Source organism: Pantoea rwandensis, from assembly GCF_002095475.1.
Lineage (GTDB): Bacteria > Pseudomonadota > Gammaproteobacteria > Enterobacterales > Enterobacteriaceae > Pantoea > Pantoea rwandensis.
Map to the genome: position 1 here is coordinate 56,565 of NZ_MLFR01000004.1, position 57,671 is coordinate 114,235.

53 protein-coding genes, 1 tRNA gene and 3 pseudogenes (1 of these 57 only partly in view) are annotated in these 57,671 nt (G+C 51.4%); 44 read left to right on the top strand and 13 right to left on the bottom strand.

Annotation, left to right across the window (positions count from 1 at the left end):
• Positions 1-19: 19 nt before the first annotated feature.
• From HA51_RS06665 to HA51_RS06705, 9 genes and pseudogenes are all read left to right on the top strand, one after another.
• Entirely contained in the window at positions 20-1,657 is a 1,638-nt protein-coding gene (locus HA51_RS06665; protein ID WP_084933506.1) for a methyl-accepting chemotaxis protein, read from the top strand.
• Positions 1,658-1,811: 154 nt separating this feature from the next.
• A complete protein-coding gene (gene fliA, locus HA51_RS06670; RefSeq protein ID WP_084933509.1) occupies positions 1,812-2,540 on the top strand; it encodes an RNA polymerase sigma factor FliA in 729 nt (242 codons plus the stop codon).
• A 288-nt stretch (positions 2,541-2,828) separates the two neighbouring features.
• The gene (gene flhD, locus HA51_RS06675; protein ID WP_084933511.1) at positions 2,829-3,170 is read left to right on the top strand and encodes a flagellar transcriptional regulator FlhD; all 342 of its coding nucleotides are present in this window, start codon (positions 2,829-2,831) and stop codon (positions 3,168-3,170) included.
• A 10-nt stretch (positions 3,171-3,180) separates the two neighbouring features.
• The gene (flhC, locus tag HA51_RS06680) at positions 3,181-3,747 is read left to right on the top strand and encodes a flagellar transcriptional regulator FlhC (RefSeq protein ID WP_084933517.1); all 567 of its coding nucleotides are present in this window, start codon (positions 3,181-3,183) and stop codon (positions 3,745-3,747) included.
• Between the two features lie 84 nt (positions 3,748-3,831).
• Entirely contained in the window at positions 3,832-4,728 is an 897-nt protein-coding gene (gene motA, locus HA51_RS06685; protein WP_084933520.1) for a flagellar motor stator protein MotA, read from the top strand.
• Positions 4,725-5,624 carry a flagellar motor protein MotB gene (gene motB, locus HA51_RS06690; RefSeq protein ID WP_084933523.1) on the top strand — a complete coding sequence of 300 codons (900 nt, stop codon included), beginning with the start codon at positions 4,725-4,727 and terminating at the stop codon, positions 5,622-5,624. The genes motA and motB overlap by 4 nt, the downstream gene beginning before the upstream one ends.
• Positions 5,611-7,544 (top strand): annotated as a pseudogene (gene cheA, locus HA51_RS06695) (chemotaxis protein CheA). The gene motB and the pseudogene cheA overlap by 14 nt, the downstream one beginning before the upstream one ends.
• Entirely contained in the window at positions 7,541-8,035 is a 495-nt protein-coding gene (locus HA51_RS06700; RefSeq protein ID WP_084933531.1) for a chemotaxis protein CheW, read from the top strand. The pseudogene cheA and the gene HA51_RS06700 overlap by 4 nt, the downstream one beginning before the upstream one ends.
• A 118-nt stretch (positions 8,036-8,153) precedes the next feature.
• Positions 8,154-8,483: a DUF1493 family protein gene (locus tag HA51_RS06705; RefSeq protein WP_084933536.1), complete on the top strand. Its 330-nt coding sequence runs from the start codon at positions 8,154-8,156 to the stop codon at positions 8,481-8,483.
• 9 nt (positions 8,484-8,492) lie between these two features.
• Here HA51_RS06705 and HA51_RS06710 read toward each other — a convergent pair whose 3' ends face one another.
• On the bottom strand, positions 8,493-9,275 hold the full coding sequence (locus tag HA51_RS06710; RefSeq protein ID WP_084933539.1) for an NAD(P)H-dependent oxidoreductase: 783 nt from the start codon (positions 9,273-9,275) through the stop codon (positions 8,493-8,495).
• A 90-nt stretch (positions 9,276-9,365) separates the two neighbouring features.
• On the opposite strand from HA51_RS06710, the gene HA51_RS06715 reads away from it, so the two are divergent.
• Both HA51_RS06715 and HA51_RS06720 read left to right on the top strand, forming a co-directional pair.
• Positions 9,366-10,256, top strand: a complete 891-nt coding sequence (locus HA51_RS06715) for a LysR family transcriptional regulator (RefSeq protein WP_084933542.1) — start codon at positions 9,366-9,368, stop codon at positions 10,254-10,256.
• A 95-nt stretch (positions 10,257-10,351) separates the two neighbouring features.
• Entirely contained in the window at positions 10,352-11,404 is a 1,053-nt protein-coding gene (locus HA51_RS06720) for a DUF1176 domain-containing protein (RefSeq protein ID WP_084933545.1), read from the top strand.
• 94 nt (positions 11,405-11,498) lie between these two features.
• Here the strand turns inward: HA51_RS06720 and HA51_RS06725 are convergent, their stop codons facing one another.
• Positions 11,499-12,176: a YecA/YgfB family protein gene (locus tag HA51_RS06725; RefSeq protein WP_084933549.1), complete on the bottom strand. Its 678-nt coding sequence runs from the start codon at positions 12,174-12,176 to the stop codon at positions 11,499-11,501.
• Positions 12,177-12,382: 206 nt separating this feature from the next.
• Between HA51_RS06725 and HA51_RS06730 the strand changes: the two genes are divergently transcribed.
• The 4 genes from HA51_RS06730 to HA51_RS06745 all read left to right on the top strand — a co-directional run bounded on the left by HA51_RS06730 (position 12,383) and on the right by HA51_RS06745 (position 16,180).
• Positions 12,383-13,399, top strand: a complete 1,017-nt coding sequence (locus tag HA51_RS06730) for an isopenicillin N synthase family dioxygenase (RefSeq protein ID WP_139810649.1) — start codon at positions 12,383-12,385, stop codon at positions 13,397-13,399.
• 18 nt (positions 13,400-13,417) lie between these two features.
• On the top strand, positions 13,418-14,200 hold the full coding sequence (locus tag HA51_RS06735; protein WP_084933554.1) for a MetQ/NlpA family ABC transporter substrate-binding protein: 783 nt from the start codon (positions 13,418-13,420) through the stop codon (positions 14,198-14,200).
• A gap of 143 nt (positions 14,201-14,343) precedes the next feature.
• On the top strand, positions 14,344-15,528 hold the full coding sequence (locus tag HA51_RS06740) for a serine hydrolase domain-containing protein (protein ID WP_425435701.1): 1,185 nt from the start codon (positions 14,344-14,346) through the stop codon (positions 15,526-15,528).
• A 157-nt stretch (positions 15,529-15,685) separates the two neighbouring features.
• Positions 15,686-16,180 (top strand): RcnB family protein, encoded by a 495-nt coding sequence (locus HA51_RS06745; RefSeq protein ID WP_084933560.1) that lies wholly within the window; start codon positions 15,686-15,688, stop codon positions 16,178-16,180.
• Positions 16,181-16,210: 30 nt separating this feature from the next.
• On the opposite strand, the gene pdxR is transcribed toward HA51_RS06745, so the two are convergent.
• Positions 16,211-17,662, bottom strand: coding sequence for a MocR-like pyridoxine biosynthesis transcription factor PdxR (pdxR, locus tag HA51_RS06750; RefSeq protein ID WP_084933563.1), 1,452 nt, complete (start codon positions 17,660-17,662; stop codon positions 16,211-16,213).
• 105 nt (positions 17,663-17,767) lie between these two features.
• Here pdxR and HA51_RS06755 point away from each other — a divergent pair, with 105 nt between their 5' ends.
• Entirely contained in the window at positions 17,768-18,472 is a 705-nt protein-coding gene (locus HA51_RS06755; protein ID WP_084933567.1) for a GNAT family N-acetyltransferase, read from the top strand.
• A gap of 38 nt (positions 18,473-18,510) precedes the next feature.
• Here the strand turns inward: HA51_RS06755 and HA51_RS06760 are convergent, their stop codons facing one another.
• From HA51_RS06760 to HA51_RS06770, 3 genes are all read right to left on the bottom strand, one after another.
• Positions 18,511-19,086, bottom strand: a complete 576-nt coding sequence (locus HA51_RS06760; RefSeq protein ID WP_084933570.1) for a hypothetical protein — start codon at positions 19,084-19,086, stop codon at positions 18,511-18,513.
• 192 nt (positions 19,087-19,278) lie between these two features.
• Complete coding sequence (opgB, locus tag HA51_RS06765) at positions 19,279-21,576, bottom strand: phosphatidylglycerol--membrane-oligosaccharide glycerophosphotransferase (protein ID WP_084933574.1); 2,298 nt, start codon at positions 21,574-21,576, stop codon at positions 19,279-19,281.
• Between the two features lie 210 nt (positions 21,577-21,786).
• Positions 21,787-22,176 carry a tautomerase family protein gene (locus tag HA51_RS06770; RefSeq protein WP_084933577.1) on the bottom strand — a complete coding sequence of 130 codons (390 nt, stop codon included), beginning with the start codon at positions 22,174-22,176 and terminating at the stop codon, positions 21,787-21,789.
• 120 nt (positions 22,177-22,296) lie between these two features.
• Here HA51_RS06770 and HA51_RS06775 point away from each other — a divergent pair, with 120 nt between their 5' ends.
• A complete protein-coding gene (locus HA51_RS06775; RefSeq protein ID WP_084933579.1) occupies positions 22,297-23,220 on the top strand; it encodes a LysR family transcriptional regulator in 924 nt (307 codons plus the stop codon).
• On the opposite strand, the gene HA51_RS06780 is transcribed toward HA51_RS06775, so the two are convergent.
• Complete coding sequence (locus HA51_RS06780) at positions 23,194-24,063, bottom strand: glycosyltransferase family 32 protein (protein ID WP_245840182.1); 870 nt, start codon at positions 24,061-24,063, stop codon at positions 23,194-23,196. The two genes, HA51_RS06775 and HA51_RS06780, sit on opposite strands and share 27 nt — an antisense overlap.
• A 561-nt stretch (positions 24,064-24,624) precedes the next feature.
• Between HA51_RS06780 and HA51_RS06785 the strand changes: the two genes are divergently transcribed.
• A complete protein-coding gene (locus HA51_RS06785; RefSeq protein WP_084933582.1) occupies positions 24,625-25,575 on the top strand; it encodes a YncE family protein in 951 nt (316 codons plus the stop codon).
• Here HA51_RS06785 and HA51_RS06790 read toward each other — a convergent pair.
• Positions 25,568-26,122, bottom strand: a complete 555-nt coding sequence (locus HA51_RS06790) for a histidine phosphatase family protein (protein ID WP_084933585.1) — start codon at positions 26,120-26,122, stop codon at positions 25,568-25,570. The two genes, HA51_RS06785 and HA51_RS06790, sit on opposite strands and share 8 nt — an antisense overlap.
• A gap of 581 nt (positions 26,123-26,703) precedes the next feature.
• Here HA51_RS06790 and HA51_RS06800 point away from each other — a divergent pair.
• The 4 genes and pseudogenes from HA51_RS06800 to HA51_RS06815 all read left to right on the top strand — a co-directional run bounded on the left by HA51_RS06800 (position 26,704) and on the right by HA51_RS06815 (position 31,698).
• Complete coding sequence (locus HA51_RS06800; protein ID WP_084933589.1) at positions 26,704-28,098, top strand: MFS transporter; 1,395 nt, start codon at positions 26,704-26,706, stop codon at positions 28,096-28,098.
• Positions 28,099-28,174: 76 nt separating this feature from the next.
• On the top strand, positions 28,175-29,197 hold the full coding sequence (locus tag HA51_RS06805; protein ID WP_084933591.1) for a LacI family DNA-binding transcriptional regulator: 1,023 nt from the start codon (positions 28,175-28,177) through the stop codon (positions 29,195-29,197).
• A 12-nt stretch (positions 29,198-29,209) separates the two neighbouring features.
• A pseudogene (locus HA51_RS06810) lies at positions 29,210-30,192 on the top strand (nucleoside hydrolase).
• Positions 30,193-30,477: 285 nt separating this feature from the next.
• A complete protein-coding gene (locus HA51_RS06815) occupies positions 30,478-31,698 on the top strand; it encodes an MFS transporter (protein WP_084933594.1) in 1,221 nt (406 codons plus the stop codon).
• On the opposite strand, the gene HA51_RS06820 is transcribed toward HA51_RS06815, so the two are convergent.
• The 3 genes from HA51_RS06820 to HA51_RS06830 all read right to left on the bottom strand — a co-directional run bounded on the left by HA51_RS06820 (position 31,695) and on the right by HA51_RS06830 (position 34,215).
• Complete coding sequence (locus HA51_RS06820; protein ID WP_084933597.1) at positions 31,695-32,159, bottom strand: YbaK/EbsC family protein; 465 nt, start codon at positions 32,157-32,159, stop codon at positions 31,695-31,697. The two genes, HA51_RS06815 and HA51_RS06820, sit on opposite strands and share 4 nt — an antisense overlap.
• A 95-nt stretch (positions 32,160-32,254) precedes the next feature.
• Positions 32,255-33,049: a siderophore-iron reductase FhuF gene (gene fhuF / locus HA51_RS06825; protein WP_084933599.1), complete on the bottom strand. Its 795-nt coding sequence runs from the start codon at positions 33,047-33,049 to the stop codon at positions 32,255-32,257.
• A 71-nt stretch (positions 33,050-33,120) separates the two neighbouring features.
• A complete protein-coding gene (locus HA51_RS06830) occupies positions 33,121-34,215 on the bottom strand; it encodes a GGDEF domain-containing protein (protein ID WP_084933601.1) in 1,095 nt (364 codons plus the stop codon).
• 229 nt (positions 34,216-34,444) lie between these two features.
• Between HA51_RS06830 and HA51_RS06835 the strand changes: the two genes are divergently transcribed.
• Positions 34,445-34,729, top strand: coding sequence for a DUF1435 domain-containing protein (locus HA51_RS06835; protein ID WP_084933604.1), 285 nt, complete (start codon positions 34,445-34,447; stop codon positions 34,727-34,729).
• A 101-nt stretch (positions 34,730-34,830) separates the two neighbouring features.
• Here HA51_RS06835 and HA51_RS06840 read toward each other — a convergent pair.
• Together HA51_RS06840 and rsmC are read right to left on the bottom strand one after the other, a co-directional pair.
• Positions 34,831-34,917, bottom strand: a tRNA-Leu gene (locus HA51_RS06840).
• 141 nt (positions 34,918-35,058) lie between these two features.
• Positions 35,059-36,093 carry a 16S rRNA (guanine(1207)-N(2))-methyltransferase RsmC gene (gene rsmC, locus HA51_RS06845; RefSeq protein ID WP_084933607.1) on the bottom strand — a complete coding sequence of 345 codons (1,035 nt, stop codon included), beginning with the start codon at positions 36,091-36,093 and terminating at the stop codon, positions 35,059-35,061.
• Positions 36,094-36,199: 106 nt separating this feature from the next.
• Here rsmC and HA51_RS06850 point away from each other — a divergent pair, with 106 nt between their 5' ends.
• The 21 genes and pseudogenes from HA51_RS06850 to tssE form a co-directional block, all read left to right on the top strand.
• Positions 36,200-36,610, top strand: coding sequence for a DNA polymerase III subunit psi (locus HA51_RS06850; protein WP_084933610.1), 411 nt, complete (start codon positions 36,200-36,202; stop codon positions 36,608-36,610).
• Positions 36,582-37,022, top strand: a complete 441-nt coding sequence (gene rimI / locus HA51_RS06855; RefSeq protein WP_084933613.1) for a ribosomal protein S18-alanine N-acetyltransferase — start codon at positions 36,582-36,584, stop codon at positions 37,020-37,022. Before HA51_RS06850 ends, rimI begins: the two co-directional genes overlap by 29 nt.
• 11 nt (positions 37,023-37,033) lie before the next feature.
• A complete protein-coding gene (gene yjjG, locus HA51_RS06860; RefSeq protein WP_084933616.1) occupies positions 37,034-37,714 on the top strand; it encodes a pyrimidine 5'-nucleotidase in 681 nt (226 codons plus the stop codon).
• Between the two features lie 865 nt (positions 37,715-38,579).
• On the top strand, positions 38,580-39,155 hold the full coding sequence (locus HA51_RS06865; RefSeq protein ID WP_084933619.1) for an SH3 domain-containing protein: 576 nt from the start codon (positions 38,580-38,582) through the stop codon (positions 39,153-39,155).
• Between the two features lie 25 nt (positions 39,156-39,180).
• On the top strand, positions 39,181-39,675 hold the full coding sequence (gene tssJ, locus HA51_RS06870; RefSeq protein ID WP_211282913.1) for a type VI secretion system lipoprotein TssJ: 495 nt from the start codon (positions 39,181-39,183) through the stop codon (positions 39,673-39,675).
• 9 nt (positions 39,676-39,684) lie between these two features.
• Positions 39,685-41,025: a type VI secretion system baseplate subunit TssK gene (gene tssK / locus HA51_RS06875; protein ID WP_084933624.1), complete on the top strand. Its 1,341-nt coding sequence runs from the start codon at positions 39,685-39,687 to the stop codon at positions 41,023-41,025.
• A gap of 19 nt (positions 41,026-41,044) precedes the next feature.
• Positions 41,045-42,270, top strand: a pseudogene (locus tag HA51_RS06880) (DotU family type VI secretion system protein).
• Between the two features lie 3 nt (positions 42,271-42,273).
• On the top strand, positions 42,274-45,903 hold the full coding sequence (gene tssM, locus HA51_RS06885) for a type VI secretion system membrane subunit TssM (RefSeq protein WP_084933627.1): 3,630 nt from the start codon (positions 42,274-42,276) through the stop codon (positions 45,901-45,903).
• Positions 45,904-45,917: 14 nt separating this feature from the next.
• Complete coding sequence (tagF, locus tag HA51_RS06890; RefSeq protein WP_084933630.1) at positions 45,918-46,634, top strand: type VI secretion system-associated protein TagF; 717 nt, start codon at positions 45,918-45,920, stop codon at positions 46,632-46,634.
• 11 nt (positions 46,635-46,645) lie between these two features.
• A complete protein-coding gene (gene tssA / locus HA51_RS06895) occupies positions 46,646-47,665 on the top strand; it encodes a type VI secretion system protein TssA (protein WP_084933633.1) in 1,020 nt (339 codons plus the stop codon).
• A 79-nt stretch (positions 47,666-47,744) separates the two neighbouring features.
• The gene (tssB, locus tag HA51_RS06900; protein WP_084933636.1) at positions 47,745-48,275 is read left to right on the top strand and encodes a type VI secretion system contractile sheath small subunit; all 531 of its coding nucleotides are present in this window, start codon (positions 47,745-47,747) and stop codon (positions 48,273-48,275) included.
• The gene (gene tssC / locus HA51_RS06905) at positions 48,275-49,774 is read left to right on the top strand and encodes a type VI secretion system contractile sheath large subunit (protein ID WP_084933638.1); all 1,500 of its coding nucleotides are present in this window, start codon (positions 48,275-48,277) and stop codon (positions 49,772-49,774) included. The genes tssB and tssC overlap by 1 nt, the downstream gene beginning before the upstream one ends.
• Before the next feature lie 242 nt (positions 49,775-50,016).
• Positions 50,017-50,499 carry an Hcp family type VI secretion system effector gene (locus HA51_RS06910; protein ID WP_084933641.1) on the top strand — a complete coding sequence of 161 codons (483 nt, stop codon included), beginning with the start codon at positions 50,017-50,019 and terminating at the stop codon, positions 50,497-50,499.
• 62 nt (positions 50,500-50,561) lie between these two features.
• Complete coding sequence (locus HA51_RS06915; protein ID WP_084933644.1) at positions 50,562-51,419, top strand: N-acetylmuramidase domain-containing protein; 858 nt, start codon at positions 50,562-50,564, stop codon at positions 51,417-51,419.
• An 11-nt stretch (positions 51,420-51,430) separates the two neighbouring features.
• Positions 51,431-51,985 carry a hypothetical protein gene (locus HA51_RS06920; RefSeq protein WP_084933646.1) on the top strand — a complete coding sequence of 185 codons (555 nt, stop codon included), beginning with the start codon at positions 51,431-51,433 and terminating at the stop codon, positions 51,983-51,985.
• 139 nt (positions 51,986-52,124) lie between these two features.
• A complete protein-coding gene (locus tag HA51_RS06925) occupies positions 52,125-52,523 on the top strand; it encodes a lysozyme inhibitor LprI family protein (protein ID WP_084933649.1) in 399 nt (132 codons plus the stop codon).
• A 180-nt stretch (positions 52,524-52,703) separates the two neighbouring features.
• A complete protein-coding gene (tagH, locus tag HA51_RS06930) occupies positions 52,704-54,554 on the top strand; it encodes a type VI secretion system-associated FHA domain protein TagH (RefSeq protein ID WP_084933652.1) in 1,851 nt (616 codons plus the stop codon).
• On the top strand, positions 54,551-55,342 hold the full coding sequence (locus HA51_RS06935) for a PP2C family protein-serine/threonine phosphatase (RefSeq protein WP_084933654.1): 792 nt from the start codon (positions 54,551-54,553) through the stop codon (positions 55,340-55,342). Before tagH ends, HA51_RS06935 begins: the two co-directional genes overlap by 4 nt.
• Before the next feature lie 10 nt (positions 55,343-55,352).
• Positions 55,353-56,312 carry a hypothetical protein gene (locus tag HA51_RS06940; protein ID WP_084933659.1) on the top strand — a complete coding sequence of 320 codons (960 nt, stop codon included), beginning with the start codon at positions 55,353-55,355 and terminating at the stop codon, positions 56,310-56,312.
• A 16-nt stretch (positions 56,313-56,328) separates the two neighbouring features.
• Positions 56,329-57,156, top strand: a complete 828-nt coding sequence (locus HA51_RS06945; protein WP_084933661.1) for a type VI secretion system accessory protein TagJ — start codon at positions 56,329-56,331, stop codon at positions 57,154-57,156.
• Positions 57,146-57,671 carry the 5' portion of a type VI secretion system baseplate subunit TssE gene (tssE, locus tag HA51_RS06950; protein WP_084933664.1) on the top strand. Its footprint extends 50 nt past the window's final position, so the window shows 526 of its 576 coding nt (coding positions 1-526); the start codon lies at positions 57,146-57,148; its stop codon lies beyond the right edge, outside the window. The genes HA51_RS06945 and tssE overlap by 11 nt, the downstream gene beginning before the upstream one ends.

Consider the following 57,671-nt stretch of genomic DNA (forward strand, 5'->3'; position numbering starts at 1 on the left):
TAGCGCGAGAGTGAACCCTATGTTGAATAAATTAAAAATATACACAGCAATCAGCATGATTATCGTTTTATTTGCGGTAGTGCTGTTTTCCACTATTTCATTTTCGGTTTTTAATTCTTGGGCGAATAACGAGAATTTTAAAAAGACCCAAATATCCTCTTACAGTAATAACCAGATGCGCGATGCTGCCTACAATATCAGCGCAGCGCTGGCGAACACCAATGGCATTATGCTACTGCTGGCCCAAGGTGAAACCGCCTCAACGGATCTTCTGCAAACCACAGGCAGAATTCTGCAAGGTGCCGGTGAGGATATGGAGCAGTTCATGAGCTCCCCATTTAATAGCCAGGAAGAGACGAAAGCGGCAGAAGAGGTGAATGCAGCTTTTAAAGCGGTTTACGATGTGGTTCAGATGAAAATGGACCATCTACAACGCAATGAAAGCTATCGCGGTTCGTTAGAAGGTGAACTGAAGCTGCGGACAACACTGAATCAGCGTATCGAAGCGTATAACCAAATAAACTTTTCACAAAATCAGGGCTATATCAGCGATGCGGCCGCCAATTACCGCTACATGATCGCCATTGGCATCATCGTGACGGTGCTGGCGGTTGTGCTGCTGATTACGGTGCGTATCTGGTTGCGCCATACGCTGGTGCGTCGGATGGAAAGTACGGTGGAGGTGCTGAAACGCGTTTCGGCGGGCGATCTCAGTCGTCGTGTGGAGATTGGCAGCGCGAACGAAATTGGCACCATGCTGGGCGAACTGGAGCAGATGCGGGTATCACTGACAGGTACGATTCTCAGCATCCGCGAAAGCGTGCTGCATATTCACACCAATGCGCAGGAAATTGCGCAGGGTAACAGTGATTTGTCAGCACGTACGGAAGAGCAGGCCGCTTCCTTGCAACAGACCGCCGCCAGTATGGAGGAGATCAAAACCACGGTGCGACAAAATGCTGACAATGCTCATACCGCGCGTCAGTTGGCAGAAAGCGCCAGTGATAATGCCCAGCAAGGCGGCAATGTGATGCTGAGTCTGGAACAGATTATGGCGCAGATTATCGTCAGTTCGCGTCAGATTGCCGATATCAATGGCGTGATCGACAGTATCGCCAACCAAACCAATATCCTGGCGCTGAATGCTGCTGTAGAAGCGGCGCGTGCTGGCGAACAGGGGCGCGGTTTTGCGGTAGTGGCAGAAGAAGTGCGTAACCTCGCGAAACGCAGTGCCGATGCGGCAAAAGAGATTAATCAACTCATTCAGACCTGCGTCAGTAATATGGATACCGGCTCACGTCAGGTCAATCAGGCCAGTGTGGTGATGCAGGATATTGTGAGCTCAGTGGCGCAGGTCAGACAGATTATGGGGGAGATCACTTCCGCATCGGATGAGCAAAGTACCGGTATTAACCAGATTTCTCAGGCAGTGAATGAGATGGATTTGGTGACGCAACAAAATGCGGCCATGGTTGAAGAAGCGGCGATGGCCGCGGGGGGCTTAGAGGCCCAATCTGATGCCCTGGAAAAACTGGTGGCACAATTTGTATTGAGCAGTGAAGGCACGGCCCAACACACCCGCTCGGACGCAAAAACCGCCAGTAAACGACAGGAATCCTTACCGAAAAAAGAGAATGTGCAGTGGGAGACATTTTAAATAAGATGCAGTTCTTTATGCACGCTCTCTTTATATTTTTTGTTTTTATTTATGCAATGAATTAAATAGCTTGTTTTTGTTCCGTCTTATTGCGCTATGCAATTGTTGACTTTCATTTGATACTTTATGTAAATAATGTCGGATGGGTAACAATATGGATGGGCTCTATACGGATGTCGGACTAGATAATAAAGAGGTACTGTGGTTTAAATATAAAAATTTAGTCAGGCAGGAAGTGTTACGACTACAAAAACGTTTGCCTGCCAGTGTCGAATTTGATGATTTAATCCAAGCGGGTGCAATAGGGTTTATTGCGGCAGTAGACAGTTTCGATGCCAATAAAGGTGTGACCATCAGCGCATGGATTACCCAGCGTGTAAGATGGGCATTAATGGATGAACTCCGCGAGCGTGATTGGGTACCCAGACGTGTCAGGACCCACTCACGCGAAATCGCGGCCATTATTAATCGAATTGAACAAGAAAAAGGAAGTAGCGCGAGTGAAATAGATATCGCGGAACGCATGGGGGTATCCCTTCAGACGTTTCAGCAGATGCTGGCTGATAGCAACAACAGTCAAATTTACTCGATTGATGAGTTGCAAGAAAGTTATGACGATCTCTGGGAGCACCCTGATGATGAGCATGAGTTACTGAATCCGGTACACCAGTCAATACAAAAGGATTTAGTTGCACGTATTTCCGAGCATATTGGATTTATCCCAGAACGTGAGCAGAGAATACTTCAGTTCTATTATCAGTACGATCTGAATATGCGGGAGATATCTTTGATTATGAATATCACTGAAACTCGAGTGAGCCAGATTCACAGTCTGGCAATAAAGAGATTGCGTAGCCGTATGGATTGTGATTGCCCAGTTTGAATTATCCTCTTGCTTTCGGGTGCTGCAGTGGATTGATGAGTATTAATAACATTTAATAATATTATTATTGATATTTATCATGTTGTTATGTTGTAAGGGTTTTCGGGCGTATTGTTGTGAAAATTCTGATTGATATCATTTTTCTATTGCTGGATGCGGCTCGATCGCGCATTTATACCGCTCTCAATTCAATATGAGTAGCGTTGGCGATTATCAGCATCAACCGAGGAATCACTATTTCTCTTTTAATGAACCCTGTTAAGAATGATAAAGGTTAAGGTGTTATCAATGTCTAACTTTGATGAGTATCTACAACATATCCATGATATGAATTTATCTTACCTTCTACTGGCACAACAGTTAATTAGACAAGACAAGTATGCCGCGGGTTTTCGTTTGGGATTATCGGAAGCCACTACCGATAATATTAAGGCACTGACGTTACCACAGTTGATGAAACTTTCTTCCACTAACCAGTTTATCTGCCGATTACGCATTGATGATGAAGTCCTGATTGATAATCTGACAAAGGACTCTCGCATTGAGGCGCTGCAAAAAATTCACACCGGTATTATTTTATCCACCGACTTGCTTAATTCACTCAATAAAGAACCTGCAACAGCAGGTTGAGGAGGGCTAAATGTGTGAGAAAAATTTGTTGCAGGAAGTGCATGAAGTTCATGTGGCAATGGAATTGATCTCTTTGGGCGCACGCATGCAGATTCTGGAATCTGAAACCTCATTGAGTCGGCGTCGATTATTACGCTTATATAAGGAGTTGCGCGGCTGCCCACCGCCTAAAGGGATGCTGCCCTTTTCTGAGGATTGGTTTATGTCGTGGGAGCAAAATATTCACTCTTCCATGTTTTATAACATCTACCTCTATTTAGTGAAGACGGAAAAAGGGCCTTCAATCAATGTACTCATGAAAACCTATCGTCTCTATCTTGAACAGTGCTATGCACAAAGCCATGAAAAGCCGGTGCTGGACCTGACGCGCGCATGGACATTATTGCGCTTCATTGACTGTGGAATTGTTTCACGCAAAGCATGCCGTATTTGCCAGGGGGGATTTGTCGTCATCACCGAAAATATTAAGAATCCCTTTACCTGCAGTTTGTGCAGCCCACCCTCACGCGCGTTAAAGAAATCACAGGTGAGTACACAACAGAGCTTAACCGCCGCCTTTATGCCTATACCCGCCTGAGGTGGCGAGGCTTTCCCGGTGACAAGAAAGTCATATGCCCGCGTCGATAGTTACGCGCGGGCTATAAAATAAAAAGGAGCAACTGTGTTAGTGATATTTGGCTATCTCATTGTTATTTCTACTGTGTTTGGTGGTTTTATGCTGGCCGGCGGGCAAATGGCTGCCCTGTTTCAGCCCATAGAGCTGCTGATTATTGGCGGGGCTGGTATTGGCGCGTTTTTAGTGGGCAACAACCTGAAAGCGTTAAAGGCGACCGGAAAAGCGCTGGTGAAGTTATTTGTAGGGCGCAGTTATAACAAAGCCGTGTATATGGATTTAATGGCATTGCTCTTTCTACTGCTGTCGAAAAGCCGGGTTCAGGGGCTGATGTCACTGGAGAAGGATATTGAAGAGCCGGAGAGCAGTGACATTTTCAGTGCCTATCCGCGTTTGATGACCGACCCTATGCTGCGAAATTTTGTGCTGGATTATTTTCGTTTAATGATTGCGGGCAGCATGAACGCGCATGAAATCGAAGCGTTAATGGATGAAGAGATCGAGACCTGCGAAGAGGAGTTGGAGGTCCCCGCCAATAGTTTAAATACCTTGGGAGATGGCTTCCCGGCCTTTGGTATCGTTGCAGCCGTGATGGGGGTGGTCAATGCGCTTGCCGCGGCCGATCGCCCGGCATCAGAACTGGGGGTACTGATCGCCCATGCCATGGTGGGAACCTTTCTTGGCATCCTGCTGGCCTACGGTTTCGTCTTGCCATTGGCCACGCTGTTGCGACAAAAAAGCGGCGATCAGGTGAAAATTTTGCAGTGCATCAAGGTCACGCTGCTCTCAAGCCTCAATGGCTATGCGCCACAAATTGCGGTGGAGTTTGGCCGTAAAACCATCTTTACCTGCGAACGCCCCTCCTTTGAAGAGCTTGAAGAACACGTGCGCAGCGTAAAATCCAACGCCAGCAACAAAATGAAACCGTCGGATGCCAGCACATGAAAGAGGGCACGCCGGTCATCATTGTGCGACGTCGCAAAAAGCACAAGCACGCCCATCACAGCGGCACCTGGAAGATCGCCTACGCCGATTTTATTACCGCCATGATGGCGTTCTTTTTGGTGATGTGGCTGCTGTCGCAATCCACCGCACAGCAGCGCGAAATGATCGCGGATTATTTTCGCACCCCGTTAAAAACCACCCTGGCGCAAGGGAATAAAGCCAGCCTCAGCGATAGCGTTATCCCCGGAGGCGGTGACGATCTGATGAAGCAGCAGGGTGAAGTGTTTAAAACCAAGTTAGATGCCCTGAAGCGGCAACTGGAGAGTTTGAAGCGCGCTAAACACAAACTGCAGCAGATGATTGAGAGCGATCCGCGTCTGAATAATTTCAAATCCAATTTGCTGCTGACACTGACTCAGGATGGCCTGCTGATCCAAATTACCGATTCGCAGCAGCGGCCAATGTTTAAGTTGGGCAGTGAACACCCCGAACCCTACATGTTTGGCATCCTGGAGGCACTGGTGCCGCTGCTCAATGAGTTAACCAATGCGATCAGCCTGACCGGTCATACCGACTCGTTACCCTATGCGGGTGGTGTGAATGGCTATAGCAATTGGGAACTCTCGGCAGGGCGTGCGAACGCGACGCGACGCGTGTTAGTGAGTGGGGGATTAGCCGACGATCGCTTTTTGCGGGTGATTGGCACTGCCCACCGTATGCCACTGGAAGAGAGCACACCGGCGGATCCCCGTAATCGACGCATCAGTATTTTGGTACTGAGCCAGATGAAAGAGCAGGAAATACAGATGGAAAACACCCTCGCGCAGCAGCCTGACGCGTTGCTTCAGGATGTCTCAATGCAGCCCGTTCAAGGATACTCTGATGGAATTGAATGATTTTTCTCAGATTTTTTTTAGTGAAGCGGAAGAACTTCTGGCTGAAATGGAGCAGCAGCTCTTGCAGTTGGATGTGGCTGCACCGGATATCGAGCAGCTCAATGCCATATTCCGTGCCGCACATTCTCTTAAAGGGGGAGCGGGCACTTTTGGTTTTGATGCGTTGCAGGAAACCACGCACTTGCTGGAAAACCTGTTGGATGAAGCGCGCAGCGGCGGACGTCAGCTCAACCGAGCGGTCATCCACTTATTGTTGGAAAGTAAGGATATTATGCAAAACCAGCTTGCCGCCTATCAGGCTTCGCAACGCCCGATGAAGCTCGCTTTCGCTACATTTGTGATGCTCTGCGCCAAATTGCCCTGCAAGCCTCTGAACCCCAGACCCTGGTCACCCATGCGGCTGAAGCCGAGTGGGATATCACCTTGAGCGAGGTGGATGAAAAGGCGCAGTCGCTGCTGCTGCAAGAGCTGCAAAACCTTGGCACGGTGCGCGACCCTCAGCAGGCGGTAGACAGCTTGCGCGTGGGACTCCTTACCCCTACCTCCGTGGATGATATTCGTGCTGTGCTGGGTTTTGTGCTGGATGACGCACAGATAACGATTCAGCCGAGGGTCATGGCCGCACCGCCATCACCATCACCATCACCATCACCATCACCATCACTGCCATCGCCACCATCACCGCCATCGACACCACGTCCCGCCAGCCAGGAATCCAGCAGTATTCGTGTTGCAGTCAGTAAGGTGGATCAAATCATCAATCATGTCGGTGAGTTGATCATCACTCAGGCGATGCTCTCCCAGTTGACCCAAGCACATGAAGCCGCCAGCCACGATATGTTGCTGAACTGCGTGGCGCAGATGGAGCGCAATACTCGCGAGTTGCAGGAGTCGGTGATGTCGATTCGCATGATGCCAATGGACTACGTTTTTAGTCGCTTTCCGCGTCTGGTGCATGACCTTGGCACGCGGCTGAATAAAGACATTGAGCTGACGCTAAAAGGGGGCTCTGCTGAACTGGATAAGAGCCTGATCGAGCGCATCATCGATCCCTTAACCCATCTGGTTCGTAACAGCCTCGATCACGGCATTGAAGAGAAAGCACAGCGTGTGGCGCAGGGGAAACCGGCTCAGGGCAATTTGACGCTGTCTGCGGAGCACCACGGCGGCAATATTGTGATTGAGGTGAGAGATGACGGTGCGGGCTTAAACCGGGAAAAGATTCTGGCGAAAGCCCATTCCCAGGGCATGAGCATCAGTGACACCCTGAGCGATGATGAAGTGTGGATGCTGATTTTCGCCGCCGGTTTCTCCACTGCAGAAAGTGTCACCGACGTGTCTGGACGCGGGGTGGGTATGGATGTGGTGCGACGTAACATTTTAGCGATGGGCGGGCATGTTGAGGTGCTGTCGCAGCAAGGGAAAGGCACCACGGTTCGCATTCTGTTGCCGCTCACGCTGGCGATCCTGGACGGTATGTTGGTGAGAGTGGCTGATGAAATTTATGTGCTGCCATTGGGGGCGGTCATGGAGTCACTCATGCCACGCGAGGAGATGCTGTATCGCTTTGTGGGGGAAGATCGTCTGCTACAGGTGCGTGGCGAATATTTACCGCTGGTGATGCTGCGTCAATGTTTTGGGGTGAACGGACAAGCACCGAGCGACAGCGGAATTGTGGTCATTGTCCAAAGCGCGGGATGTCGCTATGCGCTTTGGGTCGACCAACTTATTGGCCAGCAGCAGGTGGTGGTGAAGAACCTTGAACAAAACTATCGCAAAGTGCCCGGTGTCTCTGGCGCCACCATTCTCGGGGATGGCAGTGTGGCGTTGATTCTTGATGTCATCGAACTGGCTAACGTCACCCATCCTCCGGCCAAAATTGACCCCACATGCATCAGTGAACAGGAGGTGACAGCATGACAACTACAACATTAGTCAGTGGCGAGAAGGGAGCACAGGAATATCTGATCTTTTGCCTGGGCAATGAAGAGTACGGCATCGATATTCTCAACGTGCAGGAGATTCGTGGCTGCGACAAAGTCACGCGTGTCCCCAATGCACCGGATTTTCTCCTCGGCGTGACCAACCTGCGTGGTGTGATTGTCCCGATTGTGGATTTACGCGTGCGCTTCAACTTGCCTGTTGGCGCCCAAGAGCAGGATACGGTGGTGATCGTGCTGAATTTAAACACGCGCATTGTCGGGATGGTGGTGGATGGGGTGGCCGATGTGTTGTCGCTGAGTCGCGAGCAGATCAAGCCGACGCCGGATATCACCTCGGCGCTCTCCAGCCGTTATTTGCTGGGTTTGGGGGTGATCGACCATCGCATGATGATCTTGGTGAATATTGAAAAGTTGCTCAGCCGCGAAGAGCTGGATGAGATGGACGCGTTGACGGATGCGCTATGGTAATTTGACGCCAGAACGCATAGGAATATTGTGCGCAGCGCTTGCCTGACGCACAGTTTTTTCACCCGACAGAGCGGATTGCATGGCAGAATAGCCCCCTTGTTTTGCAGGAGGGTAGGTCATGACTGACCAAATCGATCAGCGTATCTTCGACCTGGTGCGACGCTACGATGGGGTATATCTGTTTAAGCAGAAAACGCTGACGCCACAGATTGATATCGATAGCGATCTCAATTTTGAGCGCGAGGAGGCACAGGCGCTGATGGCGGAGTTCTTTGCCGAGTTTGCGGTGGAGCCCGGTGGTTTTGCTATCGAGACCTACTATCCAAATGAACCGTCGCTGGTTCAGATTCTAAATCCGTTTCATAAGCGCGAAGTCCCGGTGGTGCCAGACTTCACGCTCGGTATGTTAATTGAGTCAGCGAAAGCAGGGCGTTGGCTGTACGAATAAGCCAACGGCTTACAATGACTCTACATGCACGCTCATCCCCGTCTCACCGGCCGCCAGCGTGGTTTTTAGCGTTAAGGCTGGAATGTCATAGTCGCCGCCATTCTGCTGACGATAGGCAATGGGTGTCGTGTCAGCCAGCGTATCCAACCGAGTCGCTAACGCATCGCACCAACCGGCAAATCGCTCCTCTGCTGATTTCTGTACTCGATAAAATACCAGCGGGGGTAAGACGCTAAAGCCCGGATAGAACAGCATGCCGTGTTGAATGGGGAACAGCAGTTGGTCTATCGGACCGTTGATCCCTCGTGGGCTGTAGTGGGACTCCCAGCCGCCCGTAGTGACCACCAACATGGCACGTTTGCCTGCCATATTGCCTTCGCCATAGCGATCTCCCCAGTGCTGTTCATTGTGTTCTCCCACACCATAAGCGAAACCGTTGGCGTAGACGCGGTCAAACCAACCTTTCATGATGGCTGGCATAGTGAACCACCACAGCGGGAATTGAAAAATGACTGTGTCGGCCCAGCGCAGCTTTTCCTGCTCTGCGGTGATATCGGCAGGCTGTTGGTGGTGGTCAAACGCATAGCGTGAATCCAGCGTCGCATCATAGTGGGTGCCGACCAGCGGTGCCAGGGTATCTGAGGCATCAAGCTGGGCTTTCCATTGCATCGCGTAGAGATCTGATACCTGGACCTGATGACCCGCTTTTTGCAGATGATCGACGGCGAAATCTTTCAGTGAACCACTGAGCGAACGCGGTTCGGGGTGAGCATACACAATCAGTACATTCATGGCTGAGTCCTGTGAGATGAAATCAGCTGCAGATTAAGTGGTGACTGGCTATAGTTGAAATCAATTGCTTGTATTTCAGGTATAGCCAGAATGAATATCAACTCACTGGATTTAAATCTTTTACAGACGCTGGATATTTTGCTGGAGGAGTTGAACGTCACGCGTGCAGCGCAACGGCTTAACCTGTCGCAACCTTCGGTCAGCGCTCAGCTTGCCCGACTGCGTACTGAATTTAACGATGTGCTGCTACTCCCCGGACCTCGTGGCATGCTGCCCACGGCGCGGGCTGAAGCACTGCGCGAACCGTTGCGACTGGCGCTGGAGGCGCTAACCTTGGCGGTAGCACCCCCCGATGTTTTCAATCCCGCTAAATCGACCCACATCTGGCGCATCGCCGCGACGGATTACATGTCCTCGGCATTGGTGCTGCCTGCACTCAAAATGATTCGTGATGCTGCACCGCAGAGTCGTATGGCGGTGTTTGCATTGCATCCACCGCAAGTAACGCAGCAGTTGGAAAAAAATGAGTTAGATGTGGTATTCCACACGGGTGACAATGCGCCGCCGACCTTGCATCAGCGCAAGCTGTTCAGTGAGCGCTACGTGCTGGTTGGGCGATATGACCATCCGCAGCTACAACAACCGCCCACGCTGGATCACTTTTGTCAGTTAGAGTTTGTCATGGTCTCACCGGATGGCGGCGGCTTCAGCGCGGCAACGGACAACGCATTGGCAAAACTGGGCCGAGAGCGACGGGTCGTATTATCGGTGCCACATTTCCTGTTTATGTTGGAGGTGCTGGCAAACAGCGATTTAGTCGCGGTATTACCTGAGCGGCTGGTGCGCCATACGCCACATCTTCTCGTTCTCACGCCGCCGCTGGACATACCGGGCTTTGATATTTTAATGCTGTGGCACCCCCGGCTGCATCGTGATCCCGCCCAACAGTGGTTAAGGCAGCAAATAGCCGCGTCGTTGTAGACCCGTATACCTTTCGCCATTAGCGCAAAAAATTCACTTCTCCCGCGCGTGAAAAGTCATCACACTAGCCACCTTTACCATTATGGAGAGATGGCATGAAAACCCGATTGCTGCTGGCATTAGCGCTGCTCGCCAGCCTGAGTGCGCCGCTGCTGGCAGACGAAGACGGCGTCTCCTTTAGCCATAAAGACTGGGAGCTCGCCTGCGATAACACGCTAACCTGCCGGGCAGCCGGTTACAGCGCTGAAGAGGGCGCAGGGGGTTCGGTATTACTCACGCGTGAAGGGGGGCCAGACGCGCCAACCCATGGCCGTGTGGTGCTGGCTGATACGGGCGATGATGACTCAAAACAGGTGGATACGCTGGCTCTGTGGATTGATGATCATGCCCAAGGCGAGGTGGTAAAAGCCGACAATGACGAGTGGACGCTGACCGATGCACAAACTCAGGCACTGGTTAATGCGATTAAAGGCACAGGCAAAGTGGAGTTTCGCGGCGGTGAGGAACCCTTCGAACTCTCCAGTAATGGCGCGTTTGCCACACTGGTGAAAATGGATGATGCACAGGGGCGACTTAACACACCCGGCGCACTGGTGCGTAAAGGCAACAAACCTGAGAGTAGCGTACCAGTAGCAGTGACGATGCCCGTTATCCAGCAGGTTAAAGTAGAGAAAGCCACTCCCCGTCCATTGAGCGATGATGAGCTGGCATTGCTTAAGCCGAAGCTGATTGCTTCACTGACTGACGATGACAGCTGTGACAATCTCGACCCTACGGACGACCAACCGGAAGAGGGGGCTGAGCCGCTGACGCTAACACCAGTGGATAGCGCACATGTCCTGATTGCCGCACTCTGCTGGCGCGGTGCGTATAACGAAGGGTATGGCTATTGGCTCATGGATAAAGCGTTGCAGGGTAAACCTGAGCTGATCACCGATTCTGGATCAGATTACAGCGAAGGGGTCATTTCTGAGGCGCAGAAAGGGCGCGGTATCGGCGACTGCTGGAGTACCGCAGCTTGGGTGTGGGATGGTAAAGATTTTGTGCAGAGTAGTGATGCCACTACCGGCATGTGCCGCGCCATTCGGGCTGGCGGCGCCTGGCAATTACCCACGCTGGTCACTGATGTGAAACCCGCACAGCAGTAACATCGCGGTTCTACCGTAGCGGCCGCCCGCTGAGAATGGCGGGCGCGTCGCTACGGGTAGTGCGATTTATTGCGTCATGGTAAATCGCCGCGTTTTATTTCCCGCAGCACTGTTTGTACTTCTTACCACTGCCGCATGGGCAAGGATCGTTACGGCCTGTTTTATCACCGGCAAAATGGGGCAATTGCGGTTCAGGATCGGGCTGCGCCATACGCTGTTCCTGCCAGTATTCATGCAGCTCCAGTGCGGCAGGGCGGATCGCTTCGATACTGGCTTCAAACTCATCAGGTGAAAAGGCTTCACGCTTCGCCAGTTGGTCTTCACTGCCGTGCAACTTGATGGCATCCAAGGCAGGTTGCAGCGCTTCCGGTAACAGTGACCAGTCTTGATCCAGTGCGACACCGCGCAAATAGCCATAGCACCAGTCTTCCACCACGGTGAACTCTTGTCCTTCCATCTCCTGAAAGCCAAACAGCGGATCAAATTGCTCTGGGAATTCCGCCAGACGTTCGGCGATATCATTGAAGTGTTGGAAAATCAGCGCCATAAAGCGGTCCATTTCACGTTCATTGGCCCACTTTGGAATATGTTTCTGTCCACCCCACATCGCCACCAGCCACTCGCTCGGTTCAATGTCGTTCGGCCCAGAAAGCAGAGCGGTTAATAAACCGTCCAGTTCGGACGTATCCACCACCGACTGTTCATTGCCGTATTTTTCCAGCATATCTTCGAGCCAGTTCAGCTCTTTTTCGGTTAATGGGCCCTGATTCATATGACATCTCCTGTGCGGGGCGTGGCGGCAAAATAAGTGGGCGCGATTATAGCGGCAAGTGGCCGCAATTTACCGCTTTTTGCATAACGATTGCAGAAGCTTTCCTAAAAATCATTCGCCATAACTTATTGCCCAACAATATTGGCTGGAATTCACGGCAGATGTCAGCGTAAAAGCAGAACTTCTTCGTAAAAGGACGCATGAGTATGGCTGGAACTTTGCCGGTGTTGGATTTAGCGCTGCTGGAATTACCTGATGCTGAGCAGTCTCCGTATCTCGCTGAGTTGCGCACCACCGCGCGTGATGTTGGTTTTTTCTACCTGATAAATCATGGCATCAATTCGCAATTGTTGCAGAACGTGCAGAGTATCACTCAAGCCTTCTTTGCCTTGCCGGATGAAAAGAAGCAGCAGGTTTCAATGATCCATTCACCGCATTTCCGTGGTTATAACCGAGCGGGCGTCGAATATACGCGTGAGCAACGCGATCAGCGCGAGCAGTTTGATATTGGAGCAGAGCGTACGGCATTAGCGTTGCAGGTTGGCGATCCGGCTTGGAAGCGATTACAGGGGCCAAATCTGTGGCCGGATGCCTTACCTCAATTGCGTCCAGTGATTCATGCCTGGCAGCAAGCCATGACGGGCGTGGCGCTCCGGCTGTTACGTGCTTTCGCGCGATCGCTCTCGCTGCCATCCGATGCCTTTGATGCGCTCTATGGCACCCATCCGAATGAACATGTGAAGCTCATCCGCTATCCCGGCCAAGCCGCCAGCGCCAGTCAACAGGGGGTGGGTGCGCATAAAGACTCCGGTTTTTTGACCTTTCTACTGCAGGATGACCAGCCAGGTTTGCAAGTGGAAGTCACGCCAGATAACTGGGTTGATGCGCTGCCGAAACCCGGTGCGTTTGTGGTGAACATCGGTGAGTTGCTGGAGATTGCCACCAACGGCTACCTGCGGGCCACGGTGCATCGCGTAGTGTCACCCCCGGCGCAACAAGAGAGGGTCTCGATTGCCTTTTTCCTCGGCGCACAGCTGGACGCCGAAGTACCGCTTTACCAGCTACCTCCGCAACTGGCAGCTGAAGCTCGCGGGCCAACCAGTGATCCTACCAATCCTCTATTGCGGGAAGTGGGCTGGAACTATCTCAAAGGGCGTCTGCGCTCGCATCGCGATGTAGCTGCGCGCTACTACGCCGACACTCTGACAACCGTTAAATCATAATAAAAGTAAGGGATGCACATGACTAAAAAGGTGATAGCAACACTGGTACTGCTCTCGGCAGTGAGCACTTATGCTTCGGCGGCCGCTCTACGCGTGGCTGCTGATGCGGTGCCGCACAGCGAAATCCTCAATCACATCAAAGAGACTGACAAGCATCTCGATTTAAAAGTGATTGAACTCAATGGAAATCTAAACGCTAACGAGCTGCTGGCACGTGGCGATGTCGATGCCAACTACTTCCAGCACGTGCCATATCTGCGCGATCAGGAAAAAGCGCTGGGTGAAAAATTTGCTGTCGTTGCAACGGTGCATATTGAGCCGTTGGGTATTTATTCGCATAAAGTAAAATCATTGAAAGATCTGCCTGATGGCGCGCAGGTCGCGGTGCCGAATAATGTCACCAACTTAAGCCGTGCGCTCTATCTGTTACAAGCCAACGGATTGATAAAACTTAAGAGCAGCAGTGCCACTACGCTGGTGACCGTTGCGGATATCAGCGCCAACCCACAGCATCTGAAAATCATTGAAGTAGACGCAGCCCAACTGCCGCGTGCGCTGGATGATGCACAGTTGGCCATCATTAACGGCAACTATGCCTTGCAAGCCGGTTTAACGCCGTCTAAGGATGCCTTAGCGCTGGAGCAGGCGAAGGATAATCCTTACGCCAATGTCCTGGTTACCACGCCAAAGCTGGCACATGACCCACGCATTATTGAATTAGCCAAAGATCTGGAATCAAAGCAAACTGCTGAATTTATCAACCAGCATTACAAAGGTTCGGTTATTCCGGTGCATCAGTAATCCCTCGCCGCCACTTGTTTCTGGCAGGTGGCGATGACTCTCTTCTGTGTTATATTTCGCCACAAACACCTATCGCACGTTTTACTAAAATAAAAAATACTTTATAAATCAATTGCTATGAAAACCTTCACCAGGACTCTTGGATGATGCGCCGCATCATTCTTCCGCTGTTGCTGTTGTGCTTTAGTTTGCTGCTGAGCGCCTGTGGCACGCTGTCGCAAACTTCTGCACCGGTTGGCGATAAAGTCTATCTCTCCCATGCCACCTTCCATGAAAATGTTGATGACATCGTGCAGCACTACATGCATGAGAAACAGGTGACGGGTATCAGTATCGCGATCATCCATCAACGCCATCAGCCTAAGTTTTACAGCTTTGGTGTGACGGATGCGGTGCATCGTTATCCCATTACGCCGGATACGCTGTTTGCTCTGGGCTCGCTGAGTAAGGGAATGACGGCAGAGGTGATCATTGAGTTAGTGGATCGCGGTGAACTGCACTGGGATGACACATTGGCCACATTGTTACCCGCTAATGTGCCGCTCAGTGAGGATGCGAAGCGTATCACGCTACTGCAACTGGTGACCCATACCTCAGGCTTACCGCGACAAGACATGGATTTGCCGATGTTTATCAAATTTATGGCTTACTTGCGTAGCGGTGAGAATTTTTACGGTAACCTGGACAGTGATGCGGTGCTGGGGTATCTGGCCGATTTTACTGCACCTGCCACACCTGCAGCGCAATACTCTAACCTTGGGTATGCGCTGCTGGGTTATATCCTCAAACATCGATTGCATCAGGACATCGAAACCCTGGCGCAGCGTAATCTGTTTCAACCGCTTGGCATGACCAGCAGCAGTTTCAAACCGCAAACCTTACCGGGCTATCCCTGGCGCGCGCTGGGACACGCGGGCGATCAGCCCAAATTGATCCCGCGTGGCGATCTGACGCCGGACTGGGCATTCAGCAACAATATGGTGGCGGCGGCCAGCCTCTACAGCAATGCGCGCGACTTGATTCGCTATCTGGATGCCCATTTGCAGGCGGGAACTCATGCCTCGCTAAATAAGGCTTTCGCCCAGGTTAACCGCGGTTACGAGCAGCACGGCAATCAGTCGCAGAATATCGCTTGGGTCACCGATACTTATGGTGAACAGAAGATTACCTATCAAGTGGGCTACATTGGTGGTTACGCCAGTTTTATCGGTTTTGATAAGCAAAACGGTAATGCGATTGTGGTGCTGCAGAATGCTTTCAACTGGAGCAACTATCTGGGCATCGCTTTGCTGATGGACCTTGCGCAGAAGAAACCTGTGCAAGAGTGAACATGGTTGCTTGCAATTTTGCTGCGCCAAAAAACGTGCCGGCTGAGTTATGCTGTGCAGCGAAATTTGACGCGCAAAGCGCGCCGGGGGAACCTTCTGCGTGCTGCACTTGTCAGTAAATTAGACAGTTAATAATTAACCAGAGTGGAAATCACCAATGCGCAGGACACACGTCACCCTTCTTTCTGCAGGAATTTTTCTGGGCGCTTTAAGCCTGACTCCAGCCGCACTGGCTGAAGGCGAGCAAACGGATAACGTACCACCGCCACCACAGGTTCAGCAGGTCGCTCCTGATGCACAAAATCAGGCACCGGCAGCAGATGCACCCGCGAGTACCGAACCGGCTGAATCTTCCGGTGATGTGGCGCCAATTCGTCCATCACAAAATGGCATGCAGGATGCCCCTGCAGGTCAAAATAATTACGACCTGAATACCATTATCATCGACTATAAAGAGTACAAAGTCGGTGATGTGGTGCCCGATGAGTACCGTAAAAAGCAGTACACCATCGTTGAGTGGCAGCCACGCCACCTGTCAGCCCCTCAGCCTGGTACACACTGGGCTTATATCAATGCGAACTACATCCTGATCACCGACGACAGCGGCAAGATCGTGATGGGCAAATCAGGCGATATCTTCTTTAAAGGCTAATCCCTTGTCGCGGCGGCTTACGGGCCGCCGTTATTGCATCGATAAATACTGTGCGATATGGGCAACGCCAGCCATAATCTGGCTGGTACTGGTATTGCCGTATCCCAGCACCAATCCTTGTTGTTTCTCTTCCCCTAAATAAAACCCCGAGAGTGCACCCGGTGCATAGCCACAGGTGTTCAAACGATCGATCAGTCTCCCGTCCTGTTGTTTATCAGACAGAGATAGCACCAGATGCATGCCACATTCGCCTCCTAATAATGAAACCTGTGCTCCAAACGTTTGCTGTAGGGCTTGACGCAGACTGGCCTGGCGCTGGCGATAGAGGCGACGCATTTTACTGAGGTGACGGCTGAAATCGCCGTTGCGTATAAACAGAGCCAGTGCCTGCTGTTCGGGGCGATTTCCCCCGCGCAGCAACTCATGTAATGCGGGACGCAGCAGCGGTAATAGCTGTGAGGGCAGCACCATAAAACCGATTCGCAGTGCCGGAAACAGCGTTTTACTGAATGAACCTACGTAAATCACCGGTGAGGGTTGCAGCATCCCTTGCATCGCAGCAATCGGTTCGCCGCTGTAGCGGAAATCGCTGTCGTAATCATCTTCAATAATCCATGTCTGGTGCCGTTGCGCGGCGGCCAGGAGGGCTAGACGGCGCGGCGCACTCATCACCACACCAGTAGGATATTGATGGGTGGGGGTGGTGTAGATCAGTCGCGGTGGGCATTGTTGCCAGTCGCTGGATCGGGGCGCTAAACCCTGCGCATCCACTGGAATGGGTTCTATCTGCATATCTCCCAGTCGCATCGCCGCTTTTGCTCCGCGATAACCTGGTTCCTCTATCCAACCGATATCGCCACGCTGACTCAGCAGTGAAACGCATAATGTCAGCGCTTGCTGTGCCCCTTCGGTGATAACGATTTGCTCAGGTGAGCAACGCACGCCGCGCGCCATAGCCAGGTGCTGGGCAAGCGCCTCGCGAAGCGAACGCTCACCCAGTGGATCGCCATAACCTAACAGCTGTTGTGGCGAGTGCTGCATCACACGATTGAGTGCGCGTCGCCACTGTGCCAGCGGGAAATGTGCCAACGATGGAACGCCAGGGCGTAATGCCATCTCTTGGACCAAGACGCGATGGGATGAGCGAAGTGCGTTAACGCGTGGTGAGAGCAGAATATCGCCATGGCTGGTTTCAGCATCAGGAGTCAGGGGCAATTGTGCGATGGGGCTAATGTAGCTTCCCTGACGATCGCTGATCAAAAAGCCCTCAGCCTGGAGCTGTGCCCAAACCGCGGTAACCGTATTGCGTGACACCTGCAAATCCGTAGCCAATTGGCGCGTCGCGGGTAAACGTGTCCCTGCTGAGAGGGTACCTGCCAAAATGGCTTGTTTAATGCGCTGAAATAGCTGCTGTTGTAGCGTCAGATTCTGGTGGATATTCAATGGCGCTAACAAGAACGTATGCAGTTCACTTTCATTCATGGCGATATGTCGTGGCTCTATGAATTTCATCGAATGTGGTGCTTTTTAACATGCCAGTAAAGTGGCACGCTGTGCAACAAGCTTTCACTGACGGGGAATGGAACGATGACGCAACACATCAATGAGTACGGACAACCTATCGGCGCACCACTACCAGAATGGCAACCTCGCCAGTGGCCCGGCTATGAGGTTTTCACGGGGCAATACTGTCGTCTTGAGCCGTTAAGTGCGGAACGTCATGGTCGGGAGCTTTATGCCGCTTATTCACAGGCGAACGATGGACGGGACTGGACCTATATGTTTGCTGCGCCGTTTGCCGATGAGGAGGCCTATCTGGCTTATGCCAAAAACATCGAGCAAGGACGCGATCCGATGCATTTCGCGGTGATTGATGTGCAAAGCCAGCGTGCAGTGGGGACGCTGGCGTTGATGCGAATTGATGCCAAGAATGGTGCAGTTGAAGTTGGCCATGTGGCTTTCTCGCCGTTACTTAAGCAAACCTGTATGGCAACAGAGGCGCATTATCTGCTGATGCGGTATGCCTTTGACCAGCTCGGTTATCGCCGCTACGAATGGAAATGTGACAGCTGTAACCAGCCTTCACGTAAAGCAGCACTACGACTGGGCTTCCAGTTAGAAGGCATTTTCCGCCAAGCCGTTGTTTACAAAGGCCGTAACCGTGATACCTGTTGGTTCTCTATGATTGACGCTGAATGGCCGCAATTGAAGCAGGCATTTGAACGCTGGCTGGCGGTGGAGAATTTTCATGCGGATGGAACGCAGCGCGCGAAATTGGAGGCGCTGCGATAAATACGCTTTGAAAGCCGGGCGCGTGCCCGGCTCTTGATTCATTGGCTTAAAATATATTTGGTCGTCATCGCGATTAAGGCAGTCGCAATGGTCAACAGGATGCGTCGTATCCAGACATTATCTTGCTTCAACTCAGTAAAACCAATCTGCATACGTTGATCTAAGTCGCTCAGCTTAACGTCCTGCTTATTGAGCCTTTCGTCTACTTTTTCAAATCTATGGTCGATCTTATCGAATTTTTCATCGATTTTATCAAACTTCTCATCGATTTTAACGAACTTCTCATCAATTTTATCGAACTTCTCATCGATTTTAATGAATCTCTCATCGATTTTATCGAATCTTTCATCAATCTTAATGAATTTCTCGTCGATTTTGTCAAATCGTTGATTCACGTTCTTTTCAAACTTATCGAAGCGCCCTTCCAGGGAATCGAGACGATGGGTCGTCGCGCTTTGTACTCGCGCCATGCCTTCCATGGCTTGTGATAAATCGAATTTAGTTAGGGCGTTTTCTTGCTGCATATCTGCAAAAATCTCAACCAACACTTCAGCCTGCTTGTCGGCTACGCCCGCATCTTGCAGTGCTTTATAAGCCTTATGCGTGTTCATCATCGTGAGTATCATCCTTATTACCTCTGGTATCGTTCCGTGAAAACGCAGCGTATCCAGAGGGTGATAGTTTCTCAATGGTATGATTTGGATTTTGCGCGCCGTCTCGATAAAAATCAATGCTTACAATGAGTAACGTGATTTGCTAATAAAAAAGGCCTGCGCGTTGGCAGGCCTGTGATGACGACAAAAAAGTTAGTCTTGCGGCTGTGGAATAATTTTTATATCCACCATGCCAATACCCAATTTACGCGGATCCTGCCCGGTGATATTGCCCACGTTGGAGAGTTGCGGTTCTGGCGGTGTGATCATCAGGTTATGGCTGCCCTGAGGATTGCTGAAATGCAATGTGGTGGTCGAAAAGTCATCGCCCAGATTCAGCATCTGCTCTTCATCTCCTACGCGAACTGGGATGGGCCGATGCGCATTTGGGCCGAAGGCGCGCGCAGTAATCACCACATCAAAACGAGCGGGCAGGGGATCGACATATTCGATGTTCACTTCCGGTGCCAAATTTGCATTAGACCAGCGTCCCCAGCTTTCGGGGCGAGAAATGCCTGTAAAACTCTTCACACTCTCCGGTGCGCCCGGCACAGTAAGCAGGAAACTGGCGGCTTGATAGCGGATCGCGTTGTCTTCCACGCGTATTTGCTGCTCATTCAATTGATAAGTGGCTGCGCTCACTTCAGTTTGTGGGAAATTGACTTTGCCTTTCCATAATGGCTTATCAATGCGCGTCACTGCAGGTTTTGCTCCCATCTGGCCCATCGCCAGGCAAAGATCGGTTGAGAGTGCCAAATCAGGCTGCCACAACCGTCCCATTTTGAAACAGCGATCGACCCACACGAATTTATCTGATGAGGTGAAATCCGCAAGCTGGTAACGGAGCGGCGCTGAGTATTCCCCTTCGGGCAGCGGTTCAACGTGGTCTTTATTAATACGGAACAGAATGGGCAACTTGAAGGTTGAGCCCGAGAAGTTAAAGGTATTCTTCTGTTGATCGATGGTAAACGCATCCAGCTTTTTGGGGAAATTCCATAACTGAATGATATCCGCCTTCCACGCCGTGACTTTCTGCGCCATGTCGGCAAACTGTGTCGATAACGAGTTTGAGGACAACCCGCTGCGTCCCAAACCTATGGCGTTATCCCCGCCAAGAATATCCAGCACCGTTGCCCCGTTATCCAGCGTACTGCGCTTGCTCTCCAGCACTTCAGCCTGTGGTTGATCACCACGGATCACCATAAACAGATCGCGACGTGGCTGCTTAATCAGATACTGATGCGCGGTATTATTCATCGCGAGATGATCAGAACTCACTACGATGATGGTGTTTTTAAACCACGGGGAGGCTTTGATGCGTTCAATCAGTCGTGCCACATGTTCCTGCGAGCAGGCCACTGCGCTAAAGGATTGGTTAGGTTTGCCGTCATAGCTGTAACTTTTTCGTTGGCAGGTACGCGAAATAAAACCATCAGGATGATGGGTGTCCACTGTCAGCGTGAATAAGGCAAAACGCTTCTGCTGACGCGACAGCTCCTCATATTTCTCAAACACCTCATCCATGACCGTGTCATCGTAATAGCCCCAGTTATTGCGATAGCTGGGATCGGCCACGCGGCTTTGCAGCTCTTGGGAACCGTACATCTGCGTTGGCGAGAAACCATGAGAGAGCAGGAACGTATCTTTGCCGGCAAAGCGCAAGTCGGCACCTTGAATAAACCAGTTTTCATAGCCTGAGTTTTTCAGAATGTCGCCCAGACAGATATTCTGCGGATAGAAGCTGGAGAGCGAGGCCGAGGCATTGCCATCGAAAGGAGCAAATAAAGGAATACCGCACTGTGAAGCGACCATACCTGCAATGGTGTAGTCGGTGCCGGGCAGCTGCTCGGTCTCGCTGAAGTCGATGCTTTGATCCTTTTCACGACTCAGCTCCGGCGCTAATCCTGGAAAGGCTTGCTGGTCGAAATAAGTGCGTTCAAGACTTTCACCGTAGATGTAGACCAGATTGAGTTTCGGATTGGCAATCACCTTATTGGGTGTTTTGTAATAGTTCTCAAAATCGGAGTCGGCGAGCTGTGCATGTGAGGCAATAAGATCTTTCACCTGGCGGAAGGCTGGGGTGGTTTGCACCGAACCGGCGGCGCAAGCCATCGCCAGTAAACTCCAACCTAAATGATGTGGCCGTTTACGACGGCGCAGTAGCCAGGAAAGCAGGTAGAACAATAAAAACAGGCCAATGATTAATCCAATGGCAGGCACCACATATTTACTGACTCCCGCACCGGTCAAACTGTTGGTGAGTGTATAGAGCACAGCATCATTAATGCCATCACCGGTGAAATAGTTGCTGGCGAAGAGCGTGGCGTTAAGAATGATAAAGAGAGAGAGCAGCAGCAGAATCAGGCTAAACCAGAATTTATTTCGCCCGGCTTTGTAAGAGTAAACGGCAATCGCAGCCAAAAAGAGTACAACCGAAACTATCTCGGACAAGGTCAGATCCTCACATTGAAGAGTGACGCAATCCTTGCGCCCACGGCCCTCTTTGGGGGTTATGCGTCAATTTATCTGGGCTGTCACAGTGCTGCAACATAACAACACAGATTTGTGCGACACATTCCGATTCGTTTAATGCGGGTTTAGGCTGACTATGGTTTGAGCTGGCAGCACTGCAATCGCGCTACCAGCGAGGGGGGAGGGAGATTAGAGTTTGCCAGTGAGATACTGTGCTTCACCGTCAGCAAAGCTCCAGTCGCCTTTGCTGTTGGTGATAAAACTAATCATCAGATCGGTGCCCTTTACGCCACAATTTTCTAAAAGCTCGCGTGCCAACTCTGCCATGAAAAGTGTCTTTTGTTCTTCACTTCTTGGGCTGGTGTAGACGCGCACCATCACCAGGTTATCGGTACGCTCAAAGCCCAAGCCAGTATCCTGAAAAACCATTTGATAGCCTTTGTTTTCATGAACAATCTGGTAACGATCACGTTCTGGAACTTTAAAGGCGGTGAGTACGGCACGATGTGCGGCATCCAGCAATGTGCGGATTTCTGATTCAGAACGGCCCTGAATAACGTCAAATGTCAGTAACGGCATAAATAAACCCTCGTTTTTGCTCACAAGATAAGAGTAGGATGTGGCTCTATGCTGCCGCTTGCTGCAGGAAAGAAAAAGCGCGCTGGTTGAAATGATTATTTATTATTTTGAACAATCCATATGAAAGAAATGAAAACTGATGCGCTCTGGGTGCATTTGCATTGGCTTACGGTCCTGGCTGAACTGGGCAGTTTTACCCGTGCAGCTGAACGATTAGATGTCAGCAAAGCCGCCATGAGCCAAAAAATTAAAGAGCTGGAAGAGATGGCGGGGGTTTCGCTGGTGCAGCGCACCACGCGCAGTGTGCGCTTAACCTCGGCTGGGGAAAAGTTGGTGGATGAGTTGCGAGATCCCTTTGCGCGCATCGCACAGAGCTTTTTCAGCGTACGTGATGAAGCCGGTCCAGTGCGCGGCATGGTAAGAGTGAGTGCGCCAGTGGCCTTTGCACGCCAGCAACTGGTGCCGATCATTGGCGATTTTTTGCGGGAATACCCGCAGGTGCGTCTGCAGTTGGATGTCACTGATCGTCTGGTCTCTCTCGGCAGCGAAGGATTTGATCTGGTTATTCGTCACAGCCAGACGCTACCGGAAACGCATGTTGCATTGCCGCTGTGTGAGACGCATGCGTTATTAGTCGCCTCGCCGGCCTATCTGGCCCAAAACGGTGTACCCCAAACGCCTGAAGCACTCCAGCAGCACAACTGTTTGTACTATCCGCGCGGGCTTGAGTCGCCACAATGGCGCTTCCGTGCAGTAAGCGGAGGCCAGGAAACGGTTCAGGTCAAAATTCTGGGCAATTTTGCGACCAACAACAGCGAGTCAATCCGTGATGCCGCGTTGCAAGGCTTAGGGATTGCCATGCTGCCGGATTTCAGCGCCACGGCGGCGTTGGCGGCAGGGACGTTGCAACAGGTTTTACCCCAGTGGCAAGCCGTTGATGCCTTTGCCGATCGATTATGGGTGGTGCGCCCGTATGCCGCACAAGTCCCTCGGGCGGTCACCACCTTTATTCACTGGCTACGCGCGCGCTTTGTTGATGGATGAGGCCAACGCTGGAGGTGTATGAGGTTGCATCATTTCACCCAGCAGGCTGCTGCGATTGTAGTTGCCCAGGCGCAGGTTGAAATCGAGGTGCAATTGCTCATTTCCGCTCAGTTTTATCACCGGCGGTGGCGTCATGGGCCGCTGGTTGAATAATACCGTGTGAGCAAAGGTTTCACTTTTCCAGCCGCTCAGGCGTTGATAGTAGTAAGCATTGGCCTCGCACTTACGTAAGAACAGATTCACGCGGCGATATTCACGCATTGCCGCTTGCTGTGCCAGCGAGCCTAACTGCTGCTGGGGGTGCTCAATTTTCTGCGTCAACAGCGCATAGTCATCACGCTTTTTAAGTTCATTAAAATAATTCTGCTCACCCAGATGTTTGATTGGCGCATACTGTTTCTGCCACTCACGAATAAACGGATTATTGGGTGCGGCGGCGAGGAACCAGTTTTCAATCACCGGGGCCAGGTAATTGACGGTGGAAATTTCACGATAATAACCAATCACATCCATACGACGTTCTTGATGTGCGCGATGTACCCATGAAAGGTCTTCAAATAACAGTGTACTGCAATCAATCGCAATGCCGCCGTAACGTAATAAAAGCTCCAGACGAATCACTTCACTTTTTTGTTGTTCTGTTAATTGGGTAGAAGTAAAAACAAAGTCAGGCAGAACTTCTTTCACCGTTAAACGATTTAATAAATAAATATCGTGATCGGGATTATCTTTTCGCAACTTTTGAATATTTAGCATCATTGATTTGGGTAAATACTCATTGTCCCAATACAACCAGACTTTTTTTGGGATTTCTGGTAAAGCTTTCTCGCCAGAAAACAACAAGATATTATCCTCTTCGTTAGGATCGTATTCCGGCGCGCAGAGCGAAGTATGCTGTTTTTTTGCAGTAATGTCTGGCTAATAAAAGCAATTCTTTTCCAGTTATGCCACAGCGCACGCGCTGGCTGGAGGCGTTTTGTATTCATGATGCACCTAATTATTGTGATTATGGTAGCAAGGATTTCCCTGATGCTGGCGGCTTAAGCGCTCTTATGTTTCCTCAAGGCTGTGTGTAAAAAGTACTCACACCAGCTTAATAAAACATTCTGGCCGTTGAGGCTACCACTTTCTTTTGCTTTCAGATAAACCGGAAAATGAAGAAACCGTTAAGCATAAAATTCCTGATAAATAATTGACTGAAATACTGATTCTTTAATTAATGGTGATTAGGACTATTCCTAATAAAATATCCCGATCGCCGCGATGGCTGCGGCCTGGATTAAAAGTACCCTAGTGACAGATCGGTTAGGGTGACTACATTTTTCACTGGTCCGGTCTGGATTTTCCCCTCGTTGATGCAGGTTAGCTACGCTTAAACGAGGTGGTATAAACAAAGGAGGCATTATGCAGTCACACAACCGTGGGTTACTGGCGGTGGATAAGCAGGGAAATCGTGTCCTGTTTCTCGATCCCGACACCTTTGCCGTGCAGCAAGAGTTGAATGCGTTTCCACCCCGTCCACATGAATTGTTAATGCTGCCCGAGCAGGCGAAAGCCTATGTGCCCATCTATGGCGATGGCATTCATGGTGATAACCCACATCCCGGCCATAAGGTGGCCGTTATCGATCTCCGCGAGCGGCTCATCCGTGGTTTTATTGATTTATCACCTTTGCAGTCGCCCCACAGTGGCCAACTGGGCCGCGATGGCAAAGTGTATCTGTGTTGCGAGAACAGTGCGGCTGTGGCTGTCATCGATCCAGTGAGTGATACGGTAGAGAAAATTATCAAGTTGCCGTCTCACAATGCTCACCGTCTAACGTTGTCTCCTAGCGGGCGTAAGTTGTTTACTGAAAATGAAGAGGACGCCAGCATCACCGTCGTTGATTTGTGTGAGGCGGAAGGGCGCATCATCGACAACATTCTGCTTCCCGGCCCTATTTCAGGGATCGCGGCTTCACCGAAACACCCTTATCTGGTGGCCAGCGCAGCGGATGCGCCGCTGCTCTATGTGGTCGATCGCCAAAGCCATCGCATTCGTCAGCGCATCAAATTAGCAGGGCACCAGCAGCCCTGCCAGGTGGTGCGCTTCAGTGCCAACGGTGAACGTCTGGTCGCCATTGGCGATCAAGAGCCGGTGATCACCCTGTTTGATGACCTGCTCAACCCGCTGGGCGATATTCAGGTCGGTAATAAACCGATGGATGGTTGTTTTAGTGCTGACAATCGTACCTTGCTAATTGCCAATGAGGGGGATGGCACGCTGAGTGTGATTGATCTGCAGAAGATGCAGGTGGTTGCCACACCGACGGCGGGCACCGGATGTGAAGTCTTAAGCTATTTCCATATTAAATAAACGGGCGATGATAAATCGCACTGCTCCAGTGGCGGCTGCTGGCATGTTTCTCGGCTTGCCAGCCGCGCTGACGTAATTCACGGGCAATGATTTTGTTCATGATGCCGTGTCCAACCAATAAGACTGTGCCTTGATTCGACAGCGCCACCAGCTTATCCGCCGCCTGACTGGCGCGGGCCCGCGCATGTTTAACCGACTCAACATGTCCCGCATAGCCGCACAACCACAGTAGGCGCAACAACGCCAGCCATACGGTGAGGGGGAGATGCAGACGTTCAAACGGGAGTATTGGCATCGCGACCTCACTGAAAAGATCATCGACATCATGTGGTTGCAGACCAAGACGCGCTAAGGACGAACGTGCTCGTGGCAACGGGCTGGAGGCGATCACATGGGCTTTTCGCGCAATTGCCATGCTGCGCGGAGGAGGCGAGTCGCAAATATCCGCCAAATCGTAACCCTCGCACCAGTCAGCCAGCGCGCTTGCGGAGAAGCGGCCGCTCACAGGATGGTCAGGTTTTCCGTGTCGCATGAGGATGATGGTCATAAAGATCCTGATTGATTTTTGTTCAGTGTAATGCAGGCGTAGAACAAACCGCACGCAAAGCCCGGTTTTAAGATTAATTCGCAATTGTCATCAAAGCTTAACTGAATTGTGCGAAAAAAAGCGCGATGAAGGATCAGCCACCACGTCGTTAATGATAAGCAATAATCGTTAGTTACACGCGGTATGACGATTTTTTGGTTACGCGCATTAGATGTAATGTCATGAATTGACGCCATTTTTGTCTTTTTCACCCGAGCCATAGTGAAGATAAATTAATTGTTTTCACTTTTATCACTTGATTTATCTACGCGCGTAGATAGACTGTATCCACAGTGATAACTCACGGTGCCAGTGACGAAGTTGGCCTTGAGATGACCCAGTTACATTTGCCTTACTAATGCGATCGATGAAAATTACATCGGCGAGAACAGGCGAAGAAGCGAATTCCAACACCAGGGGAATTCTTTAACTTTCATCCAGGTATGCCCACTGAACGTCGCCACCGGGGAGTTCCGCTTGTTGCAAGGGAGCCGACCCACGGAAGGGCGTTTGCTGTTTTCACCTATTTCAGGGAAATGGTTATGACGGTACATCAGTCCGTTTCGCAACAAACTTCACTGACCTCCTCTTCAGCCGCCGATATGCGGTTGGAAACCTCTTCAGGCCGCAAAGATTTCTGGCGTGCCACTTTCTCATGTTGGCTTGGCACAGCAATGGAATACGCGGATTTCGCGCTCTATGGCCTGGCTGCCGGTATTATTTTTGGCGATGTGTTTTTCCCTAACGCCACCCCGACCATGGCTCTGCTTTCAAGTTTTGCGACCTGGTCTGTGGGGTTTATCGCCCGTCCGATTGGCGCTCTGCTGTTTGGTTGGATAGGCGATCGCAAAGGCCGTAAAACAGTCATGATCGCCACCATCATCCTGATGGGCGCTTCCACCACCCTCATCGGTCTGATTCCTTCCTATGCCAGCATTGGCGTCTGGGCACCTGCTTGCTTGGTATTACTTCGCTTTACTCAAGGTTTGGGTGCGGGTGCCGAACTCTCTGGCGGCACCGTTATGCTGGGTGAATACGCACCGGTAGAACGCCGTGGCTTGGTTTCCTCGGTGATTGCCTTGGGTTCTAACAGCGGTACGTTGATCGCCTCGCTGGTATGGCTGGCGGTGATTCAAATGGATAAAGAGAGCCTGCTTGCTTGGGGCTGGCGCATTCCATTCCTCAGTAGTGTATTGATTGCAGCGGTCGCGCTGTGGATTCGTCGTCATCTGCGCGAGACACCGGTCTTCGAACGTCAGCAAGCGGAGCTGCAAGCCGAGCGTAATACCACCCTGCAGCATGCTGCCGCTGAAACTGATACCCGCAGCTTCTGGCAGCGTAGCCGTGCATTCTGGACCATGGTCGGCCTGCGTATCGGAGAGAACGGCCCATCCTATCTGGCGCAGGGCTTTATAGTCGGCTATGTCGCTAAAGTGCTCATGCTTGATAAATCTGTCCCTACGAAAGCGGTGTTTATTGCCTCATTGCTAGGCTTCTTGATCATACCTTTCGCCGGTTGGCTGTCTGACCGTTTTGGGCGTCGCATCACCTATCGTGTTTTTTGCCTGCTACTCATGGTCTACGCCTGGCCCGCCTTCAGTCTGATGGACAGCCACGACCCGGCGATTGTGATCCCCGTGATTGTGGTGGGAATGGCATTAGCTTCGCTGGGCATCTTTGGCGTACAGGCCGCGTGGGGTGTTGAGCTGTTCGGTGTAAAACACCGTTACACCAAGATGGCAGTTGCGAAAGAGCTGGGGTCTATCCTTTCTGGTGGGACCGCACCTTTAGTGGCTGCAGCGTTGTTGTCCTTTACCGGTCACTGGTGGGCGATTGCGGTGTACTTCTCCGCGATGGCGACTATTGGTTTCCTGACCACGTTTGTGGCGCCGGAAACGCGTGGACGCGATCTCAATCTGCCAGAAGATGCGATCTAGCGCGTAGCGGGATGTGAATTAAACGTTGCTATTGGCCGGGGTTCCGGCCAATAGCATTTATGCAGAGGCAAGAGCATTGGCGAAATCTCCAAGCGGGAATGTGACACGCAGTGATGTGGCAAAAGTCGCCGGAACCTCAGTGGCGGTGGTGAGTTACGTCATAAACAACGGTCCGCGTCCGGTGGCAGAAGCTACGCGCCAGCGCGTACTGGAGGCGATAAAACAAACGGGCTATCGGCCCAATGCCGTGGCGCGTGCGCTAGCCTCCGGCAGCACCAAAACCTTTGGTTTAGTGGTGCCAAACATCAGCAACCCCTTCGTTGCCTCAATGGCGCATGTGCTGTTGCAGGAGTCGCTTAACCACGGTCACGTCATGTTGCTGGGCGATGCCGGGGATGATCGCAAACGTGAACTGGAACTGATTCAGGGGTTATTAAATCGTCAGGTTGATGGCCTGTTTTATAACAGCGTCGATCGCCATCCCTATATTGATGTGATTCAGGCCAGTGGAACCCCCTTTGTGATGCTGGATCGCGTAGAGCCGCGTCCCGGCGTCAGTATGTTGCGCGTTAATGAACGTGAAGCCTCGCGACAGGTGACGGCGCATCTCCTTAGCCACGGCTATCAGCAGGTGGGCATGATCAGTGGTCCGCTGGATATGCTTAACGCCCAGGATCGTATTCAGGGCTGGCGCGAAGCCATGGCAGAAGCAGGCTTACAGATTGATGAAGCCCAGATTTTTCCAGCCAGCTATACGCGGCAAGGCGGCTATGACGCCGCTAAACAGATGATTGCCAGCGGACGCGTTCCGCGTGCGCTGTTTACCAGTAATGAAGGCCAGGCGATTGGCTGCATTCGCGCACTCTCAGAGCATGGATTGCGCGTGCCGCATGATGTTGCGCTGGTGTGTTTCAACGGTACTGATCAGTCGGCGTTTCATGTCCCAACGTTGACCACCGTACGTCAACCGCTGCGTGAAATGGCACGCAGCGCTATAGCCATGCTGAAAAATTGGGATGGCGACGCGCAACTGGCGGAATTCCCTCACTATCTCGAAATCGGTGAGTCCTGTGGCTGCCAGCTTACTCCACTAAAATAAACTTATAATGATATGAAAAGACTGATTATTGATTGTGATCCAGGGAATGGCATTGCCGGTGCCAATACAGATGACGGCCTTGCGCTGGCATTGGCGTTGCTTCGCCATCGTTGTCGGTTGAGCTTATTACAACCGTCACCGGCAATACGCCCAGCGCGTTAGGTGCGCGTGTTGCCAAGGACCTGCTACAGCGTCTCGGCCTGAATATTCCCGTGGTACAGGGTGCATTGCAGGCGCTGCGGGAAGATCCTGCACCGTGGCGTGCACGGCTTGATGGGGTTCAGGATGAAAAACTAGGGGAGCTGTGGCGTGGGGTGCGTCAGCCACAGATGCTGGCGGCCGATGGCAATGATGCAGCAGGCGTGATGGGGCAGCTGATTTGCGATAACCCCGGTGAGTTTACTCTGGTTGCGATCGGTCCGTTGACCAACGTCGCACAGGCGTTGCAGCGTTATCCGCAGATGGCTGAATCCGTGGCAGAGATTGTGATCATGGGCGGGGTGTTTTCACTGGATGATTACATCAAAGACACCAACTTTGGCCTCGACCCTGAGGCCGCGCATCAGGTGCTGCACAGCGGTGCGACCATCACGCTGGTGCCAATGGATGCCACGACGCAGACGCTCATGACACACCAGGATCTCAATCGTCTCACCGCCAACGATCATCCTTTGCCTCAGTTTGTGCGTGAAACCCTGCGCCCATGGATTGATTACTCCATTCGCACCCGCCATTTGCCGGGCTGTTGGATCCATGATGCATTGGTCATTGCCTGGTTACTGAATCAGCGCGTAGCCGATGGAGTAGACTACTTTGTCGATATTGAACTGCGTGCCGGTGCAACACGGGGTAAAAGCTGGCGTTATCGCACGCCACTGCGTTTGGATATCGGTGTCCCCCAGCAGGCTGGTGCGCTGGTGCATGTGATGCAAACGGTGAACAACGCATTGCTGCTGGAGATGATTGAAAAAGCGTTTAATGGGATGCAGCGCTGATGAAAGGATGTTCAGCGGCGGCGGGATTTATTCCGTAAATTGACCTCTCTCGCCGTTTAATCTTGGCACAAAACATTGCGCCGCAGCCCTGCGGTGCATTGCTCTAACCCCCGACACGCCTGCTTACAAGCCGAATTACTCCCTGACAATTCCCTGCCGCAGCCTGCCTTTCTGACATGCTATATACAAATGGTTAACACAATAATAACCAGTGAAATCATTCGCTGGATAACGTTCCAATAAATTTCGGTCAATGAACCGGAAATAATCAGACAGGATACCCCTATGTTTAACTGGACTGCGACCCAGCGAAACGTGGCTTTTGCCAGTTTCGCTAGCTGGACGTTGGATGCGTTCGACTTCTTTATTCTGGTGTTTGTACTCAGCGATCTTGCCCAGTATTTCAACACCAGCGTCTCCGATGTTTCTATTGCCATTATGCTTACGCTGGCGGTTCGACCGATCGGCGCATTAATCTTTGGTCGTTTGGCCGAAAAATATGGCCGCCGGCCGATTTTGATGCTCAATATCGTGATGTTCTCATTATTTGAGCTGCTCTCTGCGTGGTCACCCAATTTCACCGCATTCCTGGCGTTCCGCGTGATCTACGGTGTCGCGATGGGCGGTATCTGGGGTGTGGCATCGTCACTGGCGCTGGAAACCATCCCTGATCGCTCGCGCGGTCTGATGTCTGGCATCTTTCAGGCGGGTTATCCGTGCGGCTATCTGCTGGCATCGATTATCTTTGGACTGTTTTTCGAAACGGTCGGTTGGCGCGGTATGTTCCTGATTGGGGCATTGCCGATTCTGTTGCTGCCGTTTATTTACTTCAAAGTACCGGAATCACCGGTGTGGTTGGCCGCGCGCGAACGTAAAGAGAGCACGGCACTGCTGCCGATTATCCGTCAGCACTGGAAGCTCTGTATCTATATGGTGCTGCTGATGGCCTGCTTTAACTTCTTTAGCCATGGTACCCAGGATCTCTATCCCACCTTCCTGAAAGTGCAACATCAGTTTGATCCGCACACCGTGAGCATTATCGCCATCAGCTACAATATTGCGGCGATGCTCGGCGGTATCACCTTTGGTGCGTTGTCAGAGCGTATTGGCCGTAAGAAAGCGATTATACTGGCGTCCTTCCTTGCACTGCCGGTATTGCCATTGTGGGCGTTTTCAAGCGGATCCTGGATGATTGGGATTGGCGCATTCCTGATGCAGTTTATGGTGCAAGGCGCGTGGGGCGTCGTGCCAACGTATTTGACCGAACTGGTGCCTGCGAATGCTCGCGCCGTGCTGCCGGGCTTTGTCTATCAGCTGGGGAATTTGATTGCCTCAGTCAATGCCACCTTGCAGGCTCGTATTGCTGAGGCGCACGGCGGCAACTATGGACTAGGAATGGCGATTGTCGCGGGTACAGTGGCGGTGCTCATTTGCGTGTTTGTGGCTTTTGGTCGGGAGACGCGTGGCATTGAGATCTCCGGTACTGTCGCCCGTCAGGAACGTTAAAGCGTTTCGCAAACATCGACCCATTTCGCTGCAGTGAGATCTGCCATCCGCTGCGGCGAAATGCGTACCGCGCTGTGAATCGACCCCGCCGCCGGTAAAACTTCATCAAAGCTACGCAGTGTGACATCACAATAGACGGTCAGTGGATTTTCTAACCCAAACGGACAGACGCCACCGACCGGATGACCGGTCCAGTTCACCACTTCATCCACGCTTAGCATGCGTGCTTTGGCCCCCAGTGTGGCTTTCAGCTTGCGGTTGTCGAGGCGGGCATCACCACGCGTGACAATCAGCACAATGGCATCTTTTACTTTTAACGACAGCGTCTTGGCGATTTGTCCCGGCACCACGCCATGAACGCGTGCGGCCAGTTCTACCGTGGCGGTGCTTTCTGGCATCTCGATGATATCGATATCCGGTGCATGTTCGGCAAAGAAGTGTTGTACCGATTCCAGGCTCATTTTTTTCTCCGTCAAAAACAGAGAGTAAAAGCTGCCATAAGGGCGGAAAAGTGTAAACGAGATAAAAAGAGAATCTGTAACAGAATGCGCGAGGGTTACACCACTTTTAACGTGCAGTTACCGCAGCGTTCAACATCCGGGATACGGTAACGCTGGCAGCAGCTGCGTCGTTCCATCTCACCGTTACGCGGGATCATGGTGCGATACAGGGGATTATCGCTGCCATCCAGCAGGGTTAGGGTAAAGAACAGCGCCTGCTCCAACTGTGCGACAAGGGCTTCAGATAGCTGGCTTTTTAACTCACCGAGGAACCAGTAAAACGAAAAGCCCATATTGTTCCAGATGAGTTTTGCGTTGATATCGCCGTGCTGCGTCATGCCATTCACAGCAGGAATCAGGCATTGCTGGATCAAGCGATCGATGCGTTGCTGGGCACTGAGATAGCGTGCTTCTTCATCTTCCTGCACATCAATCCAGAAGGCGCAAGGGTGACCATTTTCATGGAATTCCACATGAATCAGCGGCGGTGTGCATTTCAGCGCTCGGGGTTCTTGTAACAGCATCAGCATCAGCGGAGGCAACAATAAACCAAAATACCACTGTGCCCACAGCGATTGTAGCGGCTTGGCTTCCTGCTGTGCATCAGGGTGATTGCGGTAGAGGTAGTCGCTGTAATGCTGCGTCAGACGGCGGTAATGAACGGGTGTTGACCACTCAGCCAGCGTCAACGTGCCTGCAGGGGCGGATTGCCCCAGCTTGACGTTGTCCAGCATATAACTGCGTTGATCACGCATCAGATCTTCCAGCGCGCTCGCTAAGTTGCGATCGCTCTGTATAAAGATCAGGGGATGCTCGCTACAGCGATGATCCTGACGCGTGATGATGGGCATGCCGGTCCTGAGTGATAACGGGAATCGAGGAGAAAATGATAATCGTTACTGTCTTTCTGGACAAGATCACCTCAAATCAAATCGTTACTCACCTGCGTCAATTTCGGTAAATCTTCCCACGCCAGAATGGTATTACGTCCCTGATTTTTCGCCACATACAGTGCGCGGTCTGCGTTTGAAACGGCCTGATCGAAATCTTCAGCAAAAATCGGCGCGATACCGGCGCTGATGGTAACGTGGGTGGAAACTTTTTCATTAAAGCGATGCGGAATCTCCAAATCCACCACATATTGACGAATGCGCTCGGCGAGTTTCATGGCAATCGAGGCGTTGACGTTCGTCATCAGCACCAGAAACTCTTCACCGCCATAGCGTGTCACAACATCGCGTGAACGTACTGCATCACGAATCGCCACTGAGACACGGGCCAGCGCCTGATCGCCCATCGCATGGCCGTAATTGTCGTTGTAAGCCTTGAAGTGATCGATATCGAGCAGCAGCACATAATGGCTGCCCGCATGGTTTTCCAGAATGTTATCCAGTCGGTTTTTCAACCCGCGTCGGTTATACAAACCGGTTAGCGGATCGAGCATACTTAAATCACTGAAACTCTCTTTTTCTTCATACAGTTGACTCACTAAACGACGCGTAAAGGAATCAAAGCGACGGCGCATTAAATGATGCAGAGAAAAACCGATTAAAGGCAGGGTAATGGTGAATATAATCATCATTAAATGCTGCCCATCATCTAATAACAGTACGGTTAATACGGGGGGCGTGATGTGTAAACAGAATGCAATCAAATAATCACTTAGCGCAATAGCACTGATAAAGAATACGCTTAACAGGCTGATTATTAAAAAGCTGCCATCGAAATAGAAAACCAGATGGTATCTGTGGTTTATATGCCATGCCCATAGTGCACCTAATATCAGCGCGACAGGATTTAATAGCGGGAATTTTTGTTTAGGCATGACTAAACAAAGGGTGAGCAAAGTCAGGCTAAAAGCCGCGACCAACCCCACGGGTAGCGATCTTACCGGGCTATCTGTACCTAAAAACGGTAACAGACAAAAAAGCGAAACGGCGACATTTAAAAACAAAAAGAGCATCAGCGAGAGCCGATATTTGCTGTGTTTCAACTCATCATAAGATTGTAATTTCATTATTATTACTCGTGACAGCCCTGAAATATCAAAGCGCTACCCGAGGGAATTAATCCCCTAAACCGGATAGTGAGCACGTTATTGTTGTGTTTTCAAAATAGTTATCGGCGGCAATCTAGCATTTTTGAGTAAATCTGTCATCCGGCGTGACTTATAAGAAAAAATTCGCTGCAAGATGAGAAATATTGTCATATGATAATACGAATATTTATCATTTGAGGGTTGCGCGATGATCATGGCGATGATGGCTGCCTGCGGCTTATGGGGCGTGAGCTGGATGATGGGTAAGCGCCTGGACAGCGGCTGGGGGGTGTTACTTCCCTGCGCGGCATTGCCGATCTTTGCGCTGTGGGAACCGAGTTTTAGCCAATGGCGTGTGGTGATGATAGTCGCGCTGTTGCTCACCATTGTGATGTTGTTCCATCATCGGCTGCGTCACTATCTGCTGCTCCCTTCATGCCTGGCACTCGCGGGCGGTGCCGCAGCAATTACAGTGAACTTCCATATTGTTTAATGCGGTTTGCTAAACGGCAGAAACGACAACATCACGCCAAGTGCGTGATATTTTCAAATTGCTAGATTTGGGGATTTTACTGCCAGGAAGGTAAGACAACGTGGTGCGAAGGGAGGGACTTGAACCCTCACGTCCGTAAGAACACTAACACCTGAAGCTAGCGCGTCTACCAATTCCGCCACCATCGCGTACCGTGTAATACCTTTCAGTATTACTAACCACGGAGGCGCATTTTAGAGATTTTACTCAATGCGTCAACAGATATTTCGCGACGATAAAACGATTGCTGAAAAAAACAACGCTTTCACCGCCGCGCGGCGAAAAATCCGTCACTTACGCGCTTTGGCACCGCGACCGTATACCGCACGGTACACTTTGAAACGTCCAGTCTGTGCCAGCACTTCGTGGTTGCCGAAGGTTTCATCGAGAATCTGCGGATAAGGCAAGAAGGCGTTCGCCACGATACGCAGTTCGCCGCCGCTGTTCAGATGCTTGAGTGCCCCGCGGATCAGCGTGTTTGCCGCATCCAGACTGGTTTGCAAGCCATCATGGAACGGTGGGTTAGAGATGATCATATCAAAACGACCGGTGACATCTGAGAAGACGTTACTGGCGAACACTTCACCTTCCAGTTCGTTGGCGGCCAGCGTCAGTTTACTGGCTTCGATGGCTGCCGCATGCACATCACACAGCCACAAACGTATGCGTGGGGAGATCTGTGCCATCACGGTGGCGAGCACGCCGCTACCACAGCCGATATCCAGTACTTTGCCACGGAAGTGCGGCTCCAGCGTGGAGAGCAGCAGATCGCTACCAATATCCAGCCCATCGCGGCTGAATACACCCGGCAGCGTGTGAATGGTGAGGTGTTCGATCATGTAAGTGTTGCCGTAGTTGCTGGCATCAAAGGTTGGCTGCGTATCCAGACGACCATGATAGAGCCCGCAACGACGCGCACTGTCGACTTTTTCCAGCTTTGCCCAATCTTCCAGCATGCCTTCTGCGCTACGCACGCCAGCACGGTTCTCACCGATGACAAAAATGTCGCAGCCAACGGGCAGCAGAGACAGCAGGTTCTGCAACTGGTATTGCGCTTCCGGCTTGTTCTTCGTCCAGTAGTAAACCAGCGTATCGCAGCCTTCAACATCGGCAGCCGTTGCCACCATGCTGTACACCGCACGTTCACCGAGGCGACGGCTCAGGTTCTGCCAGTGATGGTATTGCTGAGTATGTACACGCGTTGAAGCGGTTTCTAGCTGGGCGGGCAGGTCATCCTGCAGGTCACCAGCAAACAGCACATTGCGGGCGGTAAATTCATCACTGTGGCGCAGAATGACTTCGCTGGCCGGGGTAAAAGCAGACATGGAACGCTCCTGTTAAATCAGAGCGGGGATTATAGTGCTTTGTTGGCGCATGTTCGATGGGTTTGCTAGCATAGCGTCGCATTCTGGCAGCATAACGGGTAATAGCATGAGCACAAGGCGCGACTGGCTTCTACAGCAAATAGGGATTACGCAGTATCAATTGCGGCGTCCACGCGTATTGCAGGGCGAAATTGCCGTCACGCTTTTGCCCGGCACACGTCTGGTCATGGTGGCTGAACATGCGCCGACGCTGCAGGAACCCTTAATTCGCGATGTGCTGCACGCGCTGAATATTCAGCCTGCGCAAGTCATGACGCTGACGCCAGAACAACTGCCTATGCTCCCTGAGCAGGTCGATTGTGCCGGCTGGCTGATGGGCGTAACGAGCGAATATCCCTTTAACGGCATCACCTTCAACACTGCCGTTTTCAACGAATTGATCAGCAGCGGCGCAGCCAAACGCGCCCTGTGGCAACAGATGTGTAACCATGACAGCCATCTCTTTAGTCACCCCTGAAGACCAGCCGCAACTGCTGGCAATTGAGCGCCGGGCGCATGCCTTTCCCTGGAGCGAGCAGACCTTCAACAGCAACCAAGGCGAACGTTTTGTTAATCTTCGCTTGGAAACCGAGGGTAAGCTGGCGGGATTCGCCATTACCCAAGTGGTATTGGATGAAGCATCGCTGTTCAACATTGCGATTGATCCCGACTTTCAGCGTCGAGGTTACGCACGCCAGTTATTGCAGCATTTGATTGCTGAACTGGAAACGCGTGACGTGATGACGTTGTGGCTGGAAGTGCGTGCTTCCAACCACCCGGCAATTGCTCTTTATGAACAGCTCGATTTCCATCAGGTCAGCGTACGGCCTAACTACTATCCCACTGCCAACGGGCGTGAAGATGCCATCATCATGGCGCTAACTCTGTAAGAAGGGACACTATGTTAAATGACTGGGACTGCATCCTGTTTGATGCGGATGACACACTTTTCCATTTTGACGCCTATGCCGGTTTGCAGCGCATGTTTGCCAGCTATGACGTGCATTTTAGCGATCAAGATTACGCTGATTATCAAGCTGTTAACAAACCATTGTGGGTAGATTACCAGAACGGCACCATCTCAGCCTTGCAGTTGCAAACGCGCCGTTTCACCTTATGGGGTGAGAAGCTTAGCGTTGCGCCAGAAGTTCTCAACAGCGATTTCCTCAGCGCGATGGCCGACATTTGTCTGCCACTCGACGGCGCAGCTGAGTTGCTCAACGCGCTGAAGGGTCAAGTGAAGATCGCCATCATCACCAACGGCTTCACCGCTTTGCAGCAGGCGCGTCTGGAGCGCACGGGGTTCCGTGACTTCTTTGACGAGCTGGTGATCTCCGAACAAGTGGGGGTGCCAAAGCCGGATGTGGCGATTTTCGATCATACGCTGGCATTGCTTGGCAACCCGGATCGCCGCCGCGTGTTGATGGTGGGTGATACGCCTGAATCCGACATTCTGGGCGGGATAAATGCGGGAGTGAAAACCTGCTGGATCGATCATGGCACGCGTCCGTTGCCAGAAAATATTATCCCCACCTGGCAGGTCAAAACCTTGGCTGAGCTTGAATCCATTCTTATCTCTTAACAATTTCAACTCCCGTTTAGAAAGTAAAAAAACCAGGCTTCTACAGTGAGTCTGGTTTTTTTATCGCTATTTCCCATCCTCTTGGTTTATTTCGCTACACGACCCTGCTTTCTTCGCGTTTCTGATTTTGAGGTAAAAATCAGATCCATCTGAATGATGACTATTTTTAATAGTAAAAAGAGACAAATCTTTCCTCTTGTTAACATCCATTCATACAATTAAACGTTTACTAAGGTTATTCTTAGCTTTTCGAACAAAAAATGTTCTAATTTGCGATAAGCATATTTATTAAGATTTGCTAAAGTTAATTTTCTCTACTACAGCTGCGTTGTAATTTTGTCAGGGTTATGTAAACTTCAGCTCAGCTTGTCAATGGATTGATTGTTTTTACGCCAACGGGATGGTTTTACCACGCTCGTGCGGTAGCTATGTTGCTATCATCAATTCATATCTTATTGATATGCATACAATAAATTCATTGCACCCCATTAAACTTATCTTGCAATGCTTTTGTCCCCGAAGTTGCAGTCAATGATTTAGTCTCATCAGGCATGATGATTTTCTGACTATGGATGTCATAAGAGGAAGACGTAATTATCGTTCTTTACCGTTTCGCTTACAAAGATCCGATCATATTTCTGATCAATCTGTAACGTAATGGCATCTCTTTGCCGACTTTTTTATCAATTTTGTCGCGCTAAAAATACTTTATGCAAACTGATCAATATTTAACTTTCCCTGCGGTAGTCTTACCGCGCGGTGAGTGCGGTTATTTTTTAAACTGGCACTGAAGTGTGATTTTTGACTCCTTGCATCTTCAGTTCGCCATGCTCACAACCGGCCGTTGGCCATTTTTTAAGCATCGATGGAACTAAACATGAACAAAATGGTGAATCTTCGTATCGCACTGGGCTTGATGTTTGTTTTTGCTGTGGTGGGCTGTAAGGCACCACCAAAGATGACGGATGACACGATGGTCAGCAGCACTGTGGAAGGTGTGACGTTTACACACCGCTTCGCTGTCCAACCTCCGGCGCAATTTAGTCCTGTCAATGAAACGTATCGCGCGCTCTATCCTGCCTCGGTCATGACTCGCCCGGATTTCAGCGGCAAAGTCGTCAGTACACTGCAGAGTGGTGAAACCTATACCGTCATCGGACAGGTGGAAAACAACTGGCTGGCATTAGGCGAAATCCCGCAAGGGGATGAACCTCAGGCGGAAGACAAAAAGGCGACGGAACAAACCACCAAGCCAAATCAATTGATTGGCTACGTTCCTTTCCGCGCTGTAGTGAAAAGCGAGCTGTATGACCAAACCATCAAAGCCGATCAGCCAAAACGTCGCGCACGTGTAGCCAGCAAGAAAAAAACCTGTGTCTCTGTCGATGGTGATAGCAAAGCCTGCCAGAACACCAATAGCGGCACGTGGATCATCAATTAATCGGCTGAGCAGGGAGGGCTGATTGATGGCCATGAGGCGAATAAAGCAAGGATTTTGGTTGCTGCTGGTCATGACGTTGGTGGCATGTAGCAGTAGCGAACCGACTAAGGTGGCGCGTTTTAACCTGAATTTCCAGGCACATCCCCAGATTAACGCAGGGGCGCCACTGAAAGTGCGGGTGATGTTACTCACCTCGGATGCGGAGTTCATGTCCGCGGATTTTTATTCGCTGCAGAATCAGCCCGCCACGGCGCTGGGCAGTACGTTGCTCAATAACCAGCAATTCTTCCTGATGTCGGGTCAGCTCAGTAAAACGTTGAGTGCCAAAAGCCTGCCAGAAGCGCGTTATATCGGCGTGATGGCGGAGTATCAGGCACTGGATGGAAAAGTCTGGCGCCTTGCGCTGCCCTTCCCTGATGGTGAGAACAGCGCTTTCTGGCAGTTCTGGAAAAGTAACGACGGCGAATTGAATGCTCGCATTGTTGCAGACGTCAATGGTCTTCGCTTGGTTAAGCAGTAAAGGATGAGTATGAACAGAGCCGAAAAAGTGGTCTGGACTGAGGGAATGTTTCTGCGACCACACCATTTCCAGCAATCAGAAAACTATCTCCACAATACTTTGCGTGATTGGGGACAGTCGCAGCGCGCCTATACGTGGGGATTTTTTGACCTTGAGTTTGACGAAGCACTGCTGCGTCAAGGCAAGCTGGCACTCAGTGCAGCCAGCGGGTGTTTACCCGACGGCACCTTTTTCTCATTTAGCCAGCCGCAGCATGGCCCGGCACCCCTGGCGCTTGCCAGTCATGTCGATCGCGCCAAAGTGGTATTAGCCATCCCTGCACGACGTAACGGTCAGGAGTCCGTCGCTTTTCAGGATACTCAGGATTCTCTGGCGCGCTATCTGGCCTGGGAAGCTGAAGTGGAAGATGATAATGCGATGGCGGTGGGCGCGGCGACCGTACAATTTGGCAAATTGCGCTTACGGCTCATGCTGGAGCAGGATCTCACTGCGGAATGGACGGCCATGGGCGTGGCGCAGGTGATTGAAAAGCGCAGTGATAACCAGCTCCAGCTCGACAGCCACTACATCCCGCCGATGCTGACGCTCACCGCTAGCCGCCCACTTCAAAGTATGCTCAATGATGTGAATGGGTTACTGACGCAGCGTAGCCAGTTATTAGGGCAGCGCGCACCGAGTTCTGGCCGTTTGAACAGCGCCGACATGGTTGATTTCATGTTGTTGGCATTGCTGAATCGTCAGCTTGGCCTGCATGCGCATTTACAACATCTTCCACAATTGCATCCTGAAGTGCTCTATAGCCATTGGCTGCAACTTGCCGCAGAACTCAGTACGTGGATGCCCTCGCGCACGCCCGATGCCTTGCCCCTTTACGATCATGATGATCTGCAGGGCTGTTTCAGCCGCCTCACGCTGATGCTTCGTCAAGGGTTGTCGCAGGTCATGGAGGAGAGTGCGATTCAGCTACCGCTGACGCAACGTTCCCATGGACTCAATGTGGCTACCGTGCCGGAAAGTAGTATGGTCCACGAGTTCGGCTTTGTACTGGCGGTTAAAGCCAGTATCCCCGCAGAGACATTAAAAACCCATTTCCCCGCGCAGATGAAAGTGGCACCGGTCACCAAGATCCGCGATTTGGTTCAGCTGCAACTACCTGGGTTAGCGCTTAAAGCTATGCCTGGTGCGCCACCGCAAATCCCTTGGCACGCGGGTTACAGCTACTTCGAACTCGATAAAAACAGTGAGTTGTGGCAGGAGATGGAGCGCTCCGGTGCGTTCGCCCTCCACCTTGCCGGTGATTTTCCGGGCCTGAACATGGAGTTTTGGGCCGTTCGCAGTCAGTCAGAATAATCAAAACTGAGCACGCAGCATGATGCAGGAACAACAGAAACCTAACAGTGATGTAAGCCACCAAAACGTTCTGGTGGCCGCTGCCAATCCGCTGATCAATGCCATCCCTCAAATTCGTCACTCGGTATCCCATGACGATCCCGCGCGTTTGCGTCAGCAGCTAATCGACCAAATTCGCCGCTTTGAATTGAGCTGCCAACAGTCTGGGCTGAGCTACGAAGTCATCGTCGGGGCTCGCTATTGTCTGTGTACGGCGCTAGATGAAGCCGCAGCGCTGACACCTTGGGGGAGCCGTGGTGTCTGGACCAGTAATGGCCTGCTCGTGACGTTTCATAATGAAACCTGGGGCGGCGAAAAGTTTTTCCAACTGCTGGCTAAGCTGTCGCAAAATCCGCGGCAGCATATATTAATGCTGGAGTTGATCTATTTTTGCCTGGTACTGGGTTTTGAAGGGCGCTATCGCGTGCTGGATAACGGTCGCTCACAGCTGGAAACCATTAAACAGCGCTTGCTGCAGATGATCAAAAGCGTGCGTGGCAGTTACGCGGCGGCATTCTCTCCGCACCCTACCGATCAGCCCGTGTTGCGTAAGCTTTGGCGCCCCATGATCCCATTGTGGGCCTGTGCCGCAGTTGCCGGATTCGCTGCCTGCCTGTTCTACATCATCCTTAACTGGCGTTTAGGTGACTACACCTCACCTGTCTGGCGAACATCTATCAGACGTCGTTACCGGAAGTACAAATTCGCAATCCTGCACCGCCGCCGCCTGCCTCGCTAAATCTTAAAGCTTTCCTCAAGCCAGAAATTGATGCTGGCCTGGTCGCCGTACGAGATGAGGCCGATCAAAGCGTGGTGACACTAAAAGGCGATGGCCTGTTTACCTCTGCGTCTACGGAGGTGCGTGGCCGCTATGAGGCGGTGATCCAGCGTATTGCAGCAGCAATGAACAACGTCAGTGGGAAGATTCTGGTGATTGGCTACAGCGATAACGTGCCCATCCGCAGCGCGCGTTTTGCATCCAACTATGAACTTTCGCTGGCCCGTGCGCAGTCGGTACAAACCCTGCTGCAACAACAGCTGGCACAACCTGCACGCGTAAAAGCTGAAGGGCGCGGGGAAAGCCATCCGCTGGTGCCCAATACCAGCGCTGAGAATCGTGCCCGAAACCGCCGTGTAGAGATCACGCTGTTGGTCGCACCGGATGCAACACAGTCTGAAATCAACGGCTTGGCGAGAGGGAACTGATCCATGCTGAATATGCTATTTGCGGTGTTAACCAGCCGACTCGCTTGGGGCTTTGTCGGTATCACCGCGCTCTCCTTTATCATTTGGGTGATTGGCCCAGTCTTTTCGATTGTTGATTCGCGTCCATTAGAACCAGAACAGAATCGCATGATCAGTATTGCGCTGCTGTATCTAGTGTGGGGACTGAGCCAGGCGATTCCTCGATTATACAACTTCTGGTTAAACCGCAAATTGATGTCGAGTCTTGAAACTTCCAAGACAGATATGCCTGACCAGGATCGCAAACGCCTGACGAATGAAGAGCAGGTTCTGGCAAGTCGTTTTTCTGAAGCCACCGACATGCTGAAAAAGGCGCATTTCCAGCGCCATAGCAGTAAAAGTGCTCCCTTCTGGGCACAACGCTTTAGCCATCAATACCTCTATCAATTGCCTTGGTACATGATCATTGGTGCACCAGGTGCGGGTAAAACCACCGCGCTGGTGAATTCAGGTCTGCAATTTCCGCTCGCAGATAAGTTTGGTAAAGCCGCGTTGCGTGGAATTGGCGGTACGCGTGACTGTGATTGGTGGTTTACCAACGAAGCGGTGCTGTTGGATACCGCAGGCCGCTACAGTACACAAGAGAGCCAACAGGAGCGTGATGCCAGCGAATGGCACCATTTTCTTGGGCTATTGCGTCAGTATCGTGGCCGTCAGCCGATCAATGGTGTCATTGTCACGTTAAGCGTGTCCGATCTCATGACCCAATCAACAGAAGCATTGCAAAATCAAGCTATTGCGCTGCGTCAGCGCCTGATGGAGTTGCATGACCGTCTCGGCATTCGCTTTCCGGTCTATGTGTTAGTCACGAAAACGGATTTGCTCAAAGGCTTTCGTAGCTACTTTGGTGCGCTGGATAAAGCGCAGCGTGAGCAAATCTGGGGCTTTACCTTCCCTTGGGCACAATCGTCCACTGCGGATTTCGAACTCAACACTCAGTTTCAACAGGAGTATTCGCTGCTGCAACAGCGGCTGGATGCGGGGCTGGCGGATACGCTTTTAGCCGAGAGTGATGCGCAGGCGCGCGCTGAAAGCTATCTGTTCCCACAGGAATTTGCCGCATTACGTCCGGTGCTGGCAGAGGCGCTCGATACGCTGTTTGCCCGTTCGGATTTTGAAACCCAATTCTCCCCACGCGGTATCTACTTCGCCAGTGGTACCCAAGAAGGATTGCCGTTTGACCGTGTCATGGGTGAATTGACGCGCGCCTTACATTTGCCAGGCCAACGGGAAGGGGAGTCTGATCGTTGGGACCAGGTTGATAAAGAGGCGCCAATTCCACCGAATAAGGGGCAAAGTTTCTTCCTTAAAGGTGTGCTGGAAAATGTGATTTTCCAGGAGTCAGGATTAGCCGGTAGCAACCGCTGGTGGGAGCTACGAAACCGTGCAGGGCTATGGTCAGGGTATCTGGCATTGCTGGTGTTGGTGTTAATCGCGTGTGCGCTATGGCTGACCAGTTTCAACAAAAACAAATCCTATCTTCAGGAGATGGCGAGCAAAACCCCGCAGGTTGAGCAGTTGGGCCAGCAGTTGCAAAATCAAGGCAGCGGCGATTTGTTTGCCTTGGTGCCTTACCTCAATACCTTGCTACATCTGCCTGAGAGTGCCGAGTTCTCGCTACAGGATCCCCCTTTAACCCGCCGCATGGGATTGTATCGCGGTACTGAAGTCAGTGATGCAACGCAAACGCTGTATGACAAAGCGTTGAAGCAACTGCTGCTACCCCAAGTGGCGCAAAACATCACTCGCTGGCTGCGCAATGATAATGGCAGTGATGCTGACTACAGCTACGAAGCGCTTAAAGCGTATCAGATGCTTTATCAGCCGAAGCATTACGACGGCAAATTCCTTCAGGCATGGCTGATGCTGAACATTGCACGTGAGCTGCCACAAAGTGTTACGCAACAGGAGGTTGAGCAACTCGCCGGGCACCTGCGCCAGCTGCTGGAAACGCAGATTCAGTCTTCTCCGTATGCTAAGGATGATGCGCTGGTAAAGCGCGAGCAGGCGCTTATTAATCAAATGCCGCTATCACAGCGCGTCTACGGACGGCTGAAGCGCCTGCTACAGCATGATGGCTCGCTGCAACCTGTCACGCTCGCGGCCTTGGGCGGCCCTCAAAGTGAACTGGTCTTCTCGCGTAAAAGTGGCAAATCAGTCAATGAAGGTGTGCCGGGACTCTTTACGCCAGAGGGCTACTGGCAGCACGTGGATAAGCAAATCGCTCCCGTGACGCAAGCGTTGTATCAGGATGATGTGTGGGTGCTGGATAGCGCGACCAATCCAGTGAGCAGCCAGCAGGTTGATTTAGCGGTACGTCAGCTCTATGTGCAGGACTATATCCGCCAGTGGGAACAATTCCTCAGCGATATCCAGCTCAATAACAGCGCAGACCTGGCGCAGCGTATTAACAGTGCCCGCTTGTTATCAGGCGCGCATTCACCGCTGCGTCAGATGATCATCAAACTTTCAACGCTACTGACGCTGACGCCAGCGGTCGACGACAAAGCAAAATCAACGCCGGCTGCACCATCAGGCAACAGTGCGACGCGCGCGCTGGAAAACTTATTCAGTGGCTCTCGGGCGAATGCAGCGCAAGGACAAGGGGCATTACAGCAGGCTCCTGAAACGGCAGTCGCGACCCATTTTGCCCCGATTCTGGAGCTGGCGCAGCCGTTGCAGCAGGGCAGCAAAGTGCTAGCGGTGGATGACTTCCTGCATCAGATCGACGACCTCTACCGTTATCTCACTGCCGTGCAGGATGCTGCCAACAGTGGCATGCCACCGCCTGCCAGCGATGCGATCAGCCGACTGCAAGCCAGTGCTGGACGATTGCCAGGATCGTTACAAAACATGGTATCCAGCATGGCGGTTGGAGCCAGCAGTGATGCGCAGCGTCGTGACATGGATAACGTGCGTAAGCGTATCAATATGGAAGTCGGCAGCTTCTGCCGCCAAGCCATTGGGGGGCGCTACCCGCTGGTACGCAGTGCTCGCAGTGAAGTGACGCCAGATGATTTGGCCCGGATGTTTGCCCCAGGCAGCGGGTTAATGGATAGCTTCTTCCGCGAAAACCTGGCCAGCAAAGTGGATACCACTAACGCATCCTGGCGCTTCACGCCGGGCATTGATGGCAAAAGCTTGCCAGGTGGCGAAGCGCTGCTGCGTCCATTCCAGCAGGCGCAGTCTATTCGGGATGCGTTCTTTACCAATGGCGCAACCACGCCTTCATTCCGCGTCACGATGCGTACCGTGAAGATGGACAACGACATCCTTAACCTGACGCTGGATGTGGACGGGCAAATTCTGCGTTACAGCCATGGCCCGCAAGCGGTGCAGATGGTGAACTGGCCGGGGCCGGGCGGTACCAGCCAGGTACGTATGCAGCTGGGTTTAACCAACGGTACGACCTCGACGCTGGTAACCAGCGGCCCTTGGGCACTGAATCGCTTCTTTGATCGCGCCCGATTGACCTCTGTGGGAGGCTTAACGCGCGAAGCCAGTTTCAATATCGATGGCCACCAGGTCACGCTGTCATTTACGCCTGGCAGTATCCGAAATCCGTTCCAGCTTACCGGCTTTAGCTGCCCCTGAAACAGGACCTGAAAATGACTCATTACGCCGCCCCCGGCTGGTACGGCAAATTGCCCAGTGCTGGTGACTTTGTGAAGCGCCGCTTCCCCGATGTGCTTTATCGGCAATGGTCCAACTGGTTTCAGGTCGGGCTTCATCACTGGCAAAACAACGAAGAGAGCCATAACGCACCGTCGCGTGCTTTTCTCAAAGCGCCCGTGTGGAATTTTGTCGTTCCGCCAATGTTGGGGAGCCAGTTGATTCAAATGGGATGTCTGATTGCCGCACGTGACAGCGTTGGTCGTCACTATCCGCTGTGTGCTTTGCGCCACTTTACGCCCACGGAGTGGACGCCCGCTTTACTGACGCGCTCCGGGGAATGGTATCAGCAGGTGGGGAACACCTTACTGCGAGTGGTGCAGAACGGCGGTACGCCAGAACAATTGGATCAGGCGCTGCTCAGCATTCCGCAGCCACAGCAGCCGTTAGTCGGCGATGAGCCTTCGGATATTCTCGATGTCATCGGCACCGGTGAGCACGCCTCTACATTGAACTGGAAACTGCCGGGTGAAAGCTTTGATCCGCAGTTTTACACCAGCTTTTGGTGGACAAATCAAAGTGACGGCTTCCCGCTTTATACCCAGGTACACAGCGGCAACTTTACCGCTCAGCTGTTTTCACTGCTGTTTGATCCTGCAGGTGGCGCCAAACCTGGACGAAATGGACTTTATCCCCCGATGTTTGAATCCTGAGGTGATACCGCATGACGATCAATCTTGATGCCTTACTGTCTCCGGTCAGCAGCGATAACCCTTGCGGCGATAACCTGGAATATCACGCAGATTTTCAGGCGATGGAACAAGCCAGTGCTGGCAAAGCAGAGCAGCAATTTGGCACCACCATCATTCCCGCCGAGCCGGCTGACTGGAATAAGGTCGAGAAGCTTGCCATCGATTTACTAGGCCGCAGTAAAGACCTGCGAGTGATGTTAGCACTCACTCACGCGTGGACGCAGTTAAAAGGCCTGCCGGGATATGCGCAGGGCCTGAAACTGATTGAACAATCTTTGCTGCTTTATTGGGAACCCCTGTGGCCCAGGCTGGAGGAGTTTGGCGAGGCCGATCCTTTCTATCGTATCAATGCCGTTGCGCTGCTGGGTGATAAATCTGCCTTAAGCGCGGCGGTGCGCCAATCTTGGCTTCTGCGTAACGCTTCTGACGGCATCACGCTGCGAGATGCGGCAGCGCTGTGCGATGGTAGTAAAACGGAGGTGGCTGAGTACCCCGGTGGTTTATCGCGCCTCACCGATGAGCTAACCCGTGCCGATCAGCCCGGAGCAGAAGCCGTCATCCAGATAAGTGAGCGTTTACAAACAATCTGTGAAACCCTGGCGGAAAGGTTAGATGATTCTGCTGTCCCGGAACTGATTCAGTTGCGTAAACAGATTGCGATAGTTGCTGAGCGCTGCCAGGCAACCGACCTCCGGGCGTTGCAGCCCGCAGTTGCCGTGGCGCAAACGATGGATTCCGCGCCCGCAGCGACACCCGTTGCGGTACGACCCCAGGCTGACTGGCGCAGCGTACAGCTGACCTCACGGGCTGATGCACAACTGATGCTGGAAAAGGTAAAGCAGTATTTCTCGCAACACGAACCTAGCCATCCCGCACCCTTAATGATTGACCGTGTGCAAAGGCTGATCGAACTCGATTTTATGGACATCATCCGCGATCTCGCGCCGGATGGCGTCAATCAGTTAGAAAACATCTTCGGACGTCGCGACTAAGCCTCCGTCCACTTCTATACGCAGCGAGACCTGCGCGCCTCCTGCGAGCCGTTACCCGCGCAATTTTATGGAGAAAACCATGGCACCTACGAAATCCAGTGGGCAGAAGTTTATTGCTCGCAATCGCGCGCCCCGCGTGCAGATCGAATATGACGTGGAAATTTATGGCGCGGAACGCAAAATCCAGCTGCCGTTTGTGATGGGGGTATTGGCCGATCTGGTGGGTAAGCCCCTGGAGCCGCAGCCGAGCGTCGACGAACGTAAATTCCTTGAAATCGACATCGATAACTTCGATGAACGCATGAAAGCGCTAAAACCCCGCGCTGCATTCCAGGTGGATAACACGCTGAATGGTGAGGGCAAGCTCAATATTGATTTGACCTTTGAGAGCATGGATGACTTTTCACCTGATGCCATCGCCCGTAACGTTGAGCCGCTAAGCAAGTTACTGGAAGCGCGCACGCAGTTGGCCAATTTGCTGACCTACATGGACGGTAAAAACGGTGCGGAAGAACTGATTGGTAAGATTCTGCAGGATCCTACGCTGTTGCAAGCCTTAACCCATCTGCCTAAGCAGAGCGAAGCATCAGACGGTAAGGAGGAGCAATAATGAGCGAAACATCTCAACAGCAGCAACCGCAGGGGGCTGTTAGCTTTTCTCAGGATGAGTTCAGCGCACTGCTTAACAAAGAGTTTCGTCCAACCAGCGATCAGGCACGTGAAGCCGTCGAGAACGCGGTGAAAACGCTGGCGCATCAGGCGCTGGAGAACACGGTCACCGTCTCTAACGATGCGTATCGCACCATCCAGGATCTGATTGCTGAGATCGATGAAAAGCTGTCCCAGCAGGTTAATCAAATCATTCATCATCAGGATTTTCAGCAGGTTGAGAGCGCATGGCGCGGCCTGAATTATCTGGTGAATAACACTGAAACAGATGAGATGCTGAAAATTCGCTTTATGAGCATCTCCAAGCAGGAATTGAGTCGTAGCCTGAAGCGCTTTAAGGGCGCAGGCTGGGATCAAAGCCCACTGTTCAAGAAAATCTATGAGCAGGAATACGGCCAGTTTGGTGGTGAGCCGTTTGGCTGCCTGGTGGGCGATTATTACTTCGACCACGGTCCACAAGATGTTGAACTGTTGGGTGAAATGGCGCGTATTGGTGCCGCAGCACACTGCCCGTTCATTACTGGTACAGCACCGACGGTGATGCAGATGGAGTCCTGGCAGGAGCTGGCAAATCCACGCGACTTGACCAAGATCTTTCAGAACACGGAATACGCGGCATGGCGCAGCCTGCGTGAATCAGAAGATGCACGCTACCTTGGATTGGTAATGCCGCGATTCCTTGCCCGTCTGCCTTATGGTATTCGCACTAACCCGGTCGATAGCTTCGATTTTGAAGAGCAGACCGACGGTTCCGATCACAACAACTACAGCTGGAGCAACGCGGCATACGCCATGGCAGCCAACATTAACCGCTCCTTTAAAGAGTACGGCTGGTGTACGGCGATTCGCGGTGTGGAGTCTGGCGGTGCGGTAGAAGATTTGCCCTGCCACACATTCCCAAGCGATGACGGCGGCGTGGATATGAAGTGCCCAACCGAGATCGCTATCAGCGATCGTCGTGAAGCCGAACTCGCCAAAAATGGCTTTATGCCGCTGGTGCATCGTAAGAACTCTGATTTCGCGGCCTTTATCGGTGCCCAGTCGCTGCAAAAGCCAACCGAATATCATGACCCTGATGCAACGGCAAATGCACGTCTGGCCGCGCGTTTGCCTTACCTGTTCGCCTGCTGCCGTTTCGCGCACTACTTGAAGTGCATCGTGCGCGACAAGATCGGCTCCTTCCGCGAGCGTGACGAGATGGAGCGCTGGTTAAATGATTGGGTCATGAACTACGTCGATGGCGATCCAGCTAACTCATCGCAGGAAACCAAATCCCGTAAACCTCTGGCCGCCGCTGAAGTTAGCGTGGAAGAGCAAGAAGATAACCCTGGCTACTACGCTGCGAAGTTCTTCCTGCGTCCGCACTATCAATTGGAAGGGTTAACGGTTTCATTGCGACTGGTATCCAAATTGCCATCACTGAAATCGAATGAAAGCTAATATTGAATTTTTTTAAACGAGTTTATTAACTGTATTTACAATATTACGTAAATGGATTCACGACTTTTTATTGCCGCAGGAGATGTGGCAATAAAAACACCCTCTGGATATCACCTGTAGCGTTATTCAGAAACCGAGGCAGAGGTAAAATATGGACTGTTTTATTCAGCCCCATGCTTTCCTGTTTGCCATAACGATGCTTTCTTTAAAGCAAAACGTAAATCAAGCAAGAGAAGATAATTATGGCTATTGATATGTTTTTAAAAGTTGACGGTGTAACTGGCGAATCAAAAGATTCAAACCACACCGGATGGACCGATATCACTTCATTTAACTGGGGTGCGAATCAGCCTGGTAATATGTCTGTTGGCGGCGGCGGTGGTGCGGGTAAAGTCAACTTCAATGACTTACATATTACCGCATTAATTGACAAATCTACGACAGCTATTTTGAAGGCTTGCGCAAGTGGTAAGCATGTTACTAAAGTTGAAGTGTCTGTGTGTAAAGCAGGCGGTCAACAAGTAGAATACACCCGCATTACTCTGGAAGATGTATTAGTCACTTCTGTGCAATACACAGGTTCTGATAATGGAGATACCGTTGGTATTTCCTACGCTTTCCAGGCAGCAAAAGTTAAACAACAATACTGGGAGCAGAGCACTTCTGGTGGAAAAGGTGCAGAAAGTAGCGCTGGTTGGGATATAAAGAGCAATAAAGAAGCTTAATATAATGCGCCCCGTTAGGGGCGCATTATCATTCACTTAAATTGACTTTAAAGGGAATTTACATGAGTACAATAAGAATAAGTCAAGGAGTTGGTGTTAGACAGCCAAATAAACATCGTGATGTTAAGACCGTTCAATTATTGTTAAATGAAAACAAAGATATCACTTCATCCAGTGATGAACTCAAAGTTGATGGCTACATTGGCGAAAAAACTATTACCAAAATTAAAATATTCCAAGAGAAAGTTGTTAAGCTGAGTAATCCGGATGGAATTATCTCGCCACATGGACCAACCATGCGTCGATTGCATGGAAATATTGTACCTACAAAGAATGTTAATATCAGTCTGGATACCACTGCTTCCCAGGTAACAGACGAAATGTATGTAAGCATGGCAAAAGCTTTGAACTGCGAACCCGCCGCTATCAAAGCTGTTGTTATGTCAGAAACAAAACAAAGTCCCTTTGATGCATCTGGCAGGCCAACGATCTTGTATGAAAGGCACTATTTCAGCAAATTGACAGATCAAAAGTACGATAAAAGTCACCCTGACATATCTGGTAAACCATATGAACACTACGGTAAATTCAGTGAACAATATGACAAATTGAATAAAGCGATTGCTTTAGATAGGTCTGCCGCACTTCAATCGGCTTCATGGGGGGCTTTCCAGATTATGGGTAGCAATTATTCGACCTCAGGTTATGCAAATATTGAGGCTTTTGTTCAAGGAATGAACACCATTTCTGGGCAAGTGTATGCCTTTGTGAATCACGTATCTCATACACCAACGCTTTTAAACGCTATCCGCACTAAAAATTGGGCAAGCTTTGCCAGGTACTATAATGGTAAAGACTACAAAAAGAACAATTATGATGTTAAATTATCTAGAAATTATGATTATGCGTTGCATCAATGATTGAGGAATCTATGAAAAAGTTTTTTTCTTATTCAGCTTTGGCCTTAATGATGTTTAGCCCCTTGGCATTAGCATCTGTCTCACTGTCTCAACCGAAGTCTACAGAATTTGATAAAACCATCATTACTGAAGCTGAACATCATGGTTTGAGTAGAATTGAACTGGATAAAAGTCAAACATTTACTGTTTTAAATAATGGTAAAGTGCTAGGCACCCTTATACAAGGTAAGGGGTGGGTAAGAGAAGTTCAGCCTGTGTGTTTTGTTGGTTGGAGTAAAGATGGTAAGAAAATTGACCAATTTATGCCAACAATTGGACAGGGCGACTGGGAAACTGTGGGGTGTCACAAAGTTGAATCAGTTGGTTTGATATCAAAGAAAGATGATGAAAACGCCAAACTCGCTGTTATTTATACCATTGAAGCTTCAGATCATTATGGTAATGATTATTATGTTGTTGGCTTTAATAAATCAAATGACATTTTCTATGATGAAAGTACAACTGAGAAATTCCAAAACTCTTATCTGAAGACCATAGCTGATCTACGTAAGGTTTATCAGAAGTAACACGATGAAGACCCTTATGATGGTTTTATAATTGTAATTCATTAGGGTCATTATTCTTCCTCCCATGTTTCTTTTTTAATACCCTTCCTGATAAGTAATTTTATGATTTTTCTTTTATATGGGTAAAATGATGGGTGTCATGAGCTTGGTTAGAATTTTAATAGCGGTGTTTTTATGTTTTTGTGTGAGCTTGCCAGCTTTAGCCGACAATGTTTGCACTAACTCACATTTCGATGGCGAACTTTATCAATGCACCGTTCAAAAGAAGAAGCTTGCTGAAGAAAATTTAAACCAAGAATATGCCATCGCCAAAAAACGTATTGTGCAAATGTATGGTGCCGCGCAACAACAAGCGAATGAATATATTTCCAACGTTGTTGAGACTCAGCGCAGTTGGCTTAAATACCGCAACGGACAGTGTGATTTAGAAGCGTCGGCCGCTGAGAAGGGGAGCAGTGTCCATGAAGTTGCCAGTAACCTCTGCATAATAAGAATGGATAAAGAACGAACTTCCATGCTTAAGCAACTCCCCTATTAAAACGACTGCCCCGCAACCTTATTTATCATCATAACTTAAAAACTAAATCACCAAATTAGTTCGTTAAAACTCAACTCTCTGCCCCGGACATTAAGAAGCCCAATTTAGCTTCTATATCCCGCACTTCTCTTCGAGTGGTGCGCAGTATAGATGCCGAACCGCTAACCGCAGGAACCCGTTATGCGCTTTACAATAATAACGACTAAACCCGGCCACCAGCCGCCGCAAACTCAGTGTGATTTTTTACCCCCTGGCGGCACCATTGGTCGCGGGGTCGATAACAATTTGGTGCTTCCTGATGATGATCGCACCATCTCTCGCTTACAGGCGATCGTTCATATCACGGCAGAGGGAGAATACCGTCTGACTAATCGCGGTAATGTCACACGCGTGCTGCTTAACGATATTCCGTTGGAACGCGGTCGTCAGGTTGAGCTGCAGGATGGCGACGTGCTGGGCATTGATGACTACCAGTTACTGGTCAACGAACTCAATACCACTCAGCAAACCAAAGCCGCTCCGCTTGCTGCCCCCTCTGTCGTTATGGCTGATGAGCTGCCGGTAGAGAAAGAGAGCAGTACCGCAGCCATCCCTAGTGAAATCTGGGATAGCCTCGCCAAAGAGTTTTCAATCTCGGATGATTTGTCGAAGCGTAAAAAACCGCTGTCAGAGCAAACGACGTCACACCCGCTGATGGCCCCCGCGGCGAAAGAACGCAATCCTGAAGATCCGCTGGCGCAGCTGCTAAGCGATGCACCTTTAGATATTGGACAGCAACAGAAAGTCACCGGCCTGTTCGATGAAGACGATGCCTTATTCTCCCAAGAAAGCATCTTTGAGGATCGCACGCCAAGCACGCTGTCGGCGCAGCAAAACGCCACCGCGCAGCCTCAACTGGAGGCACCCTCAACCGAACTCGATCCTCTGAGCCTGTTTGGCAACCAGAGTAGCGCTGATGCACGCAATCATGATGATCCACTAGGACTGATGATGGGCAATGCCGTACCGCTGGCGCAGCCTGAACTGCCCATCGTTGAACCTGCTCCGCCCATCGCTGAACCTGAACCGTTGCCGCAACATGCGAAACCTGAACCGTTGCAACAGCATGCTGATGAGCAGCCTGAAGCTGCCTCGGTGGAGCTAGCGGATCTCAACAGCTCGCCACTGTTTGAAAATACCGAAACCCAAGCCACCACAGAACCACAGCCCCTCGTTGAACCTGAGTTGGAACCCGTCGAAGTATTGAGTTCGCAGCTCGATTACGGTGGCATCACGCTACCGACGCCGCAAGCGGTTCAACGCACCCCATCGCCGACACCAAAAGGGCGCTTGCGTATTGATCCCGTCGCCTCCAGCAGCCAAAGCCGTGCGGCAGAGTCGAGCGGCAACGCCAGTTCTGCGAATGGTGATGCGCTTAAAGGTGAATTGTTGGATGCGTTGTTGGAAGGCATGGGCCTGCGCGATTTACAGCCGACGCCGCAGTTTGACCGCGACCAGATGCTGCAATTTGGTCAGATGCTCAGCATGTTCTCACAAGGCACGGTGGCGTTACTCTCCTCACGCTCAATCCTCAAGCGCGGTGTAAAAGCCGACATGACGGTGATCCTGGATGATGCCAACAACCCCTTCAAATTATTGCCATCAGGTAAGACGGTATTAATGCAGATGTTCGGCAGTCGTATGCCGGGCTTTATGCCACCGCGCCAGGCGGTGCGTGATGCATTGATCGATCTGCAAGCTCACCAGCTCGGCATGATCGCCGGGATCCGCGCCATCATCGCTTCGATGCTGCAATCCTTTAATCCAGACCAGTTAGAGGAAGAGGCGCGTCAGGCGGGATCAGTTTCTCGTCTGGGGTTGCCCGGTAGCCGTAAAGCTGCCCTGTGGGAACACTTCGTTGAGCGCTATGGCGAAACCGCAGGCGAAATTGAAGACGATTTCCACACCCTGTTTGGTGAAGCTTTCCTTCACGCCTATGACCTGGAAGTCAATCAGTACAAAGACTCACAAACCCACACGGATGAGACATGAATATCACTATTGCTTCCACGTCGAATCAGGGCGACCGCGCCAGCAATCAAGATCAAACCGGTGACATCATCGGTGAACGTTCAGCCTGTTTTGTCGTCTGCGATGGCGTGGCCGGATTCCCGGGCGGTGATGTTGCGGCAGAGATTGCTCGCACCAGTTTGATGGAGGCGTTCGATGGCAACGCTCACCTGAATGCCCAGTCCATCCGGGACTATGTGAATCACGCTAACCACTCGATTCGTCAGCAGCAGAAAGCCAATAGCCAACACAGCCGTATGGGCACGACGTTGGTGAGCTTGTTTATCGACCGTGATTACGAACTGGCTTATTGGGCGCATGCGGGCGATAGCCGTTTATACCTGTTTCGTCGCGGATATCTGTATCACGTCACCACCGATCACAGCCTGGTGCAGCAAATGAAAGATGCCGGTCACCAGACCGAAGGAATCAACAGCAATCTGCTCTATTTTGCTTTGGGGATGGGCGATGAGCAGCGAGATGCCAGTTACAGCGATGTGATTGCGATTGAAGATGGTGATGCGTTTTTGCTGTGCACCGATGGTTTTTGGCATGGCGTGACACTGGAACAGATGCAGCAGTCATTGCACATGGTGAATACGCCAGAGGAGTGGCTCACCCTGATGCAGCAAATCATTAAAAACAGCCAACCGGAACAAGGCCAGCAGGATAACTTCAGCGCGCTGGCTGTCTGGGTTGGCTCACCGCAGGACACCACCTTACTGCATTCGCTCTCCGAAGCGGCGCAGTTTTTCCCTCTTAGAGATTGAGAACGCCAACATGAAATATGGATTATTGGGATTGGCTGCGCTTCTGCTCAGCTCACAGGCTGTTGCTAAGAACTATCGCATTGTGCAGTCTCCGGCACAGAAGCTGGATATCTGGATTGATGATGTAAAAGATAATCAAGTCGCGAGCTGGTGTCAGAGTAACGTGGATTTACGTATCGTCACTAAAGGCGACAAAAACGCATCAGTGCTAGATGACTTTTTACCCCGTGTTGCCGGGTTGATGGCCTCGCAGTGTAAATCCTTACAGCAGCTGCACTGGCAGTTAACTGATGACGAGGGTGCGAAGTTAGCGACAGGTAGCGCGACCAAAGCACAGCAGTGGGCTTCAGTGGTCACGCCCCCGCCCGTCGAACAGCCCGCTGCCGTCACTACCCCAGTCTTAAATTCTCCCCCCGCTGACACGACGCCATGGCTGCAATTCAGCTTGTTGGATGGCTGTCATTTCCGCACCTGGTGGCAACACCCTGCGCAAACTAGCGCGCTGTTTGTTCCGGCTAAACAGGGATTAGTGTGTGGTAAAGAGGGTTGGTTAAGTGGCCACAGTAGCCTGACCCAAATGGGCCACGGTGCGGCGAAAACCGTAGCGGTCACCTTTCTGCAAGGCTTCCCGGTGGCGGGGCTCAATACAAAATCTCCGAGTAGTGAACTGACTATCACCACCGTCAACAGTGAACGCATGGTGTTGAGTAATGAGAAATCCCCTGACAGCTGGCTGGTGTTACCTTTCAGCACGCAATTCAACGGATGGCAGGCGATAAACCAGGTTGTCGTTCAGATGCCAGCCAGCGAGGCCGCTGATGAGAGTGCACTCCACGCACGCCTGCAAGAAGTACGCAAAGTCTGGTCACCGTGGATCGACAGCGATACCGCTCTCAAAGTGTTACTGGTGGATCAGCTTCATCCGGAGTTGAAAGACCCGGCAGCAGCGGTCTACCGCACGCTTAACTAACGCAAAAGGAGATTGCATGGAGACGTTACAACAGCGCCTGGCGAACAGCCCATTAGCGGACAATCTGGCCGATATTACCCGTCAAATTCAGGCCAATCCGGCAAATGCAGATCTGCGTGCCGCCTTTGTGCAAATGTTGTGTCTTGCAGGCAACTGGTCACGTGCACAGACGCAGTTGCAATCCTGGTTAGCGATGACACCGCAGGCTCAGCCCACCGTCACCTTATTACAACAGGCGATTGCCGGTGAGCAGCTACGTGAAGCGGTGCTGAAAGGCGAAGCTGAACCACAATTGCCCGGCAGCAGTTGGTCATGGTGTGAAACGTTGCTGGCGGCACTGCGCGCAGACATTGCAGGCCAACCCGCACAGGCCGCTGCGATGCGCATGGAAGCTTTGGATCAGGCTGAAGCCAATCCCGGTTCGCTTCAGCAGCAGGCGCACGCCACTGATTTTGCCTGGCTGATGGACGGCGACAGTCGCTTTGGCCCGGTATGCGAAGTTATCGCCAATGGCCGCTATTACTGGATCCCGTTTGCCGCCATCCGCGAAATGCAGTTTCAGGCACCCAGTGGCGTCACCGATCTGGTGTGGCGTCACACGCGTGTGCAGCTGGTCGATGGCAGCGAACAAGTGTGCCAAATTCCAGCGCGCTATCCGTTGCAAGCAGGTGCTGATGAGCGCTATCTGCGCGCCAGCGTGACGGAGTGGCAAGCACTGGACGAGGATAACAGCCAGTTTATCGGTTACGGCCAGAAAGTATGGTTGAGCGACAGTGCGGAGCACCCGTTATTGACGTTGCAACATCTCACTTTCGATAACATCGAGCCAGCTGATGAGCAGTGATTACAGTACGCAGGATGATGGTTACGCCCAATTACACGGTGGCTATCGTTCACGTAAAAATCGCGACAGCTTAACCGCACGCGACAAGCTGCAGTCATCGCTGCTGGATCGCCTGACTGACCATTCGCCTGACAAAACCCATGAACCCAACAACAGCATGTTAATCACGCATAACACGCTCCGCCGCAATGTATTGCGTGATTTGCAGTGGCTGTTTAACACCATCAACAACGAAGCGCAGCAAGACCTCAGTGCGTATGGCGATGTGCAGCGGTCGGTATGGAACTTTGGCGTGGCGCCGCTGGCAGGGCAGAACATCTCGGATATTGAATGGCAGGATATGCAGCGCAAAATGACCGATGCCATCCTGCATTACGAACCGCGCATTCTGCCGCAAGGCTTACAGGTGAGGTGCGTTAGCGACCTGAAATCACTCAGTTTGCACAACATGTTGTCGATTGAGATTAAAGGGCGGCTGTGGTGCGTGCCTTATCCGCTGGAGTTTCTCTTCCGTA

Coding starts and splice junctions, on each gene's coding strand:
- HA51_RS06665 (WP_084933506.1), top strand. CDS start 20: ATGTTGAATAAATTAAAAATATACACAGCAATCAGCATGATTATCGTT.
- fliA (WP_084933509.1), top strand. CDS start 1,812: ATGGATGGGCTCTATACGGATGTCGGACTAGATAATAAAGAGGTACTG.
- flhD (WP_084933511.1), top strand. CDS start 2,829: ATGTCTAACTTTGATGAGTATCTACAACATATCCATGATATGAATTTA.
- flhC (WP_084933517.1), top strand. CDS start 3,181: ATGTGTGAGAAAAATTTGTTGCAGGAAGTGCATGAAGTTCATGTGGCA.
- motB (WP_084933523.1), top strand. CDS start 4,725: ATGAAAGAGGGCACGCCGGTCATCATTGTGCGACGTCGCAAAAAGCAC.
- HA51_RS06700 (WP_084933531.1), top strand. CDS start 7,541: ATGACAACTACAACATTAGTCAGTGGCGAGAAGGGAGCACAGGAATAT.
- HA51_RS06705 (WP_084933536.1), top strand. CDS start 8,154: ATGACTGACCAAATCGATCAGCGTATCTTCGACCTGGTGCGACGCTAC.
- HA51_RS06710 (WP_084933539.1), bottom strand. CDS start 9,275: ATGAATGTACTGATTGTGTATGCTCACCCCGAACCGCGTTCGCTCAGT.
- HA51_RS06715 (WP_084933542.1), top strand. CDS start 9,366: ATGAATATCAACTCACTGGATTTAAATCTTTTACAGACGCTGGATATT.
- HA51_RS06720 (WP_084933545.1), top strand. CDS start 10,352: ATGAAAACCCGATTGCTGCTGGCATTAGCGCTGCTCGCCAGCCTGAGT.
- HA51_RS06725 (WP_084933549.1), bottom strand. CDS start 12,176: ATGAATCAGGGCCCATTAACCGAAAAAGAGCTGAACTGGCTCGAAGAT.
- HA51_RS06730 (WP_139810649.1), top strand. CDS start 12,383: ATGGCTGGAACTTTGCCGGTGTTGGATTTAGCGCTGCTGGAATTACCT.
- HA51_RS06735 (WP_084933554.1), top strand. CDS start 13,418: ATGACTAAAAAGGTGATAGCAACACTGGTACTGCTCTCGGCAGTGAGC.
- HA51_RS06740 (WP_425435701.1), top strand. CDS start 14,344: ATGATGCGCCGCATCATTCTTCCGCTGTTGCTGTTGTGCTTTAGTTTG.
- HA51_RS06745 (WP_084933560.1), top strand. CDS start 15,686: ATGCGCAGGACACACGTCACCCTTCTTTCTGCAGGAATTTTTCTGGGC.
- pdxR (WP_084933563.1), bottom strand. CDS start 17,662: ATGAATGAAAGTGAACTGCATACGTTCTTGTTAGCGCCATTGAATATC.
- HA51_RS06755 (WP_084933567.1), top strand. CDS start 17,768: ATGACGCAACACATCAATGAGTACGGACAACCTATCGGCGCACCACTA.
- HA51_RS06760 (WP_084933570.1), bottom strand. CDS start 19,086: ATGATGAACACGCATAAGGCTTATAAAGCACTGCAAGATGCGGGCGTA.
- HA51_RS06770 (WP_084933577.1), bottom strand. CDS start 22,176: ATGCCGTTACTGACATTTGACGTTATTCAGGGCCGTTCTGAATCAGAA.
- HA51_RS06775 (WP_084933579.1), top strand. CDS start 22,297: ATGAAAGAAATGAAAACTGATGCGCTCTGGGTGCATTTGCATTGGCTT.
- HA51_RS06785 (WP_084933582.1), top strand. CDS start 24,625: ATGCAGTCACACAACCGTGGGTTACTGGCGGTGGATAAGCAGGGAAAT.
- HA51_RS06790 (WP_084933585.1), bottom strand. CDS start 26,122: ATGACCATCATCCTCATGCGACACGGAAAACCTGACCATCCTGTGAGC.
- HA51_RS06800 (WP_084933589.1), top strand. CDS start 26,704: ATGACGGTACATCAGTCCGTTTCGCAACAAACTTCACTGACCTCCTCT.
- HA51_RS06815 (WP_084933594.1), top strand. CDS start 30,478: ATGTTTAACTGGACTGCGACCCAGCGAAACGTGGCTTTTGCCAGTTTC.
- HA51_RS06820 (WP_084933597.1), bottom strand. CDS start 32,159: ATGAGCCTGGAATCGGTACAACACTTCTTTGCCGAACATGCACCGGAT.
- fhuF (WP_084933599.1), bottom strand. CDS start 33,049: ATGCCCATCATCACGCGTCAGGATCATCGCTGTAGCGAGCATCCCCTG.
- HA51_RS06830 (WP_084933601.1), bottom strand. CDS start 34,215: ATGAAATTACAATCTTATGATGAGTTGAAACACAGCAAATATCGGCTC.
- HA51_RS06835 (WP_084933604.1), top strand. CDS start 34,445: ATGATCATGGCGATGATGGCTGCCTGCGGCTTATGGGGCGTGAGCTGG.
- rsmC (WP_084933607.1), bottom strand. CDS start 36,093: ATGTCTGCTTTTACCCCGGCCAGCGAAGTCATTCTGCGCCACAGTGAT.
- HA51_RS06850 (WP_084933610.1), top strand. CDS start 36,200: ATGAGCACAAGGCGCGACTGGCTTCTACAGCAAATAGGGATTACGCAG.
- rimI (WP_084933613.1), top strand. CDS start 36,582: ATGACAGCCATCTCTTTAGTCACCCCTGAAGACCAGCCGCAACTGCTG.
- yjjG (WP_084933616.1), top strand. CDS start 37,034: ATGTTAAATGACTGGGACTGCATCCTGTTTGATGCGGATGACACACTT.
- HA51_RS06865 (WP_084933619.1), top strand. CDS start 38,580: ATGGAACTAAACATGAACAAAATGGTGAATCTTCGTATCGCACTGGGC.
- tssJ (WP_211282913.1), top strand. CDS start 39,181: ATGGCCATGAGGCGAATAAAGCAAGGATTTTGGTTGCTGCTGGTCATG.
- tssK (WP_084933624.1), top strand. CDS start 39,685: ATGAACAGAGCCGAAAAAGTGGTCTGGACTGAGGGAATGTTTCTGCGA.
- tssM (WP_084933627.1), top strand. CDS start 42,274: ATGCTGAATATGCTATTTGCGGTGTTAACCAGCCGACTCGCTTGGGGC.
- tagF (WP_084933630.1), top strand. CDS start 45,918: ATGACTCATTACGCCGCCCCCGGCTGGTACGGCAAATTGCCCAGTGCT.
- tssA (WP_084933633.1), top strand. CDS start 46,646: ATGACGATCAATCTTGATGCCTTACTGTCTCCGGTCAGCAGCGATAAC.
- tssB (WP_084933636.1), top strand. CDS start 47,745: ATGGCACCTACGAAATCCAGTGGGCAGAAGTTTATTGCTCGCAATCGC.
- tssC (WP_084933638.1), top strand. CDS start 48,275: ATGAGCGAAACATCTCAACAGCAGCAACCGCAGGGGGCTGTTAGCTTT.
- HA51_RS06910 (WP_084933641.1), top strand. CDS start 50,017: ATGGCTATTGATATGTTTTTAAAAGTTGACGGTGTAACTGGCGAATCA.
- HA51_RS06915 (WP_084933644.1), top strand. CDS start 50,562: ATGAGTACAATAAGAATAAGTCAAGGAGTTGGTGTTAGACAGCCAAAT.
- HA51_RS06920 (WP_084933646.1), top strand. CDS start 51,431: ATGAAAAAGTTTTTTTCTTATTCAGCTTTGGCCTTAATGATGTTTAGC.
- HA51_RS06925 (WP_084933649.1), top strand. CDS start 52,125: ATGAGCTTGGTTAGAATTTTAATAGCGGTGTTTTTATGTTTTTGTGTG.
- tagH (WP_084933652.1), top strand. CDS start 52,704: ATGCGCTTTACAATAATAACGACTAAACCCGGCCACCAGCCGCCGCAA.
- HA51_RS06935 (WP_084933654.1), top strand. CDS start 54,551: ATGAATATCACTATTGCTTCCACGTCGAATCAGGGCGACCGCGCCAGC.
- HA51_RS06940 (WP_084933659.1), top strand. CDS start 55,353: ATGAAATATGGATTATTGGGATTGGCTGCGCTTCTGCTCAGCTCACAG.
- HA51_RS06945 (WP_084933661.1), top strand. CDS start 56,329: ATGGAGACGTTACAACAGCGCCTGGCGAACAGCCCATTAGCGGACAAT.